The sequence below is a fragment of the Deltaproteobacteria bacterium genome, assembly GCA_026388545.1.
Taxonomy (GTDB): Bacteria; Desulfobacterota; Syntrophia; order Syntrophales; family UBA2185; genus JAPLJS01.
The window spans coordinates 1-45438 of record JAPLJS010000043.1 but is presented as its reverse complement, the minus strand read 5'-3'; the positions used below and the strand labels follow the sequence as shown (position 1 = coordinate 45438).

48 protein-coding genes, 1 tRNA gene and 1 pseudogene are annotated in these 45438 nt (G+C 46.2%); 13 read left to right on the top strand and 37 right to left on the bottom strand.

What is annotated here, in order from left to right; genetic code table 11:
• Positions 1-196: 196 nt before the first annotated feature.
• From NTW12_04535 to NTW12_04480, 12 genes are all read right to left on the bottom strand, one after another.
• Positions 197-1159 carry an ExsB family transcriptional regulator gene (locus NTW12_04535; protein MCX5845613.1) on the bottom strand — a complete coding sequence of 321 codons (963 nt, stop codon included), beginning with the start codon at positions 1157-1159 and terminating at the stop codon, positions 197-199.
• A 178-nt stretch (positions 1160-1337) separates the two neighbouring features.
• Entirely contained in the window at positions 1338-2408 is a 1071-nt protein-coding gene (locus NTW12_04530) for a DUF362 domain-containing protein (protein ID MCX5845612.1), read from the bottom strand.
• A 3-nt stretch (positions 2409-2411) separates the two neighbouring features.
• Positions 2412-2810, bottom strand: coding sequence for a C-GCAxxG-C-C family protein (locus NTW12_04525; GenBank protein MCX5845611.1), 399 nt, complete (start codon positions 2808-2810; stop codon positions 2412-2414).
• 82 nt (positions 2811-2892) lie between these two features.
• Positions 2893-3201, bottom strand: a complete 309-nt coding sequence (locus tag NTW12_04520) for a putative quinol monooxygenase (GenBank protein ID MCX5845610.1) — start codon at positions 3199-3201, stop codon at positions 2893-2895.
• A gap of 42 nt (positions 3202-3243) precedes the next feature.
• Positions 3244-3654 carry a hypothetical protein gene (locus NTW12_04515; GenBank protein ID MCX5845609.1) on the bottom strand — a complete coding sequence of 137 codons (411 nt, stop codon included), beginning with the start codon at positions 3652-3654 and terminating at the stop codon, positions 3244-3246.
• On the bottom strand, positions 3641-5203 hold the full coding sequence (locus tag NTW12_04510) for an Eco57I restriction-modification methylase domain-containing protein (protein ID MCX5845608.1): 1563 nt from the start codon (positions 5201-5203) through the stop codon (positions 3641-3643). Before NTW12_04510 ends, NTW12_04515 begins: the two co-directional genes overlap by 14 nt.
• A 41-nt stretch (positions 5204-5244) precedes the next feature.
• Positions 5245-5601: a hypothetical protein gene (locus NTW12_04505; protein MCX5845607.1), complete on the bottom strand. Its 357-nt coding sequence runs from the start codon at positions 5599-5601 to the stop codon at positions 5245-5247.
• 36 nt (positions 5602-5637) lie between these two features.
• A complete protein-coding gene (locus NTW12_04500) occupies positions 5638-7407 on the bottom strand; it encodes an ATP-dependent helicase (protein ID MCX5845606.1) in 1770 nt (589 codons plus the stop codon).
• On the bottom strand, positions 7404-9473 hold the full coding sequence (locus NTW12_04495) for an AAA family ATPase (protein MCX5845605.1): 2070 nt from the start codon (positions 9471-9473) through the stop codon (positions 7404-7406). The genes NTW12_04500 and NTW12_04495 overlap by 4 nt, the downstream gene beginning before the upstream one ends.
• Positions 9474-9782: 309 nt before the next feature.
• Complete coding sequence (locus NTW12_04490; GenBank protein ID MCX5845604.1) at positions 9783-10709, bottom strand: toll/interleukin-1 receptor domain-containing protein; 927 nt, start codon at positions 10707-10709, stop codon at positions 9783-9785.
• Between the two features lie 133 nt (positions 10710-10842).
• A complete protein-coding gene (locus tag NTW12_04485; protein MCX5845603.1) occupies positions 10843-11919 on the bottom strand; it encodes a helix-turn-helix domain-containing protein in 1077 nt (358 codons plus the stop codon).
• A gap of 11 nt (positions 11920-11930) precedes the next feature.
• Complete coding sequence (locus tag NTW12_04480; protein ID MCX5845602.1) at positions 11931-12266, bottom strand: type II toxin-antitoxin system RelE/ParE family toxin; 336 nt, start codon at positions 12264-12266, stop codon at positions 11931-11933.
• A 162-nt stretch (positions 12267-12428) separates the two neighbouring features.
• Between NTW12_04480 and NTW12_04475 the strand changes: the two genes are divergently transcribed.
• Together NTW12_04475 and NTW12_04470 are read left to right on the top strand one after the other, a co-directional pair.
• Positions 12429-12695, top strand: a complete 267-nt coding sequence (locus NTW12_04475; protein MCX5845601.1) for a hypothetical protein — start codon at positions 12429-12431, stop codon at positions 12693-12695.
• A 45-nt stretch (positions 12696-12740) separates the two neighbouring features.
• Positions 12741-14315: an NAD(P)H-hydrate dehydratase gene (locus NTW12_04470; GenBank protein ID MCX5845600.1), complete on the top strand. Its 1575-nt coding sequence runs from the start codon at positions 12741-12743 to the stop codon at positions 14313-14315.
• Between the two features lie 73 nt (positions 14316-14388).
• Here the strand turns inward: NTW12_04470 and NTW12_04465 are convergent, their stop codons facing one another.
• From NTW12_04465 to xseA, 19 genes are all read right to left on the bottom strand, one after another.
• Positions 14389-15363: a polyprenyl synthetase family protein gene (locus NTW12_04465; protein MCX5845599.1), complete on the bottom strand. Its 975-nt coding sequence runs from the start codon at positions 15361-15363 to the stop codon at positions 14389-14391.
• 22 nt (positions 15364-15385) lie between these two features.
• Entirely contained in the window at positions 15386-16039 is a 654-nt protein-coding gene (locus NTW12_04460; protein MCX5845598.1) for a lactate utilization protein, read from the bottom strand.
• Positions 16040-16312: 273 nt separating this feature from the next.
• A complete protein-coding gene (locus tag NTW12_04455; protein MCX5845597.1) occupies positions 16313-16537 on the bottom strand; it encodes a hypothetical protein in 225 nt (74 codons plus the stop codon).
• Between the two features lie 172 nt (positions 16538-16709).
• Positions 16710-17063 carry a PilZ domain-containing protein gene (locus NTW12_04450; protein ID MCX5845596.1) on the bottom strand — a complete coding sequence of 118 codons (354 nt, stop codon included), beginning with the start codon at positions 17061-17063 and terminating at the stop codon, positions 16710-16712.
• Positions 17064-17115: 52 nt separating this feature from the next.
• Positions 17116-17622: a hypothetical protein gene (locus NTW12_04445; protein MCX5845595.1), complete on the bottom strand. Its 507-nt coding sequence runs from the start codon at positions 17620-17622 to the stop codon at positions 17116-17118.
• 9 nt (positions 17623-17631) lie between these two features.
• A complete protein-coding gene (locus NTW12_04440) occupies positions 17632-18516 on the bottom strand; it encodes a DUF1385 domain-containing protein (GenBank protein MCX5845594.1) in 885 nt (294 codons plus the stop codon).
• 167 nt (positions 18517-18683) lie between these two features.
• Entirely contained in the window at positions 18684-20588 is a 1905-nt protein-coding gene (gene metG / locus NTW12_04435) for a methionine--tRNA ligase (protein MCX5845593.1), read from the bottom strand.
• A 55-nt stretch (positions 20589-20643) separates the two neighbouring features.
• Positions 20644-21360 (bottom strand): regulatory iron-sulfur-containing complex subunit RicT, encoded by a 717-nt coding sequence (gene ricT, locus NTW12_04430; GenBank protein MCX5845592.1) that lies wholly within the window; start codon positions 21358-21360, stop codon positions 20644-20646.
• Positions 21361-21481: 121 nt separating this feature from the next.
• On the bottom strand, positions 21482-22471 hold the full coding sequence (gene holB, locus NTW12_04425) for a DNA polymerase III subunit delta' (GenBank protein MCX5845591.1): 990 nt from the start codon (positions 22469-22471) through the stop codon (positions 21482-21484).
• A 59-nt stretch (positions 22472-22530) separates the two neighbouring features.
• A complete protein-coding gene (gene tmk / locus NTW12_04420; GenBank protein ID MCX5845590.1) occupies positions 22531-23187 on the bottom strand; it encodes a dTMP kinase in 657 nt (218 codons plus the stop codon).
• A gap of 243 nt (positions 23188-23430) precedes the next feature.
• Positions 23431-23610 carry a 4Fe-4S binding protein gene (locus tag NTW12_04415; GenBank protein ID MCX5845589.1) on the bottom strand — a complete coding sequence of 60 codons (180 nt, stop codon included), beginning with the start codon at positions 23608-23610 and terminating at the stop codon, positions 23431-23433.
• A 93-nt stretch (positions 23611-23703) separates the two neighbouring features.
• On the bottom strand, positions 23704-23928 hold the full coding sequence (locus NTW12_04410) for a NifU family protein (GenBank protein MCX5845588.1): 225 nt from the start codon (positions 23926-23928) through the stop codon (positions 23704-23706).
• 93 nt (positions 23929-24021) lie between these two features.
• The gene (locus NTW12_04405; protein ID MCX5845587.1) at positions 24022-24609 is read right to left on the bottom strand and encodes a hypothetical protein; all 588 of its coding nucleotides are present in this window, start codon (positions 24607-24609) and stop codon (positions 24022-24024) included.
• A 20-nt stretch (positions 24610-24629) separates the two neighbouring features.
• Positions 24630-26381 carry a 4-hydroxy-3-methylbut-2-enyl diphosphate reductase gene (ispH, locus tag NTW12_04400; protein MCX5845586.1) on the bottom strand — a complete coding sequence of 584 codons (1752 nt, stop codon included), beginning with the start codon at positions 26379-26381 and terminating at the stop codon, positions 24630-24632.
• 44 nt (positions 26382-26425) lie between these two features.
• Complete coding sequence (locus NTW12_04395) at positions 26426-27199, bottom strand: TlyA family RNA methyltransferase (protein MCX5845585.1); 774 nt, start codon at positions 27197-27199, stop codon at positions 26426-26428.
• 13 nt (positions 27200-27212) lie between these two features.
• Positions 27213-29132 carry a 1-deoxy-D-xylulose-5-phosphate synthase gene (gene dxs / locus NTW12_04390; GenBank protein ID MCX5845584.1) on the bottom strand — a complete coding sequence of 640 codons (1920 nt, stop codon included), beginning with the start codon at positions 29130-29132 and terminating at the stop codon, positions 27213-27215.
• Positions 29133-29194: 62 nt separating this feature from the next.
• Positions 29195-30103 carry a polyprenyl synthetase family protein gene (locus NTW12_04385; GenBank protein MCX5845583.1) on the bottom strand — a complete coding sequence of 303 codons (909 nt, stop codon included), beginning with the start codon at positions 30101-30103 and terminating at the stop codon, positions 29195-29197.
• On the bottom strand, positions 30090-30326 hold the full coding sequence (locus NTW12_04380; protein ID MCX5845582.1) for an exodeoxyribonuclease VII small subunit: 237 nt from the start codon (positions 30324-30326) through the stop codon (positions 30090-30092). The genes NTW12_04385 and NTW12_04380 overlap by 14 nt, the downstream gene beginning before the upstream one ends.
• Positions 30327-30330: 4 nt before the next feature.
• Positions 30331-31683 carry an exodeoxyribonuclease VII large subunit gene (xseA, locus tag NTW12_04375; protein ID MCX5845581.1) on the bottom strand — a complete coding sequence of 451 codons (1353 nt, stop codon included), beginning with the start codon at positions 31681-31683 and terminating at the stop codon, positions 30331-30333.
• A gap of 128 nt (positions 31684-31811) precedes the next feature.
• On the opposite strand from xseA, the gene NTW12_04370 reads away from it, so the two are divergent.
• Positions 31812-32852 carry a deoxyhypusine synthase gene (locus NTW12_04370; protein ID MCX5845580.1) on the top strand — a complete coding sequence of 347 codons (1041 nt, stop codon included), beginning with the start codon at positions 31812-31814 and terminating at the stop codon, positions 32850-32852.
• Between the two features lie 554 nt (positions 32853-33406).
• On the opposite strand, the gene NTW12_04365 is transcribed toward NTW12_04370, so the two are convergent.
• The 3 genes from NTW12_04365 to NTW12_04355 form a co-directional block, all read right to left on the bottom strand.
• Positions 33407-33682 carry a type II toxin-antitoxin system RelE/ParE family toxin gene (locus tag NTW12_04365; GenBank protein MCX5845579.1) on the bottom strand — a complete coding sequence of 92 codons (276 nt, stop codon included), beginning with the start codon at positions 33680-33682 and terminating at the stop codon, positions 33407-33409.
• A 3-nt stretch (positions 33683-33685) separates the two neighbouring features.
• A complete protein-coding gene (locus tag NTW12_04360; GenBank protein MCX5845578.1) occupies positions 33686-33913 on the bottom strand; it encodes an antitoxin, RHH family protein in 228 nt (75 codons plus the stop codon).
• Between the two features lie 172 nt (positions 33914-34085).
• Positions 34086-34161 (bottom strand) — tRNA-Ala (locus tag NTW12_04355).
• A 284-nt stretch (positions 34162-34445) separates the two neighbouring features.
• On the opposite strand from NTW12_04355, the gene NTW12_04350 reads away from it, so the two are divergent.
• From NTW12_04350 to NTW12_04340, 3 genes are all read left to right on the top strand, one after another.
• Complete coding sequence (locus NTW12_04350; protein MCX5845577.1) at positions 34446-35528, top strand: type IV pilus twitching motility protein PilT; 1083 nt, start codon at positions 34446-34448, stop codon at positions 35526-35528.
• Positions 35529-35589: 61 nt separating this feature from the next.
• Positions 35590-36771: a PilT/PilU family type 4a pilus ATPase gene (locus tag NTW12_04345; GenBank protein ID MCX5845576.1), complete on the top strand. Its 1182-nt coding sequence runs from the start codon at positions 35590-35592 to the stop codon at positions 36769-36771.
• 24 nt (positions 36772-36795) lie between these two features.
• A complete protein-coding gene (locus NTW12_04340; protein ID MCX5845575.1) occupies positions 36796-37311 on the top strand; it encodes a hypothetical protein in 516 nt (171 codons plus the stop codon).
• Positions 37312-37315: 4 nt separating this feature from the next.
• On the opposite strand, the gene NTW12_04335 is transcribed toward NTW12_04340, so the two are convergent.
• Positions 37316-38338 carry a tetratricopeptide repeat protein gene (locus NTW12_04335; GenBank protein ID MCX5845574.1) on the bottom strand — a complete coding sequence of 341 codons (1023 nt, stop codon included), beginning with the start codon at positions 38336-38338 and terminating at the stop codon, positions 37316-37318.
• Between the two features lie 103 nt (positions 38339-38441).
• Entirely contained in the window at positions 38442-38639 is a 198-nt protein-coding gene (locus NTW12_04330) for a hypothetical protein (GenBank protein MCX5845573.1), read from the bottom strand.
• A gap of 467 nt (positions 38640-39106) precedes the next feature.
• On the opposite strand from NTW12_04330, the gene NTW12_04325 reads away from it, so the two are divergent.
• Positions 39107-39697: a hypothetical protein gene (locus tag NTW12_04325; protein MCX5845572.1), complete on the top strand. Its 591-nt coding sequence runs from the start codon at positions 39107-39109 to the stop codon at positions 39695-39697.
• 19 nt (positions 39698-39716) lie between these two features.
• Positions 39717-41411: a transglutaminase family protein gene (locus tag NTW12_04320; protein ID MCX5845571.1), complete on the top strand. Its 1695-nt coding sequence runs from the start codon at positions 39717-39719 to the stop codon at positions 41409-41411.
• Positions 41412-41534: 123 nt separating this feature from the next.
• On the opposite strand, the gene NTW12_04315 is transcribed toward NTW12_04320, so the two are convergent.
• On the bottom strand, positions 41535-41777 hold the full coding sequence (locus NTW12_04315) for a hypothetical protein (protein ID MCX5845570.1): 243 nt from the start codon (positions 41775-41777) through the stop codon (positions 41535-41537).
• Between the two features lie 505 nt (positions 41778-42282).
• Between NTW12_04315 and NTW12_04310 the strand changes: the two genes are divergently transcribed.
• The 5 genes and pseudogenes from NTW12_04310 to NTW12_04290 all read left to right on the top strand — a co-directional run.
• On the top strand, positions 42283-43188 hold the full coding sequence (locus tag NTW12_04310; GenBank protein ID MCX5845569.1) for a patatin-like phospholipase family protein: 906 nt from the start codon (positions 42283-42285) through the stop codon (positions 43186-43188).
• Between the two features lie 542 nt (positions 43189-43730).
• Positions 43731-44158: pseudogene (locus NTW12_04305) on the top strand (peptidylprolyl isomerase).
• 101 nt (positions 44159-44259) lie between these two features.
• Positions 44260-44523 (top strand): RNA-binding protein, encoded by a 264-nt coding sequence (locus tag NTW12_04300; protein MCX5845568.1) that lies wholly within the window; start codon positions 44260-44262, stop codon positions 44521-44523.
• A 291-nt stretch (positions 44524-44814) separates the two neighbouring features.
• Positions 44815-45015: a cold-shock protein gene (locus NTW12_04295; GenBank protein ID MCX5845567.1), complete on the top strand. Its 201-nt coding sequence runs from the start codon at positions 44815-44817 to the stop codon at positions 45013-45015.
• 102 nt (positions 45016-45117) lie between these two features.
• A partial coding sequence (locus NTW12_04290; GenBank protein MCX5845566.1) for an RNA-binding protein occupies positions 45118-45438 on the top strand: 321 nt, incomplete at its 3' end.

The window sequence follows — 45438 nt, the reverse complement described above, 5'->3', positions numbered from 1 at the left end:
AAGTTGCGTTGACCGCCTGTATGAGAAAGTTGTTGGTAATCCTGAACACCATGCTAAAAAACCATAGCACTTGGAAGGAGTTACCAGTTTAAAAAAACACTTGACACCTAACACAGTTGCTCTCCCATCAAGGGAGAGGGTTTTTTTCATAATTCTTGTGAGTTTATCATTTTTCCATTTGAATACAAAACTACCGTCAGACCGCCTCAATCGTTGAGGGTGGCTTCGAAGCTATATTGTACGTGACGCTGACGATGCCGGGCACCTCACGGATAATATCCTGGGCAAGCTTCTCAAGAATTTCAAACGAAAGCCGCGTCGGTGTCGCAATACGGGCGTCAATGCTCTCCCAGCAGCGCACCTCGATCTGCTGACCAAAATCGCGTTTGCCGTCACGCATGCCGGTCACACGGTCTTCATGAAGGATCGCCATGTACTGGAATGCACCGGTTCCCTTGAGCAACCTCTCAACGACGACAGTTGCCTTACGGACGGTGTCAATGCGCTCCGGCGTCACCTCACCGATCACCCGCGCCGAAAGCGCCGGTCCCGGAAACGGGATGCGGTCGAATAGCTCGATCGGAAGCCCGAGGGCCTCTCCTACCTTTCGGACGCCGTCCTTACGAAGCTGAACGAGCGGTTCAATGATACGGTAACCGAAAGCCTTCTGAGTGTCGATACCGAGCTGTTCGAAGACATTATGCTGCCGCTTGATCCCTGCGATTGTTTCATCGACATCGGTCAGGATAGTCCCCTGGAGAAGATGCTTCGCACCGCTTTCCCTGACGATGCGTCCGAATACGTTTCGATAGAAGGTCTGGGTAATAGCCTCGCGCTTCTCTTCCGGGTCCGTGATTCCCTTAAGTGCGGCAAAGAACTCTTCGCGCGCATCGACTATTTCGACCGTGACGCCGAGTTTTCGGAAAAAACCCGCTACCTGTTCGGGCTCTCCCTCGCGCATGAGACCGTTTTCGACAAAGACGGTCTTAAGACTATTTCTCAGGGCTCGGTGCCCGAGCATCGTAACAGTAGACGAATCGACGCCTCCCGAAAGGGCGTTGATTGCAGTTCCGTCCCCGACAGCTTCCTTGATCTCTTTGACCTTCTCATCGATGAATCTCTCAGTGTTAAGCTCCTGCACAGTAATTTCCTTAATCATGTAATATCTCCTCCATTTTATGTGATAGTCTTTGAATAACGCCTGACGTTATGGGTTATCTTCGGCCATATAGTAAAGCTGTACGCCCGTCGGCATTTATCCGGTGGTTCTATAAAAATATCCTCTGTTAATGACTGGACCTATTATCACAAAGGCTTGGGTAACCATGAAATACGATTTATCTTAATGTAATGGCTTTCTCAGGACAGATTTCCTGGCAGCAAAAACAGGCGATACATGTATCGGCGTCCACCTGGGGAAGGTTTTCGCCGCTCATTGACAAAGCCGATACCGGACACTGATCGACACAGGCGCCGCACCCCGTGCATAACTCGGGATCAGCTTTCGGCCGCATGATCATTCGATTGCGGATCAGTGTTTGAATGGCCTCGTTGTGAAGCAGCACTTCGCCGCTGAACGGTGGAAGTTTGAAATCAGGCAGTGGTTTCAACTCACCGATGACTTCAATTGTACTGAGGTCATAGTCCCCCAAACCCAATTCCCTTGCTTTCTGAAGGATCCGCAGACGTCCTGGCTCGCACCCCATCATGGTTGCCACGATGGCATCCATTGCCACGGCGTTGTCAGAGGCAAGGATCAGGCCGATGTCTCTGAGGTCGGGGGAAGCCGGTCCATTACCCTCCATACCGACCACGGCGTCCATGATGAACAGGTCTGGCACCCGGAGGCGAAATACGTCAACCAGCATTTCCTGGAATCGCTCCGGGCCGCCTGACTCCTTGTGCAGCCATGCTTTCTGGGCGCCGGGCAAAATGCCGTAACTGTTTTTAATCGCTCCGGTAATGACGGTTAAGCCGTGGGTTTTGAATTTCGGCAGGCTGATGACGATATCAGCATCCATAACAGCCTGTGAGACGCTTACGGTGGGAATGAAGGCGGGATTGAAGTCAACCTTCTGCGAATCGTTCCCGATATTTTGGTAATAGCCTTTGGCTGCTTCCATCAGGCCCGTTATTTTGAAGCATTCCTCATTCGCACCGTAGTTGAAAAGTCCCGGATTATCGCCCACGACGATAGATGCCAGCTTCATCGTTTCCACCTTTTCTACCACGGCGCGAAGGACGGCAGGATTTGTGACAATGCCTTCTCTCGCCTCCGAAGAGCGAAGGACGTTCGGTTTTATCAGGACTTTCTTCCCCCGCAATTCCAGAGGAAATAGATCAAATGCCCGGTCGACAGCCTCCCGGACATTCTCATAGGTAGCGGGATGGATCATTACTTTTGACATAGTCTATACCTCGCTTGGAGCTATTATTTTATAAAGATTTTCAATGAGCGACATTGCCATCCTTGTGGCTTCTTCCGTATATTTCCCACATTGCTCACGCAGATTGTTCACATGAAACGCCTTACGGCCCTCTGCGGTTGCCAGATCGACTCCTATGAGTTCCTTGCAGTTCGTTGAGCCAAATGTGTCCGCAAACATCTTAATCAATTTCTGAACAGGAGTGTAGCTTTTCTCGAACGGCACATCCGGCAGGCTTCTGCCATAAAAAATATTTATCGCCAAAACTGCTCCGCTCACTGCCCCGCAGATTCCGCTCGTCCTCGCTATGCCGCCACAGAGGCCGGTAGCGATTTTCGGGATCAATTCCGATTGAATATTTTTGCTCTCTGCCACGGAAAGCAGAACGCTTTCCGCTCAAAGATAACCAGATTTGAAGAGCTCTCCGCTCCTTCGAGATGTCTTCTCAATCATTCATATCCTCCATTCATTGCACTTCCTGAAGTACTTTGATAGAAACGCTCTCGACTATATCCTTGACCTTTTCCCTATAGGCTATCATATGAGTAGTTTTAAGATGAGCCCTGAGTGCTTCAAGACTTTGCCACTTTTCAATAATAGTAACAACATTCTTATCAAGATTTTGTACGGGTAACTCTGCATCAATATCAATCGCCGGAAAGTACTCGATGCATCCTTTCTCTTTCCTGACCTCCGGCACATTAGACTTAAATATTTCAATAAACGCAGACAGGCTTTCGGCCTTAACGCGTACCGATGCGATTACATTTATCATATCATCTGCCCTTTCTTTCTATAAAGCACCTTATCACAGGCATCATTTCTTCTGATCTGCCTCATCAATATGAAATATATGCAGCAGCCGATGAGTAACCGGGGCAAGAACTATCCCCATTACGGCTATAAACATGAGCCCGCTAAAAAGTGCATACCCTGAAGCGAATATCTTTGACCATGTCGTTGTAAGCTGATTGACAGGCCCCATTCCCCCGAGAATCATGGATGCCTCCAGAAGAGAATCAATCCAACCAAATCCGGCTATCCAGTGATATCCTGTAATGCCTATAAATAAAGCAACTGCAACCAGGAGACCGGCAATGAGGACAGATGCGATCATCCTTCTGACAAAAACTGATACCGGCGCCAGTTTCTCATGTTTTCGCTCAAACATCATTAGCCTCATGTCATAGTACTCACCTGCAAAGCGCACAAGTTCAAATCCCGCCATGGTATTGCATCATGGTCCGGCGATCGAGGAAGTCCTCACTCTTGCATTCCTTTTCTAAAATCACATCAATCGTTTCCTGATCCGGCATTCGATCTTTGACGTGCGCACCGAGTCGTATTAGTTGCTCACGAGAAGGATAATGCATTTTTTTGAGATCCGTGGCGTTGACCTGCGTATGTCCGCTAAACAGCCGGAAGTATCGGTCGAAGAGTGATGTATTGAGATACAAGGCCAAGCCTTTTGCCAAAATTTCAGACAGCCCTACCCCGATTGCATGAAAATAATTCAAATGGTTCTCAAACCCGACAAACGGCGCATTAATTCTGCACGGATCATATATTGCCGCTACCACACGGCGACGTTCTTCTTTTGATGAGAAACGCTTTGTGAGGACATAATATCCCGATTCCACCATTAAATCTTCCGTTTGCTCCGAAACCACAATTGCACTTGGTTTCTTTCCTACCTTCAGCGGCAAGTTCACAAACCCATTCTGAAAATGGGAGGGATAGACAAGCGGCATGGTTCCTTCTTCAGGTTGAGGACGAAGATATTCCCTCGCACGAAAATCCACTACGCGCCCGGTGGAGACGTCTAACCTAAGCTCGTCGAGTGATGTCGTAAAGTACCCCATTCTATCCATCACCTGATTATCTTTATTATCTTTCACCAGATGGATAAAGGCATCACGGTCGTCCGGCAACACCACGTACTCGAATGGTACTGAACGGATGGTCGCATTTTCGAAAAATGCACCTTCGGATGATGAGATTGTCAATCGTTCTGGTTTTCCTGCGCCCTGAACGGCATAGTAAATCACATTTTCCTGGAGCACGTCGTCGTCCCCAAAAGCCTTTTTGCGCGACTCAAAAACATGGATACGCCGCAGGCTTATCATATCAAGCAGTGCAAAGCGAAACCGGCGGAAATAGGGGCCGTTGCAAAAGCTTCGGGGTGTAATTGCCACCAACTCCCCCCCAGACGTCAGCATCCGTGCCGATAACCAGACGAACGCAGCATAAAGGTTCGATACTTCGATCCCCGCTGAATCAAGCAATCTGCGTGTAGTGGATAACCCGTTGATCTTCTTATAGGGTGGATTCAGGATTGCATGTGTGAAACGCTCTCCCTGAACAGCGAACAACCCTTCTTCTGTCTGCTTTATGGCAGCAGTGATAAAATCCTCTGTCCGTATCTCGCTTTGAAAGGTAATGCCGACTTCCTTGCAGGCATTCTCGCAACGGTTCATTGTTTCTTTTAATTCGGGAAGAATCTGCCTGTCGTTTTCGTATGCAATTACTTCAATTGAAAAGGGACGATGTCTGCTTGAAATTAGCGTTTCCACAAGCGCCGCAAATAGCACACCCGCCCCAGCACCTGCATCCAGAACCCGCACATTCTCCCTCTCAAGCTCAAACAACGATGCCATAAACCGCGCAATAGTAACAGGCGTCAAGAACTGCCCTATACGCGAGCGTTCATGACGACACGTGCTACCGTTTAACGACTTGCGAACATTATCCATTATATCTAAGAGTTGAACCGTCATATTATATATACTGTAGTCGAGGTTGCTTATATTCCGTTCTTTTATATAGCCTGATGATACGTCAAAAGGCTGGTAAAACCGCAGGCTATGCCCGCCCATTCCAGCCAGGGCTCATGACTGCGGAGAGATTCTTTAAGACTCGCCAGTTCCTCCGGCCCCCGCTGCCTCTTCCCTGCCTCGTCGATGAGCTTTTCGATATCGTCGGCTCTGCCGGTACCGTCGAACCGCAATGCAGGCGCAAGATGTGGATTATAGGCGCATTTGATCCGCTTTTCCCTGGCAATCTCCCCCCGCGCCTCCAACCCCGCCGACGGAATATTCAGCCGCGTGACCGTCTTATACCGGTAATCAACAACATTTTCCCCGGCCTTGCTTGCATCCGCTTTCCTTTTCCTCATAAATTGACCTTATGAGTTTAAATATCTTGGTTACAACTAATCCAATCGAACAACTTCAGCACCTAACTCCCGTAAGCGTTTCTCGTCTCCTTCGGAAAGTTCGGGTATTGAAATCGATAGCCTGTCACGTGCACGACTAAGGGCAACGTATGTAATTCTTTTTTCCTCAGCATCTGTATCACTTCTTCCCTTCTGAGGGTCAACAATATGGTCAATCTGTGCTTTATCATGTAACGATACTAACACATTGCTGAATTCTGAACTCTTGGCCTGATGTATGGTTCGCGTGGTCCGTGTTTCGTCTGGTAAGCGAAGAGCATCTGCCAACATTCCATAGGTTGTCGAAACTGCAAAATCCCGAAATTTACCTGTCCTGATAGCAGTTAAGGACAGTCCGTTCACAGTAGCCGAGAGGCTTTTAGTGATCTGCTGGTATGTATCTAAGAGGGAGGCATGAAAGAGATATGAATAGTTATTTACGATGAAGTGCATCAGTGAAACAGCAATTCCCCTACGTTCCAAATTGGTCACATTTCTGTTGAGTTTCAAAGGGTCCTTGAAAACCCCCTTGCTCATTCGAATTCCACGAATAAGCTTAGTGATAGCTATTGAATAACGCTGGAGCTTTGCCATTTCACCCGCAGCTATCAGATGCTCGAGAAAATGGGAACGGTTGGGATCTATTCCGGCCATTTGATCCCACAAGTCATCGACCTGTGAGGAATCTAATCTCCTAATTTTGGATGCCTCGTCATTTTTCCGGGTAAGGATTACCAGCTGGACTCCCGGAGACAATTGACTGTGTAAGTAGGGGACCACGTTCTTGACGTCGCCAATGTATATCCTCACTGGTTCCCCAGCAACTTGGCGAAGGCCCTTCTGTGCAATACCATCTCCGCGAACATGGTTAAGAAGACTGATTATGTAATCTGTACTACGCCAATTATCATTCATCATGTAATCAATTTGTCCTGGTAGACTAAAGTAGTTAAAATCGTTTGGTTTTGCACCTTGGAAGCTATATATAGATTGCTCTACATCTCCTATGACCCCAACCAGTGTGTTCTGTTCAGCCAACCATTTGACTACTTGTGTCTGTATGGGATTCGTATCCTGAAACTCATCAATGAACAGGTATGGAAAGCGCATACTGAGAAATTCACATGCTATTGGATATTCCTCAAGAATCCGATAGGCAAAATACAGGACGTCGTCATGATCGATAATACCTTCACGCCAGTAGAATGACTTGTACGAATCCAACTTGGAAGTTGGCAAATATGCTACGGGTTTGACCCAGCGCATCGTCTTGAGTGACCACTTACCAGTGTTATCGTCATGTTGCCAAGTGAGAGACTTGAGATATCTAAATATCTCAGCCTGTTTGCCATAAAAGTCCAGCCTAGCGCCAACAGAATCAAGCCAGCCCTTTACAGCAGTGAATGTGGGTCTATGTTCGTCATGTCCGTCGACGAGTGTGTAATTGACAAGTGGTTGCCCTGCCTCATCTTTGAGAAGGTGAAGATAAGGCTTGACAACGTTCTTGTAAAGAAAGCTGTGAATAGTGCATACTTCAGTTCTTTCAGATGCATTGCATAGCCCCTTAATAATTTCACTGACTGCAACATTTGTATATGATATGCAGGAAACATAGGAGGCGGGCGTTATCCGATGCGAGGCTCTGATTACATTTCTTATGTGGTTGACAAGCCAGTACGTTTTACCTGCTCCAGGTCCGGCAAACACCCGGAAGTGATAGTCAAAATCAGCTAAGACGGTGCTGGAATCTATCACTATAGCTGTCATAGATCAACTCCATTGAGATCAATGCCCGCTACCCATAGGATGGCTTGTCTGATGTGTGTAGGAATTTCAAAGGGCTTCCTATCCTCGGATACTGCCTCCAGGTTTTGTTTTAGTTTGTGCGCTAGATCAAAGGCATGTTCACCCTTGGAGGTTTCAATACATTTCAAGTAGTATGTTGCGAATGTTGCCCGGCTTTTGGCATCAGTATCCTCATTCAGTGCAACCAGAGCAGACTTTGTTTCGTCGTCAAGCATGTTTACAAGCTCAGTATGATGACTTGTGGGGTCTTGGGAATATTTGAGCAGGTACTCGTTGTTATTGAGGACTGCGTCAAGGAGGATAGGTGAGCATACGTTGACGACTGCTAAATCATATTCCAGTGTCTTAGTTCCATGATAAATCTTTATGTTAGCACAGTCGGTACATGCCATTTCAAGGTTTTTTACAATACTTGAGATGGGAAAGTATTGCGTTTGATCAGACACACTGGAGAATGCATAGCACCTGTTAGGCTTGTCAGTAAGATCAATCTGGTAAGGCCAGCATATTCTTCTTTGTTTTTCATTTCGCTTCTTCAGCATGGGATCGCCGTCAAGCAAGCATGAAACCAGGCGATCAAGCGCATATGAGCGCTTGTCTTGCGAACGAGCCGCACCAAAAAGGGGAAGGAAATGCTTGAAAGTGGATCCACCGACAGCTATTACAGCAACGTGTTTCTCTTCAATGGGAAGATTGAGATACTCTGCGAAACAGGGGATCAGCAACTGCTCGGCTATTCCTTCCACAAAGATGACTCCCTTTGCGAAGAGCATGTTCGACTTGGTGGCATCTAAGTACCTTTCAACGTATTTCTTGGAGGCTTTTCCTTGAGGATTGTCCGGGAAAACTTGCCCCGGATAGGATATTCGGACGCCACGATCCTTTTGCGGTGCACACATGCAGATGATCGAGTCTAATTCAGATGCTGCTGTTATATGCGTCGAATGGGTGGTAATGAATACCTGACGGCTGTCATTTGTTCGCTCAACTCGCCCTCTAATATACTTGAGGAGCTTGTACTGCAAAGAAGGGTGAAGGTGAGCCTCCGGTTCTTCTATTAGGAGCATAGGAAAGAGGGCAGCGTTTGGTCCCCGGCGTGCCACAGAAGATTTAAACTTTAGACTTGACAGGACGAGAGAGATATAGATTAAATTATTGTAACCGAGGCCGTTGTAGTTTGCAGGTAGGTTCAACCCTTCTCGTTCAATGAAAAGTTTAATTGCTGTCATAAGATCGTTTTCGGTGACCGTCCCCCTCAAATTCGGAGTGCCTCCATCTTCTGCCCCAATTTTGTCGACAAGCTCAAGGAGGGTTGAAAGATGAATGCGGTTGACGAGGCTCGCTGTCAACTGTTGGGCCAGGCCTCTAAATTGGATTTCCTTCTGCACAAGGATAGCATCATCGGAAGCATCAATATCCAAGACCTGCTGCAACATAGCCTTTAGCATAGGATTGCTTCCAGAGAATAACTCTGACTCAACATCACGAATGGCGTCTATAAACTGATAGTCAAACTTATTGAGGAACTCTGGCTCTGCCTTTATTTGTGCATCCAGCGTGCCACCATAGATTCGCGAGACATATTTCGGCAAATACCTCTGGACGATGCTCCAGAAATTGTCTCTATCTGATAGCTCGGAAGTCATACCCATTGCTTTCTTGAATTCAGGAATAGCTTCTTCGGTAAGGAAAAACTGATAAGTTAACCGGGCTTCCCAAGGCGATTCCAGCTTAGTAAGCCAGGTAGCCACAAGGGCTTTGTCCACGATAGTATCATGTTGATCCGAAGCAATTGTGACGGTTACTGTTATGCTCGGTGGCTCAGAGAAATCTTCAATACCTTGATAAAAGTCATATACCTGCATGCGTGGGCGGCTGTTGCGGTCGAACAATAGCCCCATCGCCTTGAGGAGCGCTGTCTTACCTGCATTGTTCTCACCAATGATGACATTGACCCCGGATTTGAATTTAACGGAGACATCATTAAAACAACGGTAGTTCTGAATTCGGATGTCTGACACATACATGACAGATATAACCCCACTTTTACAATCTGTTAGGGGGGAATTCCAAGAAAACAATACTCGGTAATTCCCAAAAAAAATGAAACCAAATCTTTTTCTTCACAAGCTCTAACTGCTCAATGCAAAACCATTCGACGTCTTTATATTTACTTCAGTCCCGCTCGACTGCGCTACTTTGGCAGTTTGGACACCTTACTGGAATAGTGGGGAGTCTCTTCTGTTGTGCTTCTCCTTGCTCGAATATATCTGCAGTAAACCTGTGTCCGCAATTTCGACAAATGAACCGCACCTTGATCATTTTGAAGGCCCTCCTTACCCAAGTCTGTCTGTGAGACGACGCCAAAAATACTCGGCCGCCTGTTCGGCCGTGAGGATATCCCTTTCTGAATACTCTTGGCGGCCAAACCCAAAGCTGGATGGCTTGAATCCCAAAACCTGTTCATTGTCTCCCACAGAGAGCATGTCGTTGATGGAATTGTCAGAGTCGATGCTGGACTGACCATCATAATACGCAATCGAGTCGGAAGACGCAAGCCCGCCTAACCAGATCTTGCACCGATTGGCAACTTCACCACGGATATAGATCGTGCACAGAAATTTGAAGTTGTGCACTTCCATAAAATCTGTTTCCGCTTCCTGGTAATGGCGTTCCAATTCTACCAGGGCGGTTCTGAAGTATTGCTTAACAACGATGAAGGCGTTGCGGAGGAAGAGATCCCTGTCTCTTTGTGAAAATGTTTTCCCGATCTTTGGTATGGGTATTTTGAGGGTGCTGGCACGGCCCTGTGAAGATTTGGTATCGTTAGAACCAAGCTCACTTCCAAGACGCTTCTGCATCGCTGTAACGATCTTTTTCCGATCACCGTCCCAAGGCAGGTATCGTTTGTCATTCAGCAATGGAAGTTTGGCGATGATGGCCGCTTTCTCACTCTCGGTGCCGACCAGAAGAGGAAGCACTTTAACATCGCCGGTTGAGGCTTCAAGATTAAGGGCGGCATTGAGTTCGCGTTGGGGCCATTTCTTTGCAAGAAAAGCTGAACTCAAGACAACGATTACATATTGTGATATACGCAGCCCCTCATTTACCTTTTGGGTTATGCTGTCGCCCCATTTGATTTCCGCCTCATCATACCAGCACGATATTCCCGCTTGGCTGAAAGCTTCCACCACAGGACGAACGATCTCCTCTTTGTCCTCGCTGGCATGACAGATGAAAATGTCCCTCTTTTGATTTGCCATTGCTTTCTCTCTTTATCGCATGTAACAAAATTCCAGTAATACAACTCCTATTTCTATCCCTACTTTTTGATGTCTGATCGAATACAAAACTGCAGAATGCCGTTACGAATCATCGTTATCTTGCATGTGACAATCACGTCTTCCATTCAAACGTTCTGATTAGATCCTTGAAGTAATTCCATCTCTTTGTCAGAAACTGATAGCGTCCGGCAATGATCCCCGGCGAGATGCCAAGTTTATCGGCCAGATGGATGATTTCTTCTTTAGAGCAGTATGTACGGATTTCATTATCGTAGCGGGAAAGAATCAGATGTTCGGCCGCAAACCGGTCCGCCCTTTCTTCACGAGGATCCTCGCGGCTGCCATTGTTGATCAGCAGGTCTTTCTTGCTATCGTGTAGTACATGTGCTGCCTCATGGAAGAATGAGAACCAGAATTTATCTTCTCCTTTCCCTCTCAGGCAAAGGAGGATCATGGCTTTTTGGGGCGACAGCCACTTGGTGGCCCCGTTCCAAGGCACATTCTTCATCTCCTGGACAAGCGAAACGGCCACCCCCGCGTCTGCACAAAGCCTTTTCATTTCCGGTTCAAAAACTTCGGGCTCTTCGCGGGTCATATGACGGATCTCTTTTAGAGCCTTATAAAAACGGTCTTTGTCATATGGCTTGCATTCTATTTTTTGGGTCTGCAATTCGCCTTGCCTGATCCATGCGGAAGCCGGACCGGGTCGTGATTCAAAACATGGGGAACGACGTGCCGCCACAGGAGATACGTCCCAAATGCCATGCCATGCCCCGACGCTGCTGACGCCATAAAATGCCAGGGTTTCCCGGACTAATTCAACGTCCTCTTTCGTAGGCTTTATGTAGCCGCGTTCTGTGAGCTCTTTGGTGGGAATGGTTTTCAGCCAATCCAAATCGGATGCCATCCGCTTTTGTTCTGCAACCCTGGTCAACTGTTCCTGATAGTTGAGTTCAAGATTGTTCCAATAACGGGCGGGTACACCGGTCACCAGTTCGAGACGATTGGCTGTTTCGTGGGTAATGGGCTGATCACCCTTAAAGATTCTGTTCAGCGTCTGCACGGTCAGTCCTGCGCGCGTGGCCATCTCTTTCTGGGACATGCCGAGCGATACCATTACCTCCTGGAGCGTCTTACCGGGGGGCACCGCATAATCCGGGATAAATCTGTATTTCCTTTTGCTATTCATATTTTAATCTTTCAGTGTGTATCCGTAATTTCAATGATTTCAATTTCAGTGACCCGTTGCTTGTCAATTCCTCCGTCTTTGAGGCGCGGTATGGGGTTATTTGTTGGAACAAATAGCAGCCGATAAGGCTGTTCAATATCAACAGAAAACTGACGGGCTCTTTTTCCGGACAGCTCATGACAACGTGAAGGGGGAAGGTGTGAAATGTCGGATAATGCATCTGCTGCTTTTAATTCCATCATCCGTTGTTTGAGTTTCTCTGCGCATTTCATTCCCAGCTGTTTCTGCATTTCCTTTTCCTCAGAGCAGATTTTTTGCAGCTTCTTTGTCCTGAAGTATATATCCATGGCATCGCTAAGTCAAGTAATAATTAACATGATGTGTTAATATAAATTGATATTCTATTCTTCTTTGGAGATAACAAATTGTGATATCCCTACTACCTCCGGGTAATTTCAAACATGAATTCTGATGGAACTGTCTACCAATTTGGAGGGATTATGATGCGAATGGCAAATGATGTCAAGGAGTTTTGGTTTGGGGAGTTTGCGGCGCTAGGCCAGAGTGACAAGATAGTCCTGGGAGCTTGGTTTCCGATTTTTTCTCAGTATCCAATTCCTGCAAGATCATCCTTGATAATCAATCGTAAATGCATTATATCATCACTCCAGTACAGCGTGCTTGCAAAAGAGGCACTATCATTGACTTTAGGGAAAATGGTCACCCTTCCTCAAGCCCCTCCCATCAAGGAAGAGAAATTAGCGGGAGAGGATTAGGGGGCGGGACTTAAACCGGTAACATTGATTAAAGAGGTTTGAGAAATGAAAGTCAGCAGAGTCGGTAATATGAGGTACATGGACCGGTTTGCAGTCGAAAAGCTTGATATACCGGAAGAGATTCTCATGGAGAATGCAGGGTTGGCATCGGCGTTTGTCCTGGAGCAGGAGATCGGCATAAGAAACAAGAAATTCATTGTTTTCTGCGGTGTCGGCAACAACGGTGGTGACGGCCTTGTCGTCGCGCGGAAGATTCACAGCAATGGCGGACTGGTCAAGGTATTCATCACAGGAGATCCGGAGAAGTATAAGGGGGCAGCCAGGACCAACTGGAACATTATTTCGAAACTTCCCATTGAAGTCAGGATAATCAAATCTACCGAAGAGGCAATGAAGGATGTCCTCCACTGTCACAGTATTGTGGATGCGCTTTTTGGCACAGGTTTCGATCGGGAGGCGGTGGGCCTCTATAAAGAGGTGATTCAGTTGATTAATGAGAGCGGCAAAGTAGTTCTCAGTCTTGATATCCCCTCCGGCGTTCACGGCGACACGGGAGAGATCATGGGGGTGGCGGTAAAGGCCGATTATACGGTCACTTTCGGTCTACCCAAGATCGGAAACATGCTTTATCCCGGATATGATCTTGGCGGAAAACTCTACGTTACTCATATTTCTTTTCCGCCTTCCCTCCATAACGGCGATGCCATCAAGATACAGATCAACGATTATGTGCCGCTTCCACGCCGGGAGAAAGACGTCTATAAAGGAGGCATGGGAGAGGTGCTCTTTATCGCCGGCGCCGCATCTTACTTTGGTGCGCCGTATTTTTCCGCCTTATCGTTTTTAAAGGCCGGTGGCGGCTATGCCCGTCTTGCCGCACCTGTATCGATAACACCGTTCATTGCCACGAAGGGAAGCGAGATTGTCTTTGTCCCTCAGAAAGAAACAAAAACAGGGAGCCTCGCACTGGAAAATAGAGACAGCCTGGTTGAACTCTCGGAAAAAATGGATATGGTCGTCATCGGACCGGGTCTGTCTCTGGATGCTGAAACGCAGCAACTGGTCAGGGAACTCGTGAGGGCTATCAAAAAGCCCATCCTCATCGATGGAGACGGAATTACGGCTATTGCGAATGAACTGGAGATGATCAGGGAAAGGAAGGGGGAAACCATCCTCACTCCCCATCTGGGTGAGATGGCCCGAATCGCGAAGAAAAGTACCGGCGAGATCAACAAGCAAAAAATAGATATCCTGCAGCTTACAGCCATGTCGCTGCATGCCGTTATTGTCCTTAAAGGAGCCCATTCATTGATTGGCTACCCCGATGAGAACGTGTTTATCAATCTCAGCGGGAATCCGGGAATGGCAACCGCAGGTTCAGGCGACGTACTGACGGGAACCATTGCGGCCATGTTCGGGCTTGGCCTTTCACTGGAGGATGCGGTGAGAAAAGGTGTCTTTATCCACGGATTTTCAGGCGACCTGGCGGCGGCAGACAAAGGTGAAGACGGTATAACAGCCCAGGATATTCTTGATTATCTCCCCCTTGCCATGAAGTACGATAGAGAAGGCCCTCCTGATGCTTTTAGGGAAATATACGAGGGACCTTGTGTAGTGTAAGAAGACAATGGTCACTGGTCGTTTGTTTAAGCCCCTCACCCTATCCCGCAGGGGAGAGGGAAATGGAGGAAGTTTATAACCTTCTTTCAATAATGTAGTCTGATATTGCAAGCAGTGATGCTTTGGGTTCAGAATCTTCAAAAGATTCAAGAAATTCCTTCCCCTCGTCAATATATGTCTTCGCCTTGTTGAGGGAATAGTTGATGCCGTCATAACGGTGAATCAGAGAAAGAATATCTGAGATGACCTGTCCATCCTTTTCTTTATTCTCAACAGCTCTTCTGATTATGTTTTTCTCTTCGGGTGTACATTTTTTCATGGTACGGATAAGGGGAAGGGTTATTTTACCTTCTTCAATATCCTTACCGATGGCCTTTCCAAATTCTTCTTCCTTTGCAACATAATCGAGGGTGTCATCGGTTATCTGAAAGGCAGAGCCGAGGCGCATACCGAACCGGGTCAGGGCCTCAATCTGAGTATCTGATGCGCTGCCGAGAATCCCGCCCACCGCACAGGCTGCAGAGATGAGGATTGCCGTTTTTTTCTCGATAATGGTAAGGTATTCTTTTTCGTTTATATTGATGTCGCCGCACTTTACAAGCTGAAAAACTTCCCCTTCCGACATGGTGTTTGTCGTTGTTGAGAGGAGTTTGATGACGGCAAGGTTGCCATGCTCCGTCATCAGTTTAAAGGATTTGGAATAGAGGAAATCACCCACAAGTACGCTGGCGGCATTCCCCCATACATTATTCGCCGAAATTTTACCCCTCCGCGTTGTTGCTGCATCGATTACATCATCATGCAGCAGCGTGGCTGTATGGATGAATTCAATCACGGCGGATAAGGGGTATCTTTTTTCTCCCCTGTAACCACAGAGAGAGGATGCGGCCAGCAGCAGGAGGGGCCTGAACCTTTTCCCGCCGCTGCCTATGAGATGCTGGATGATTTCAGGTATAAGATGCACCTCGGAGCGAAGATACATCTCCATGTGTTCTTCGACGCGTTTTAAGTCATCCCCGTAATAGCGGAAGACATCCTGTATCTGCATAAGCGTCCGGTCCCCTTTTCGTTTATAATCCTAAATTCTCGTTTATCAAAACGACTTTTATCCTGCCTTTCGGAAAGGACTTTTCCGTAATCGCCCAATTGTTGCAGATGCGATCCTTACTTTTGCATTCCTCGCAATAAGAGGTTTTAGCACAGGGTGTTTTCAGCGCCAATCGTATGGCGTTTGCCGGCGCCGCAAAGTTTTTGATACGCATCATTGCGTCTTCTAAATCCGCTACGATCTTATTTCTCCCAACCAGAATGATCACATCTTTTGGTCCGAAAGAAATGCCTCCAATGCGATTGCCTATCATATCAAGGTTCACCAACATTCCCGATTCAGTCACCGCATTTGTTCCTGTGATGAACAGGTCCACCAGGAGCGACTGTTTCCTGCGTTCCCAGTTCTCTTCGCGCGGGATGGTTTTATCAAAGGTATCAAGCACCTTCATTTTCTTATCGTTCTTGAGCGCCTCATAAAGCCCTGTAGCGATAAACGTCATGGAACCGCCCCAGGAAACACTCTTGGCGCCGGTCTTGGGAATAATTTCTTCGAGAACAATCTTTTTTGCTTCAGCGGTATTTTCTACCACAAATACCTCGAAGTTATTTGCCTCCAATGATTTTTTGATATCATCGAGCTTAATCTTCCAGAAGCTGTCAACCACGTTACCCATGCTCCACCTCCTGCTTTGATTAAATAATTCACTATTGCGGCATTATGGAGAAATGAGCGTTTCTTGTCAAGCCTGTATCTTTTGACGGTGGATTTTTTATTATCGGAAGTCATGAGAAACTGCCTTGTCAAAATCACACACTATTGCCATTAAAAGGTTGTTCGTACATCCTTCAAAAGACATGAACTACACTATTCACTTTGCCGGAGCGAATGTATTTCTATGAATGCTGTGATTTGAAGAGGAAGAAGTAAGCGTATTCGTTATATACGTTTACTCGTCGGGGCAAATCCACAAAATCTGGCCTTTGCTGACGAAAACTACCTTTCCTGAGAGACCGCCGGGGATTGTAGCATTAAATACTACGATAAAAGGATCTTCACCCGCATTGAGCAAGTCAGATAGCCTGTCATGATTTTTGATATTAACCTGACCCTTGATGTGAGACCCATCCGTCAGGCGGATATTTGCTTTCCTTATTTTCACATCTTCAGACATACTCACCTATCCAATCTGCATTTTGAATATGCGTTGCTGCTAACCAAAAATAATATCTCTTGTAGTATAAAAAGATTTCACCGGAATATCAACACATTTTATCGGATTCCATTCTCACAATCTCCGGTTACATCTTCGGCTTTTTTCATTGATACACTGCCATACAGCTTAGTCAAAAAGCAGGATGTCTCAGTTCTTCATCAATGCGTTCTGCATCCCCAATATTGTATTGCAGCATCCTCTTTAAGTGAACAAAACTTTCATCATCCGTGGAAATAAAACTGATGGCCGTTTCCTTTTGTTCTACTCTCAAGATTTTAGAATCAATCGAAATTTGGAATTCCTTATTCAAAGTAATGATTACTGTACAAAGGTCATCCTTTTGAAACCGGGGATTGGAGGAGGTACAGAGAATCCCCGTAAGGCTGACGTTGAGAGTCTGTAACTGTATCACGTCCCCCTGGAGTAAAACGCTAACATCAATATGCATGGGCACACGCAAACGTCTTCTTCTCTCTTGATCCATAAATACCCCTTGATTACGATATGTAATCTAAAAAATAACTAAACTTGAATGTTTATTTCTGAAGTTGAATATAAAACGTACTGGCAGTTACCCGCTTAGCGCTCTCGTAAGGCAGAGTATCTGTTTTCTCTAATGTTAACGTTTCCCCAGGAGCGATTTTCTTAGACTGCTCACGACTGGATACCACCAAAAACGAATCTTTGTCCAAAAGCTTGTAATCAAAAGATAAAATCACTTCATTCATTGTCCTGTTTTTCAGAGTCACCCTCCATGCCCATTCCACTACATAGCTGTCCATTAGAGTCTGATAGACACGGACCATTTTATAGCCATCGCTGATAACCTCTATGGGAAAGTCCGGAACTTTCTTATCAACAGTGCGCTGATATGCTATGAACTGTCCCCGGCCGGTTAGGTTTTTCAAAAGAACGTGTTCTTTAACATCATCCCAGATGCCTGCATGCAGGGGATGGTCTATAAGGCTCGATATAGCTATAAAGGACAGTACTGAAAACACAAGAAGAAAAAAACGTTCTTTTAGTAACTTTTTCATTTTCATATTCAACACCTAAATAACTTTTTTCATTGCTGCAATTGCTACTTCAATCTGATCGTCTGTTGGTTCCTTAGTGGTAATTTTCTGCAATAGTAATCCCGGCCAACTCACGATTTGTACCCATTTTAAGTTCCTGTATTTTCCGGTAAACCGGATAACCTCATAGGATATCCCGGCAATAACAGGAAGGAGCATAAGTTTATAAAAAATTCTATGCACAAAATCAGGCCTTCCAAGCAGTGAAAACACTAAGATCGCGGTGACCATGACTACCAGGACAAAACTTGTCCCGCAGCGCGGATGCCGGGTAGAGTATTTTTTAATATTTTCGACGGTCAATTCCTGACCGTTTTCCCAGGCGAATACCGTTTTATGTTCCGCCCCGTGATACATGAATACACGCCTCATATCCTCCATTAACAGGGTGGCGCCTAAAAAACACAGGAAAAGTCCCAGGCGGATAAAACCTTCCATAATGTTCAAAAGCAGTGTGTTGGACACCGCACTTTTTAATAATGAAAAGCAGTAGGCGGGCACGACGATGAAAAAGAATAACGCCGCTCCGAAACTGATCATTACCGAAACGGTCATTTCCCATTTTTGCGGCTTCTTTTCATCTTCTGTTAAGGCCAACTCAGCGGAAAATAAAAGGCATTTCATCCCAATGATCATCATTTCAAACAAAGTGACCGATCCGCGGACAAACGCCAATCCCAGGAATTTATACCTTTTGGTGAGTGGAACATAATACTGTTCTTGAAAGGCTATCTCCTTGTCCGGCTTTCTGACGGCGGCTGCGATTTTATTTCCGTAACGCATCATGACGCCTTCTATAATTGCCTGTCCACCGGCAATATCTTCCGGATGAGGTTTTTCATTCGTTGTTGTTGTAGTCATGCAGTTCATATATCCTTCAGGTCTCATAGCTTCACTATGTACCTTCTTTACATAAAGTTTACTGTGTCATTCCTTCGAAAAAAATTTATCTCCTCCTGTCCCTTTACAAAAAGAGGCATTGTCAGGGGTGAATGCACATTTATTTTATTTAGTTATTCAAAACAGATTTACCGGATACTCACACCAATTTTAGGATCTTTATCGAAAGACAGGAGTGTCAGGCCATCATCCGTTTCAGCCGCCAGGAGCATCCCCTGGGATTCTACACCCATTAACTTCGTCGGTTTCAGGTTTGCCACAACGACGATCTTTTTGCCGATGAGTTCCTCAGGTTTGTAATCCTTCGCGATACCCGCTACGAGAGTCCTTTCTTCACCCATATCGATCTTCAGCTTCAGGAGCTTGCTTGATTTGGGAACGGCCTCCGCCTCGATGATCCTTGCAACGCGAAGGTCTACCTTATCGAAATCTCCATAATCGATGAACGGCTTTATCGGTTGGACTTTAGTACTTTCCACTTCCGGTTTTTCCTTTTCTTTTTCATTGTTAACCCTCGGGAAGAGTGCATCGGCCCTATTCAGATTATTCCCGGGAGTAAGCCCCCCCCAGCGGCGGATACTATCAAAATCCTTCGAATCTGCACTCGTGATACCCAGTTGATCCACAATCTTCTGTGCCGAGCCCGGCATGAATGGCGAAACCAGGACTGCAATTATACGAAGTGATTCCAAGAGGTTATAGATAACCGTCTCCAGCCGGGTCTTCTTTACGGCGTCTTGCGCAAGCTTCCAGGGCTCCTGCGCCACAATATACTTATTTGCCACATTGATAAACTCCCATATGGCAATCAGGGCCTTATGGAGGGCGAGTTCCTGAAAGCATACCTTCACCTCAGCAACAGTTCTCCCCGCTGCTTCCATGAGCAGCCGGTCTTCGTCGGATGGCGTATGGGCTTCAGGCGCCTTACCTGCACAGTATTTCATAGCCATGGTCATGGTCCTGCTTACCAGATTACCAAGATCATTCGCCAGATCCGAGTTTATCCTCCGGACGAAACTCTCTTCACTGAAGTTGGAATCGAGGCCGAAAACCATTTCCCTCAGGAGAAAATACCGGAAGGGGTCAATTCCATATTTATCCTTTAATTCTAATGGCTTGACAACATTACCGAGGCTTTTAGACATTTTACTATGGTCAACAATCCAGTAGCCATGGACGTTCAAATGCCGGTACGGTTCAATGCCGGCCGCCTTCAGCATCGTGGGCCAGTAAATTCCATGCGGTTTGAGAATATCCTTAGCGATAAGGTGCTCGGCATGGGGCCAGAATATCCCGAAATTTACACCGTCCGGATAACCCGGTCCTGTTATATAATTGATAAGGGCGTCAAACCATACATAGGTTACGTAGTCTTCATCGAAGGGGAGTGTAATCCCCCAGTTCAACCTGCTCTTCGGCCTCGATATACATAAATCTTCTAAAGGCTCTCTCAGGAAGGCAAGGACTTCGTTTTTATAACGCTCCGGCCTGATAAAATCAGGATGATTATTGATATATTCTATCAGCCAATCCTGATATTTGCTCATTCTGAAAAAGTAATTGCTCTCTTCCCGGTACTCCGGCGCTGCTTGATGATCCGGGCAGAGCCCCCCCACCAGTTCTTTTTCCATGTAGAATCGCTCGCAGCCGACACAATAGTATCCCTCGTATTTTCCGAAGTAGATATCGCCGGCATCGTAGACCTTCTTCAGGATCAGTCTGACCGTCTCGACATGATTGGCATCGGTGGTCCTGATAAAATAATCATTGGTGATAGCGAGTTCCGGCCATAGATTCCTGAATTGGGCACTGATTCTATCTGCATACTCTTTCGGTGTTGTGTCGGATTTCTGGGCAGCCTCAGCGATCTTGTCGCCATGTTCATCCGTACCGGTCAGAAAAAACGTCCTGTATCCGGATAAGCGGTGATACCTTGCCAGGACATCGGCAACAATAGTGGTGTAGGAATGGCCTATATGGGGTGAGGCGTTGACATAGTATATCGGCGTCGTAATATAATATGTTTTTTCCATTAATAATCCCTCTCTTTTAATAAAAAGCTGTCGGCATCGGTAGAGAATCTTACAGCTACAAGTCTTCTATTTTGACGGTGATTTCCTTACCACCTTCCAACACTACAATCACTTCTCCTTTAAGGATATTCTGTCTTATGATCTTACCGGGTCCCTCAGCAGTGTTAATAACCTTTCCACTCTTTGGCATGTTCTTTTTCAGATCCTGATATACGTCGAATTCAAAGGAAAGACAACACATTAACCTGCCGCAGAGTCCCGAAATCTTCTCCGGATTAAGAGAAACACTCTGCTCTTTGGCCATCTTTACAGAAACCCTGTCAATATTGGGTATCAAACTGGCACAACATACTTCTCTGCCGCAAATCCCCAAACCTTTTATCATCCTTGCCTCATGCCGGGCGCCAATCTGTCTTAACTCAATCCTTATCTTGAAGCGCTGGACCAGATCCTTTACAAGATCCCTGAAATCTACCCGGTTTTCTGCAGTGAAATAGAATATGATCTGGCTCTTATCAAAAGAACATTCCACATCAATCAGTTTCATGGGAAGATTCCGTTCTCTGATTTTCTCCAGGCAAAATTGACGGGATTCCTGTTCCAGAGTTTCATTCTCTTTTCTGATCTTCACATCTTGCTCTGTAGCCTTACGGATAATGTTTTTAAGACCCGTCGGCAAGTGATAAATCGGCACAGGTTTCACATCGACAATAACTTTGCCCATAGATATACCATTTTCGGTATTGACAATCACCTCATCGTTCTTTTCCAATAGGAGATCAGAAGCATCAAAGCTATATATCTTTCCGTCTTTTCTAAACCTTATTCCAACAATATTTTTCAGAGGGACTTACTCCTTTTCCATTCACTGAGAGACTTTGTAAAATATCTAATCATTCATAATATCTGCTGAGTTTAAACATCATCGACTCTAAAGTCAATTGTTTATTGGCATTCTGATTCATGGCATGGAAAGCTTGATCCACGGCTTTTATGCTGTTCAGAATCTTCCGCCCTGATAAACCCTCCGCAACAGATTTTATTATATCAATATAATCCCTATTGATAACACGATCCGTTTCACCGGTTTCTTTATAAACCATCGCATCCCTGTACCCGGTTATTAAGATACTGAGCTTTTCCATAATTTCTTTTTTTTCCTGTCCGAAATCGTTGGCGACGGATAACAATTTGAGGGGATCTCTCATTTTGATTTTTGACATTATTTCAACGACTGCTTCCCTCATTTTGAGATAGGAATCATCATTCAAAGTCATTGCTTTTCCAATGCTTCCGCCGGATGATGAAGAAATCAAATAAGACGATTGGTGATCCAGCGAAAATTTTTTCTGTAAGAATGAGGCAACCGTTTCCCGCTGCAGAGGGTTAAACCTCAATTGCCGGCACCGGGAGAGAATCGTCATGGGAAGTTGATGGGGACGTGATGTGATCAATATCAATATATTGGATGTCGATGGTTCTTCCAATGTCTTCAAGAGGGCGTTGGCTGAAATGATATTCATTGTATCGGCATCTACGATGATAAAAACCCGTTTCCCCCCTTCAAAGGGTCTGAATTTCATCTGCTCCTGGAGTTCTCTGATCTCATTAACTCTTATAAATTGCCCTTCGGCTTTTATTGTTATGACATCGGGATGATTTCTGCGGTCTATCTTTAAACAGGACGAACACCTATCGCATGCATCAGGGCTGTCTCCCCTACTTTTACAATTCAGGGCCTTGGCAAAGACCTCTGCCACCGTCCTCTTGCCGATGCCTTTCATGCCGTAAAAAAGATATGCGTGGGGGATACGATCCCTTGCGATAGACGCCTGAAGGACACTTATCTGTTTTTCATGACCATAAATATCTTTGAAGGACATATAATTACCGGCTCATGAAATTCTTACTCACCTATTGTTGAGAATTTCGGATTTCGTCTTTAGAGTTTCTTGTCTATGAATGTCGAAAGATGGATACAGACCTCACGATGGACTTCATCAACTCCTCTTGCGCTGCCGATGATCCTAAACCTTTCGTTATCCTGTTTTGCGAGGAAAAGATACCCTTCTCTCACCTTTTTGTGAAATTCCAGATCCTCTCTTTCAAATCGATCTTCCGCTGAACTTTTGTTCATACGGGATATTCTGTCCATGGCCCTTTCCAAACCTACCTCAACCGGCAGATCAAAGAGAATGGTTAATCCGGGCTTTTGCTTAGCCGAGGAAAAGTCATTGAGAATCCGGATAAAATCGATATCCAATCCCCTGCCGAAACCCTGGTAGGCAATCGTTGCATCATAGAACCGGTCGCATAAAACTACCGTACCTTCCTTCAGCGCCGGAATTATCACATCCCTGATATGTTGAGCCCTGGCCGCCGAGAAAAGAAGGACCTCCGTTTCTTTACAAATCTGCTCACACGAACCTTCGTTTAAAAGAATTTCTCTGATCCTTCTTCCTATAGGTGTTCCTCCCGGCTCTTCGGTAATTATGAAAGGAACACGACGCTGCTGAAAATACTCTCCGGCCAGCTTAATCTGGGTGGTTTTTCCACAACCTTCGATACCTTCAAAGGAAATAAATCGTCCCATTTCCATAAAAAATTCCTGTCTTGATGTCTCAATTCGAAATAAATGAGAAATACGAAAATACTTAAAATACGCTTTAGTGATCTGGATTTGCTTAGAACTCAGGATCTGCTGCCATTCCCGACGAATCGCTGGATTTAGATCTTTACATCAGATCGGGGGGAACCTTAGTAAAAAATAGAAGAGGGGAAAACACCCCCATCACTAAGGTGGATGAATTCCCCTTTTTGATCTTAGTTGCCGGATGTAAACCTATTTCTCTTCTCCCGCTATAATCGCTTCCACAGGACACTGATCGGCACAAGTACCGCAGTCATTACACAGCTTGGGATCAATGACATATTTCTCTTCTCCCTCACTGATCGCTTCGGAAGGACATTCACTTTCACAAGCACCACAAGCAATGCATTCATCTGTAATTACGTACGCCATTTCATCTTCTCCTTAATTTTTTAATATTATCGGCTTAGTAATAAAATCCAGGCCGTCTCTCTTCGATTTTAAATGGGTTCCCCTTTTTAGAGTTTACGTCACGGAAACTACTTCTTTTACCCCCGGAACTTCTTTTTGCAGATATTTCTGTATACCCATCTTCAGGGTCATTTGCGACATGGGACAACCATGACAGGCCCCCAGCAGTTTTACCTTGACAATACCATCATCACTAACATCAACCAGCTCAACATCTCCTCCGTCAGCCTGAAGATTCGGCCGGACACGCTCTATTGCACTACGAACTTTATCCTTCATAAATATGACCTCCATTTTTCACCAATATCAAAAGCTAACGGTACAATATCAAAAAGTTTGTCCTTAGTCTTTTATTATATGTGCCCCTGTGACTTAATGGGGCATTTCTTTTATCATCTTTTTGACGAGGTCTTTTGCCACGTCAGGAAGTTTTGGTTTAAAAAACGTGTAATCTTCTGCTTCATGATGACCGGCTTTCCAGAGTATTTTTCCGGAAGAAGCATCAATCATCTTAATGCCGATACCTACCTTGGCCACCTTTTTTTCGTTTTCTTTCGTGTAATTCCAATAGTCCACATTGATAACTAAAAAGGCATCGACTTTTGATATTTCACCAATCTTTTTACTCATTTCAGGATCAGAAAAGTTGACCGCTTTGAGTTTCGAAATATAATCAAGGTAAACCTTCCGAAGTTCCTCATTGGACTGAAGCTGGTTGCTTATTGTATCTGCCGCAACAACATCGGTAAACCACTGTGTATCAACGAGAACACCCGCTATGACCTGATCAATTACCCCCCTTGCCTCTTCATATGTCCCTACATCAACAGGAAACACACCGACGCTCTTGGGATGGAAATTCTTGGCTTCCGGAGCAACCTGAGAATAGCGAAGTCCGCCGCAGCCAAATAACGTTACAAATAGAAGTATCACCAAGGATACTATGAATACTCTTCTCATCACCAAAACACCTCCCCGGATCATATTGAAGTAAAGACCGCCCTCAAGTAAAGCCATATGAGGGAACTTACACCAGCCAAAATATAGCTGGTCTCAAGAATACCTTCCTGTACAGCGCCGGAAAACGCCGCCCTTTTATCATAAAGTTTGAAATAAATCCATATAAAAAATATGCATACGAGAAGGGCAAAACTCAATGAAGAAGTCCATCCGCAGGGATACGATATTCCAAGCAAAATGAACAACATAAACAGTATCACCTTCAGGAGAATCTGTGTGGGTTTCTTGCCGATGAGTACAGGAATCGTTTCTCTTCCAATGAGTCTATCGCTTTGGATGTCCATTATATCAGATATGGCAGAGTTGACAAAAACAACACCGAAGGTAAAAAGAAACGCTATAATCATACCTGGGGTAATCGACAGGTCGATTTCAAACTGCGGCAACACCGCCGCTACAGCAGCCCATGCCATGGCCACGAAGATATTCTTTGAACCCGGCAGGTCTTTAAAACTCTTAAATCGCCAGTCCTCCGGAAGTATTCTCGTATTATAAAGCACACCAAGGGCGGAAATCAAAAAAAGTAATATAAATGTGTTGATACCTGCAATAAAAGAACTTGCCAGAGCCAGAATCATGGAAACAATCGCCGCTGATACATAAGCCTTTTCGTGTTTTCGATACGACTCTTCTCTGAATGAGCCGATGATCGTGCTTGATTTTCTGTCGATGAGCCGGTTGAGGGTATGCATGGCATACACATAAAGGGATGTTATCAGGATATTAAGCATATTCACATCGAGTCTCTGCAACAGCATGCTTGAGAGCGATAGACATCCTGCTCCCAGAGCTGAATAGACATTCGTTTTGACAGCAAATACCCATAATTTAAAGAGTTTCCCAACCTTCTTCTCTTTCTCGCTCTGCCGGCTTGTAATACCATCAACAACCCGGTCAATGATCCAGTTGGGTGTCGATGCTCCGGCAGAGATACCGATTTTTTCATACTGGTTTGCGGGTATATCATTTAATTCATCCGCAGTTTCAATATGAAACGTCGGTTTACCCTGAAGCTCTGAAATCCTGACCAGCCTTTTTGTATTCGCACTGTTCCTGCCGCCGATAATAAACATGGCCTCCATCTCTGCAGCCAGACTTTTAACTTCCGCCTGCCTCTTTTCTGTGGAATCGCAAATGGTATTGAAGACTAAAGTGTCAGGAAATCTGGCTCTGATTTTATCTACAATATCAACAAATTCATCCATACTCTGCGTTGTCTGAGCGACCACACAAACCTTGTCCAGAGGAGGAAGTTTTTCGATTTCGTCAGCGCTGCCGATAACGATCCCTTTGCTGTGGGCATAGCCCAGCAGACCATTCACCTCCGGGTGTTCCCTGTCGCCAATGATAAGAACCGTATACTCCAAAGATACGTGTTTTTTAATAATGGCCTGGACATGAGCCACCTTAGGGCAGGTGGCATCAATTATTTTAATCCCCTTCGCCTTGATTTTTTTTCTTTCCTCGAGTGATATGCCGTGTGCCCTGATTATGATTGTTGCCCCTTTATCGGATTCATCAATATCATCGATGTGATTTATAGGAATAATGCCCCTCGTCCTGAGGAGTTCAACAGTCTGGGGATTATGAATCAGGGGACCATAGGTATAGACATTTTCTTTTTTCTTATGCTGGGCAATATCGAGGACCATATCAACGGCCCTTCTGACACCCATGCAAAACCCTGCTGTTCTGGCCAGTTTAACGTTCATCTGTTTCGGAGAACCTTTACTCTTAACGATATGAGAATCATATTTTAACAGCAGATAGGGACAACAGCGCCCCGTTTGCTCAAATAGATAAAAAACTCTCTATTGCCTTTAGGTCCCATAAGAGGGGATTCGCAGACACCGATAACGGAAAGCCCCAATCCCATGCAGAATTCCTTTATTTCTTCTACTACCTTTTTATGTACCTCAGGGTTTCTTACCACACCGTGTTTTTCAACCTCCCCGCGACCCGCCTCAAACTGGGGTTTAATAAGGGCAAGTATGATTGCGTTATTCTTTTTGATCAGCTTAAGTACGGCTGGAAGTACAATTTTGAGAGAAATAAAGGACGTATCAATAGTTGCCATATCGATGGTATCCTCAATTCCCATACCTTCAAAGTACCGGATGTTTGTCCGCTCAATGCAGACCACCCGTCCATCAATCCTGAGTTTCCATGCCAACTGGCCGTAGCCGACATCAAGGGCATAGACCTTTCTCGCCCCTTCCCGAAGAAGGCAGTCAGTAAACCCACCGGTCGATGCTCCCACATCAAGGATGACCAGATCTCCGACATCGATGCCGAACCCCTGGAGAGCACCCTTTAGTTTCAATCCACCCCTGCTGACATATGGATTATCTTCTCCTTCGATCCTGATATCCGCATCCGGGGAGATGAGGGCGCCTGCCTTATCCGTCCTGATCTCGCCCACAAGCACTGCACCTGACATAATAAGCGCCCTGGCTCTTTCACGGGTCGGGCAAATATTCTTGTCCACCAGTAATTTGTCCAATCTGACTTTCTTGATTTTAACACTCATGAAGTGAAAAAGACTAAGGACAGTCCCCTATACCCATCATAGACCGTGCAGCTTCCATGATGCCCTCTTCGTCAATCCCGTACATCCTTCTTAATTCCGCCTGCGAGGCATGTTCTACAAATTCATCCTTAATACCGATCCTCTTTACGATCACGCCACGAACAGCTTTTTCTTCAAGCAATTCGAGTACGGCACTCCCGACCCCCCCCATCAGGACATTTTCTTCAACAGTCAGGATCATCTTCGTGGACTTTGCCGTATCACACAGCAACTTTTCATCAAGGGGTTTGACGAAGCGGGCATTGATGACCCTGACATTGATTCCTTCTTCTTTCAGCTTCAGGGCAGCAGCAATGGCAGGATAAACCGTAGAACCGATGGCTACGATAGCGAGATTCGCGCCTTCTGTATCATAGACAATTTCACCCTTTCCTATCTCAAGAGAAACAGGAAGATCATCAATAGGCACGCCGATTCCCCTGCCGCGGGGATATCGTATTGAAACAGGTCCGCCGCACTCAACAGCCGTTTTCAGCATATGCTGGAGTTCATTTTCGTCCTTGGGCGCCATCACAACAATATTCGGAATAGAGCGGAGATAGGAATAGTCAAAAAGTCCATGATGAGTAGGACCATCGGATCCCACAAAGCCTCCCCGATCAAGGGCAAGCACAACCGGCAGTTTCTGGAGACAGACGTCATGGATAACCTGATCATAAGCTCTTTGCATGAAGGTTGAATAGATCGCCACCACCGGGATTAACGATTGTGTGGAAAGCCCGGCAGCAAAGGTCACACCATGTTGTTCTGCCATACCTACATCATAGAAGCGACCGGGATATTCCCTGGCAAACGCATCAAGCCCCGTACCTTCGCTCATGGCCGCTGTTACAGCAACAATAAGGGGATTGTCACGGGCCAGTTTCACCATTGTCTTTCCGAACATTTTCGTGTAAGACAGCGGTGCAGAGTCTTCGGCAAGAGGTTCACCTGTATCGACCTTAAAAGGTGCAATGCCATGAAATTTTGCAGGATCGTCCTCGGCGTATTTATACCCCATTCCTTTTTTCGTAATGACGTGTACAAGAACCGGCCCTTTTAATTCCCTCACGTTTTTCAGGTTCTTAATGAGATGGTCCAGGCGATGCCCCTCAAGGGGGCCGACATAAGTGAAACCCAGTTCCTCAAACAGGGCGCCGGGAACAACCAATGCTTTCAGAGATTCCTCGACCTGTTTTGTAAATTTCACCATCTGCTCTCCGATGGAGGGAATAGACTTCAGGAAGTGCTTAAACTCAGTTTTGAATTTTGTAACGGTATTACCGGTCATAACACGGTTCAGATAGGAAGACATGGCCCCCACATTGGGCGAGATGCACAGTTCATTATCATTTAATATGATAATCAGGTTTTTATTTCGGTCTCCTGCCCAATTTAAAGCCTCAAAGGCCATCCCTGCCGATATGGAACCGTCACCGATGACGGCAACGACTTTAAAGTCTCCTCCGGTGAGACACTTTGCTTCAGCAATACCAATCGCCGCAGATATTGATGTACTGCTATGCCCCGCGTTAAAGACATCGTAAGGGCTCTCCTCCCTCCGGGGGAATCCACTGATTCCACCCTTCTTCCTGAGCGTATGGAACAGGTCTTTGCGACCCGTTATGATCTTATGAGCATAGGCCTGATGTCCCACATCCCAGATGAGTTTATCCCTGGGTGTATCAAACACATAGTGAATTGCAAGCGTCAATTCAACCGTTCCCAGAGACGAAGCAAGATGGCCGCCATTTCTGGAAACGGTGTCGATCATCTTTTCCCGTATCTCTCTGGCAAGTCTATTCAACGAAGCAATATCAAGTCTTCTGATATCTTCCGGAAAATTGACTTTTTCCAGAACACTGTTCTTACTCTTTTCTAATTCACTCACCATGGCAAATTCGAATCCAGATGTATTCTGTATTCTGTCTCCTGTCTTCTGAATTTTTCACTAATTTATGCCCTTCTCTCCACGATATATCCGGCAATCATCCGTAACGGTTCGGCCCTGTGATCAAAGTTCTTTATCGCAGAGAGCGCACTTTCAACAAGGTCTGCGGCCTTTTTCCGGGACGCATCAAGACCCATCAGGGCAGGGTATGTAACCTTACCCCGCTTCGCGTCGCTCCCCGTACCTTTTCCGAGTAATACCTTGTCCCCTTCGACATTAAGAATATCATCGGCTATCTGAAAGGCAAGCCCTACATGCCGTCCATATGATATAAGGGCATTGATTTCGACCTCACCGGCATTTGACAATAGTGCCCCGGCCTTCACTGCAACAGTAATCATTGCACCCGTTTTCCGTGTGTGGATATAGTTTAAGACTTCGCTGTCAACGTCCTTTCCCTCCGACTGAACATCAACCACCTGACCTCCGACCATACCGAAATATCCCGCCGCCTCGGCAACATCATGGATCACGGCCAGCAACTTTTCAGGCGGAATCTTGTCCATCAGGGTTCTCTCCGACATCAGGCGAAATGCCTCTGTCAAAAGGGCATCCCCGGCCAGAATAGCGATATCTTCACCGAAAACCTTGTGGCTCGTAAGCCTCCCCCTCCGGTAATCATCATCATCAATGGCGGGAAGATCGTCATGGATGAGGGAATAGGTATGGATAAGCTCTAATGAACAGGCCACAGGAAGGATCGATTCGACATTGCCTCCCACTGCCTCTGCAGACGCCATGCATAAGATCGGCCTGATTCTTTTTCCTCCCGCAAAGACACTGTACCGGACTGCTTTGAAAATCACCGGTGGATAGTTGTCCTCTCCGGACAGGTATCTCTCAAGGGCCTCATCGATAATCTTCTTTCTCGCCTTTAAATATGCGCTCAACAAGCTGTTATTATTCGGATTCATTCTCTTCCACCTGAAAAGGTTTGACAACCGGTTCCTCTTCCTGCTTGAGCAGTATTTCTACCCGTCTTTCCGCCTCATCAAGCCTCCGGGAACATAAACGGGCAAGTTTTATCCCCTCTTCAAAAGCCTTGAGAGATTCTTCCAGGGTCATATCCCCTGCCTCCATCTTTTTTACAATGTCTTCCAATCTTCCCAGTGCTTCTTCAAACTTATCTTTAGCCATATTTTTACTCCTGATGAACATCCGTTACTTTCGCCCGAAAGCCTCCCGACGAAACCTTAACGTCCACGCTGCTGCCGACAGCGACCGATGCAGCCTCTTTTACAATAAAACCTTCCGGAAGTTTTTTTACGATGCTGTACCCTCTTTTCAGGACAGCCAGCGGACTTAATGTATCCAGGAGGACCATGTTTGTTGCCACCCGTACCTTGAGGCGTTCCGCCACATCATGCCATCCGGCTATCACATTCTTTCTTAAATTATCAAGGATAAACCGATGATCGCGGATCTTCAAAAGAGGGTTTGCATGGTGCAGGCGAACTTCACAATTGTGAAGTTTAGGCCTCCGTATGGCCCGCTTATGATCAAGACTCAATTTAAGCCTGTCCAGGCGGTCGTCAATCATCATGCGGTGATCGGCAATCCTTCTCTTCGGGTCTTTTACCCGCCCTTCCGACAATATCACCTGTTCACGAAGCTTTGCCAATAACCGGCGCTGATGATTGATCAATCTCATCTCAAGGGTTTCCAGTGAAACGATAAGTTCTCTTCTTACCGGAACAACCAACTCGGCTGCCGCCGAAGGAGTTGGCGCCCTGAGATCCGCTACGAAATCCGCGATAGTAAAATCGATCTCATGACCGACTGCGGAGATGATGGGGATCCGGGAACGATACATCTCTCTGGCCACCCCCTCATCGTTGAAGGGGGCCAGATCCTCCAGTGACCCTCCTCCCCTGGCTATGATAATCACATCAATATTTCCAACAGCCTGCATATCGGCGATGGCCCTGATGATTTCATAAGGCGCCTCTGCACCCTGCACCCTCACCGGGGCGATAAGAATATCAACAGAAGAAAACCGCCGCCGCGTGATATTCAGGATATCCCTGATTACCGCTCCCGTCGAAGACGTGATCACTCCGATCCTGCGGGGTAGAAAGGGAATCTGTTTTTTATGGGCGGGATCAAAAAGGCCCTCGGCCTGAAGGCGGGCTTTAAGCTGTTCAAATGCCTTCTGGAGGGCGCCGAGACCCCTGGGTTCTACAGTCTCCACAATCAACTGATATTCGCCTCGCGGGTGATAAACAGTTAGCCTTCCGTAGCAGATGACGCTCATCCCCTCTTCAAGATCAAACTGTGGAATTCTGGCCCATGAGGACGGTCTTTGTCCCGGGAAAGATCTGAAGATGACTGCCCTGATCTGGCTCTTCTCATCCTTCAGGGTAAAGTATATATGGCCGGATGCGGGCCGGCGCAGATTGGAAACCTCTCCCTCCACCCAGAGATTATCGAAACTCGTCTCCAGGAGGCGCTTGATATTTTCATTTAACTGCGTAACGGTAAGTATTTCCTTCATTGATGTGCAACTACCAGATATTCAACCCAATGACAAGATGGATTTTGATTGAACCACGGTTGAACTGGTCGACTTCAAAGTCTTAATTGACATTTCTATGACCATGGTTTAATAATCCGGGGATAAAAATGATCAGTAAGTTTACCGAGGAGAGTATGGAAAAGAAAGACTATCTGAAGACGCCGATTGAACACATTGATATTAAATCATTTAATGCCGTGGATATCATTGATGCCATGCGGGGCATGTCTTTTTCGGCAAGAGACTTAGCCCAGGCCGCCGATATCTATGACAGGATGCTCACCGACAACAATTGCACCGTCATTCTCACCATAGCAGGCAGCACGAGCGCCGCGGGTTGCATGCAGATCTATGCGGACCTCGTGAAACACAACATGGTGGACGTAATTGTCGCCACAGGTGCAACGATCGTCGACATGGATTTTTTTGAGGCTCTGGGGTTCAGGCACTACCAGGGTACGCCGCATGGTGATGACCGGGCGCTGAGAAATTTATATATTGATCGGATATACGATACCTTTATCGATGAGGAAGAGCTCCAGACCTGTGACAAAACGATCAAAGAGATAGCAGATTCCCTGCCGCCGGTTCCCTATTCCTCCCGGGAATTTATCCATGAGATGGGAAGATATCTGACAACGCACGCCGTAAAGAAGGATTCACTTGTACAGGTCGCTTATGAACATGACGTCCCGATCTTCTGCCCCGCTTTTTCCGACAGCAGCGCCGGGTTCGGCCTTGTCCTCCACCAGTACCTGCGTCCTGAAAAGCACGTTTCCATCGATGCGGTAAAAGATTTTCGCGAATTGACCATGATTAAGATAAAAGCGGAGACGACGGGACTTCTTATTATCGGCGGAGGGGTACCAAAAAACTTTGCCCAGGATACGGTAATCTGTGCCGAAATCCTGGGATTTGATGCTCCCATGCACAAATATGCCGTGCAGATCACCGTGGCTGATGTGAGGGATGGGGCCTGTTCCAGCTCCACGCTGAAGGAAGCGACGTCATGGGGAAAAGTGGACATGGCCTGCGAGCAGATGGTCTATGCCGAGGCAACTTCCGTATTGCCGTTGCTCGCAAGCTACGCCTATCACAAGCGAAACTGGAAAACGAGACCGAAGCGGCAGTTCGCAAAGATATTCTAAAAAAAGAACGAACAACCACTGTCCTTAAAGATATCGTCTGAACTGATCCTGAATAACGCTGTTACCTACAAATCAAGGGTTTTCGATTTGGGATTAGGTGAGGCTTACCACTTATAAGCAGTGATACAATGGGGGTGAAGGAACGATTTCAGGTGCATTCAATTTCAAAGTGCAACACAGTATTCCGTCTGCAATTTACAAAGGTCAAAGGCAGATTTGACCCCTTTGCGACCCAGATTTGACCCCTTTGCGACCTAAACTTATCAAATTTCAAGGCGATTTTGATGTTAACTGAAAAATAAGATGCACCCAGGAGATTATCATTCCCATCTGTAATCATGTATAATCCAGTAAGATAAGCGGGTGTGGAGTTTAGGAAGTTAGGTACACACGTGACTGCGTCAATCACCGGCTTTGCAGAGAAAATTCAGTTAAATCGCAATCAGTCAATCCGGAGAATTTTAATCTCACCTTCCAGTTGTCTGAAATCGTCGTCTCCTGTGATCAATTCGGCCCTGGGCAGCATCCCGGCGGATGTGACCGGGAAGCGTATCTTACGCCCTTGTGAACATTTTACGGTAAACGTCCCGCCTATGGCAGATCCCCAGAATCCGGACTTCGGAACCTGAAATCTTATAAACAACGCGGTAGTGACCGACCCGCAGTTTCCAGTAGCCTTTCAGGGTTTTCCGCAGGGGTTCGCCGTAATCCTGGGGGGCCTTCTGCAGTCGCTTTTCGATAGCTTTCCTGATCTGAGTTTTTATTCGTTCATCCAACAGGGGCAGGTCAACTTCGCGCACATCGGGATGATAGCGTAAAAGGAATGTCATTATTTATTCCCAGACCTGTTTGTGAGACAAGGCAGTGGAGGGATCAAAACTCTCTTCCCTTTTCTCTGCGAAAACGGCAAGTAACGAGTCCTCCCGCAATTCCAGGGCCTCCCTGATCAGATCACGGGCCAGCATAGACATTGACATACCCGTCTCTTCAGCAAGACCCTGCATGAAACCGTAAAGGGGCTGATCAACGGAGATGTTGATTCTTGGATTCTTTGTCGGCATTTACAACCCTCCTTTCTAAGGATAGAGTGTAACACTTCTGTTCCATAGAAGCAAATTAAAAGTGTTACTAAGGATCCCATGGTAAACTGACTGTGGATGACATGGTATGTAATTCTAAAAAAAAACGGGCTGTTTTCTGTACGATTTACAAAAAACAACCCGTCTTTATATCTGGTGGAGATGAGGGGGATCGAACCCCTGACCTCGGCATTGCGAACGCCGCGCTCTCCCAGTTGAGCTACATCCCCACACTATTTCAAATTCCCGTCCGGCCGCGAACCTCCAAGAATTGGTGAGCGGAATAATATACGATCCCGGCAACATATGTCAAGCAATAGTTACTAAAGGCTTTTCATCTTGACAAACATATATCCTTCCCCTATAATCCGCCACGTGGAATCGAAATCTGACGAATTGAGAAAGTGAAATTCCACTCTACCGAAACGTCCATAAATTCATAATCCCGATCATGAAAAGATAAATAATGTACACACACTACAGAACATTCTAAATTTACCAAGGAGGCCTTTTTATGGCAAAAATTGACGCCTTTTTTCAACTGATGCATGAACAGGGCGCATCAGACCTCCACCTCGTGTCGGGCCAGCAGCCGGCCCTCAGGATACGGGGAGATATGGAGCGGATAAAATACAACCCACTGGATAATGACGAACTCAAAGCAATGCTGTATGAAATAGCGCCCGAGCACAAGATCAAACAATACGAAGAAACGGGCGATGTGGATTTTGCATATGAAATACCGAATCTTGCGAGGTACCGAGCCAATTTTTTTCAGCAAAAATATGGTGTGGCGGCAGTTTTCAGGGAAATCCCGAGCAAAATACTTTCTGTCCAGGAGTTAGGACTTCCTCCCGTTATTTCCAAGCTGGCCTCTCTGCCGAGGGGACTCGTGCTGGTAACCGGCCCGACGGGAAGCGGAAAATCGACGACGCTTGCCGCCATCATCGATGAAGCAAACCGTAACCGAAAAGATCACATCATCACGGTTGAAGATCCTATTGAATTTGTTCACCAAAGCCAGAGCTGTATCATAAATCACAGAGAAATCGGCATCCACACCAAGAGCTTTGCTGCGGCGCTTCGCGGAGCCCTTCGTGAGGACCCGGACATTATTCTCGTCGGTGAAATGCGGGATCTGGAAACCATATCGCTCGCCGTCGAAGCGGCAAACACAGGACACCTGGTTTTTGCCACCCTGCATACCTCAAGCGCCGCCAGAACGGTTGACCGGATCATTGAGGTTTTTCCCGCCGAGGAACAGATGCAGATCCGATCCACCCTGGCGGATGGAATCCGGGCGGTCATTTCCCAGGTTCTTTTCAAGCGAATTGACAGGAAAGGGCGCTGCGCCGCCCTGGAGATCATGATCGCCAACTCAGCTGTCCGGAATCTCATCCGGGAAGCCAAGACATTCCAGATTCCATCGATGATTCAAACAGGCAAGAAGTACGGCATGCAATTGCTGGATGATGGTATTTTTGAGCTTGTCAACAGGGGATGGATCGGCGCGGAGGACGCATATATGAAAGCCAACGATAAAACGAGATTCAGACCCCTTTTAAAAGTCCCGCCGACTGATTTTACAGAAGCATAAAGGTTTGTTCGGGGATTTACTCTCCGAAAGGTATTAACCTATCAATTTTGAGGAATGCACTATGAGAAAACAGGAAATCGATTATATATTAAACAGGATGCTGGATTCTCACAAAGACATCTCTGACCTGAACATTACTGTTGGTAAACCATTCCAGGTAGTGAGTTCAGGGGAATTAAACGCCATCAATTTTGACCCGCCTTTCAACAACTTAACCCCTTTCCAGACGGAAATATTTGCACTGAACCTGATTAATAGGGACCGCCGCCTGACAGAGATACTTCTGAACGAGGGGTCATGTGATACTTCATACGAATTGCCGGGAAGGGCCCGTTTCAGAGTAAACATTTTTTCACAGCGGGATAACTACTCCATCGTCCTTCGAAAACTGGAATCCCAAATTCCCACATGTAGCGAATTGAACTTACCTGAGGCTTTTTCGAAAATGAGCCAGGAACAGAACGGGATTATCCTTGTCACCGGCGCAACGGGCAGTGGTAAATCAACATCGCTCGCAGCAGTATTGAACGATATGAACGAGCAGAAATCCGTGCATATCGTTACTCTCGAAGACCCGGTGGAATTTTCCCATCCCCACAAGAAATCAACGTTCAACCAACGAGAATTGGGTAAAGATTTTGACACTTTTGCCACTGGACTCCGCGCAGCTCTAAGGCAGGCCCCTAAGGTTATCCTCGTCGGAGAAATGAGGGACAGGGAATCCGTAGAAATTGCCCTCAGCGCGGCAGAAACAGGACATCTCGTTTTGAGTACACTCCATACGATTGATTCCGGCCATACCATTAATCGTATCCTGGGCATGTTCTCTAAGGAAGAAGAAACCCAGATTCGCATACGCCTTGCCGACACAGTTCGATGGATCGTCTGCCAGCGGCTTCTCCCCAAAGAGGGTGGAGGGCGTGTAGCAGCCTTTGAAATACTGGGTACCAACATCCGGGTAAGAGATTCCATCCTGAATGGTGAGTCAGAAGGAAAAACCTTTTATGAGATTATCGAGGCCAGTAAGGCCTTCGGCATGATTACATTTGATGATTACATCGTCGATTTATACAGGCAGGGACTCATTAGTGAAGATACTGCCAAGGCCTACGCATCCAACAAGGGAATAGTAGGCCGCGGCATTGACACCGTAAAGAGTGAAAGAGGACAGGCTACGACAGATCTCTTAGGTAAGCTTGAAGTCGACAAGGGTTACGGTAAACCCAAAAAAAAACCGTGGTAAGTAAAAGCGTATAAGGAGAATGCCATGGAAGAAGAAAAAACCCTTACGAGCGAAGTTCTATCAGAAACATACGACGCGTCGGACAGACCTTTTGATTTTGTGGGAGCGGATGTTGGAACAGCCTTAATATGCGAATCTGATGCCTCTCTTAAAGAGAAGCTCCCTGCTGCGATGCAATCCCTGGATTACCAGATCACCGAAGCGGCATCTGCAAAAGATGCTCTCAAAAATATGCGATATCACACATACAATGTTGTTATAGTTAATGAAAACTTCGACACCGATAACCCTGCTAATAATGAAGTACTCAATTATCTGGCCAATCTTAATATGAGTACACGCAGAGAGATTTTTGTAGCCATGATCAGTAACAGATTTCGTACCATGGATAACATGGCCGCCTTTAATAATAGTGTCAATCTTATTATCAATGCGAAAAACATCGATGATGCCGTTACGATTATTAAGGGTGCCATCGCCGATCATGAGGCATTTTACTACGTCTATAAAGAAACCCTGAAAAAGAAGGGACGGATCTGATTTTTCACCTGAGAGACTCAGCCTTACGATACGTTTTTTCCGCCATATCGGGAAGGCCGATTGCGGTATACGATTCTGCAAGGTGGATATAATAGAAGGGGTTTTCGGGATCTGCAGCAATGGCTTTTTTGAAAACCTCTATCGCCTGAAGGTAGAAATTTCCCCGGGCGAGGGTGTTTCCAAATCTGTTGTAGTAAGCACTTGAAGAAGCGTGATCAAGCTGAGCGGCTTTTTCGTATGCACCCTCGGCATCGTCAATCTTTCCCTGTTTCACCAAGACATCCCCAAGGCCGCAGTGGTACATGGGTTCATCAAATCGGAATTCGAGACATTTTCTGAAAGTCCTTTCTGCCATTTCAGCATGTCCCGCATTGAAATAAGCACTAGCCAGCCTGTTATAAAAGGAACCAGCCTCTGAAGGATCAATCTCAACCGCTTTCCTGTACGCCTCTTCGGCGCCATCAAAGGCCCCTGTCGCAATGAGTGCATTCCCAAGACTGCAATACGTTACTGATGCATCCGGTTCCATCTCTATCATTTTTTCAAACACTTTAACAGCATCACTTGGCCTGCCCGCCTTGAGATAGGCGTCGCCGAGATCACTAAGGAGTGCGATATCATCCGGCTGCATGGCAACCACTCTTTCACAAACACCAACGAGGCGTTCGTATTCTCCCTTTTCCTTAAAAATCCGGACAAGCTCATCAAAGGCAAACCCGGTAAAGACTTCCCGCTGCAGTTCACGGTTGAGAAGGCGCTCAAAACAATCGACAGCCTCATCCAGCCTACCGCTGTCATGATAGGCCCACGCCAATGAAAGAAGAAAGGAATCCTCACCTGGATGCATATCAACTAACTTCCGATAAAGAATGACAGCAGCATCATACCGCTTTGCTTTCATTAAATCATCGGCAAGGTGGAGAAAATAATCTATTTTCCTTTCTTCACTCATAAGCCTTCTGTGACGGCTTCCTAAAAAGTCCCCCTGCCTGCGCCGGGGCAGGCTATACGGCGTACGTCTCAGCACGCCTCATTCCTTGCGACTCGCACGCCTTGCTTCGGAGCTTTTTAGGAAGCCGATCATTGTTTATCTTAGTTTACGACCTTTCAAGAGATCATCCGCTGTCATGCTAACAACTGCTGCACGATTTTCCACATGAACTGCCGGTTTCCAGACTGGATGACACCTTGAATCCGCTTCCCCGCGGTGTACTGATAAAATCTACTGTAATTGGTTTCACCAGTTCAAATATTTCTTTGTTGATCAGGAAGGTAATCCCGTTTTCTTTAAATATCTCATCACCATCTCTTGGCTCGTCCAGAGCCATGCCCAAGGAGGGACCGGATCACCCGCCCTCATTCATCATGAACCTGATGATATGCTCCTCACCCCTGTCCTTGAGAAAGTCTTTTATCATTTCTACTGCTTTTTCGGTTACTTGTAACATGGTTAACTCCTTTCAGATTGACTGACTTGTGTCAGTCTAATAAAAACTTATTTCTAACCTATACACTTAAACCGTTTTGTCAAATGTTATTTTGAAGGATCAGTGTCTTCCCGATCGATGATCATTTATCCGGGACAGATATCTCAACTTTTGATTGACACACAGCGAATGCTTGCCTATATACATAGTGTTATGTCATGCCGCACTTGATGCGGCACCCAGTCTTTGTTTTATAGTTCCCCGCCTCTGCGTAGTGACAGAGGTACCTCGATGTAAAGAATCGTTAGGAACGGGACACTAACTACACATTGTCGAGAAAAGGTGAGTTTTCATGGAGGTTATCTATCATGGCTGAATCGTCTCTGTACCACGACATACCCTGCCGTTACTTCATTAAACCGGGAGGGAAAAATACAAATGCAGTCCTTGAAGCCGTCTCCAGAAGGGCGAAGGAGCTTTCGATAGGAACGGTCCTTATCGCCACATGCAGCGGGCGAACCGCCTTTGAAGCATTGAAGTTTCTCGACAAAAACATTAAAATCGTCGCCGTTACCCATGTTACAGGGTACGCAAAACCCAACTTTCAGGAACTCGATGAAAAGGATCGGCGGGAGCTGGAATCGCATGGTGTTACCGTTCTTACCTGCCAGCACGCCTTCGGTGGAGTCGGCCGTGGCGTTAGGAACATGCTTGCCACATATCAGGTAGATGAAATTATGGCCTACACACTGAGAATATTCGGTCAGGGTGTCAAGGTCGCCATAGAACTGGCCTTGATGGCCGCAGATGCCGGCCTCGTGAGAACCGATGAGGATATCATCTCCATGGGAGGAACTGCCAGGGGGATTGATGCTGCCTTGGTCCTTCAGCCTGCTAACAGCTCCTCTATCTTTGACCTGAAGGTTAAGGAAGTGATCTGTAAACCAGCTGCGTTTTGATTTGATAAGGAGAGAAACGATGAAAAAACTGCTCGGTACCATCCTCGGCATGATCTTATTATGGCCTGTCGCGTCCTCGGCCGAAAACTATACCGTCAAAGGAGACATGGGGGCGAATATACGTTATGAGCTCCAGGAACAGGTTACGGCAGGCGGAGGTATCCAGAAGATGGTACTTAGCTTTGTAGTACCCCAGAGTTTCCAATCTCCCACCTCTCGTCAGGAAATCAAAGAGTTTAGCCTGACTTTTTCCCCTGAACCCAAAGAGAGAACAAGTCATACTGACGGGCGGGGCAACAAGATTATCGTTGCAACATGGATAAAGCCACCGGATATCATCGACGTGCGGCTTTCCTGCAACGCGCTCAGTGAAACAAAGCTGCCTTCTCTTACGACACAGGAGCCATTCCCTCTTGTAAACGTAGGCCCGGAATTTAAAGATTACCTCAAACCAACAGAACAGGTGCAATCCGATAATCCCCGCATCCGTGAACTGGCAACGCAGCTCACATCAGGCGTCAAAACCGAGTTCGATGCGGTGCAGCGTGTCATTTCCTGGGTAGTGGATAACGTCCACTACGTAAACCCTCCCGCCAGGTACGATGCCATCTATTCGCTAGAATCCGGCAAGGGTAACTGCCAGAATTTTTCCCATCTGAGCGCCGCGCTACTCCGGGCTATCGGTATACCTGTCCGCATTGTCAACGGTGTCACATTCAACCAGCCTTTTGATATCGCATGGCAGAAAGGAACGCTAACCTTCAAGATGGGTCAGGGCCGCCATTCATGGATTGAGGTCTGGTTTCCGGAACTCGGCTGGGTACCTCTCGATCCCCAGAATACCATGCTTTTCGTCTCAACTCGTTACCTTCGTATAGAGGTTGGCGTTGATAACAATGAGACGAAAAACGATGGGCTTTTAAAGTGGGCACAGCTCAAAGAAGCCGAGAGACCAAAACTCCAGGAGACTATCGCCGGCAATTTTAACAGCGACCAGGTTAATGTCAAGGGAAACCGGCAGACCTATGGCCCCAAAAACCTCCTCCTTTCTCCCTTTGTGAAGGCGGAGTTTAAACAGATCGAAGTACTTCCACCACCCCCGCCGCCTCCGGTGATCACCGAAAAGAAGAAAAAGCAACTCCGCTTTAAAGTACCATTCGTTTTCGGCAACTTAGAATTTCCTGAGAATATAGATTTTGCATTCCCACGGGTAACAAAAGCCTCGGGGACAAATCAATTTGAGATGTCCCGGAACTTTCTCGTGGAGACGGCAGAATATGTGACCACCAACCTTACCCAGTATGCCCAGATTGTCGTCCTGAAAAAACCTGTAAAACTCCAGAAGATCGGTTTAGCCCTGCACAATTTCGGTGGCGAAGGCTCGCTCTGGATAGATATCTTTGAAGATAACCAGGGTAAGCCCGGAAAGCCCATCAGTACCAGTGACTTTATTAACCTGGACCAGTTCTCCCTTAAACCGGGATACCGATGGGCGGACTTTGATTTCAGCCGGGACAAGCCGGTTCTCATGCCCGGATCTTACTGGATAGCACTGGGTTTCACGGGAAGTCCCATCGTCAACTGGTTTTATACCTACGGGAAACCGGTCGGACCTGTCGATGGCACACGTTATAAAAGCGTTTTCCAGGATGATTGGAGCGGCGCCCTGAACTATGAATTTAATTACCGGGTAATTGGTCTGACGGTTAAGTAAAGAACCCCGCTTGAGGGATTAAAGGGAATGTCAAAATTTATTTGTTATTATTACGAAAGCAACTTTTTCCCTGCTCACCCCGAAGCAAGTTTCGGGGAATGCGCTCTCTTAAGGATTCAAAGCTCACTTATCAGTGACACGATTGAGTATGTTTTTTACGATTAAATAAAGGGAACCGATTATCAGACAGCCAATAAGCCAGACACCGAAAACATAAATGGGGGTAATCCATAAGAGGGAGGTTTCCTGCTCTGTGCTCCGGTACAGGACCGCGGCAAAGACGGAAGCGCCATTGGCACCCTTAAAAAACAGGGTAGACGATATAACCAGGGACCAACCGAGGATTAAAGTTTTTAATATTTCCATAATTCCTTACTCCTTATTATCTTATCCTTCCGGCCCTCCGAGCACAGCGCTCTGATTAGGCGCAGAATCACGGACGCAGTTAATGCAGTAGTATGTCGGTGAAATAAAACAGCATCCTGAAATTATTAATTCATAGCGCGTGCATTTCTCACATGTTTCAATCCCGCACCGTGAACATGTTACGAAAACCTCCGGTTTTCCGCATATCTTGCACGCTTTATCGTTTCCCGTCATGTGAACATTTTTCTCCAGATACTGTCATTTGCATGTCTTTGTATTTATTACCCAACGTCAACGAGAAAGTACACTATAGTAGACCGAATTTAATGTGTCAAGAAAGGGAATACCATTCTCCATCGGAATTATCAATAAACCTCGCGCACAAAGAATCTGCCTGCCGCGACGTTTTGTGGCCTTTTCTTTTGACACACAAGACTACTTCACCTATACTGAATCCACCGAAAAGGAATTTCCTATCAAAAAACAATTCGAGGTACAGTAGACTATGCAGTATCCCAACTCTTTGAACAGAATGAACCGTTATGTATTATTAACCGTCTTCATAGCTTTCCTCCTGGTTATTGTCTCATGCGTACCCAAACCCACACTTCAGCCATCGCCTAAGCCCGCAAAGATAGCACTGGTTCTCGGAGCAGGTGCATCCAAGGGATTTGCGCATGTCGGCGTCCTGAAGATCCTTGAATTCAATAAAATTCCGATTCACATGATAGTCGGCACAAGTGTCGGCAGTTTTGTGGGGAGTCTTTACGCGTACGGATACGATGCCTATCAGCTGCAAACGATGTCCTTTGCACTGCAAAGGGAAGATCTTGTAGACCTGACGATACCTGACAACGGATTTGTTAAGGGAGAGAAATTGGAAAGCTATGTAAACTGGGCACTGAAAGATACTGCCATTGAAAAACTGCAGATCCCTTTTCACGCCGTTGCCACTAACATACAAACCGGTGAAGAGATCGTCTTCGGTACAGGCAACACGGGAACGGCAGTACGGGCAAGCTGTTCAATTCCCGGCATATTCAGGCCTGTGAAAATTGCAGACAAGACGTATGTGGATGGAGGTGTCGCAAGCCCTCTGGCCGTCGATGCCGCAAGGAGATACGGCGCCGATGTTGTCATCGCCGTGGATATCTCCTCAAGTCTTGGTAGTACTGCCCCCCAGAGTACTATAGAAACGATATTGCAATCGATAAGTATCATGTACGCTAAGATGTCTCAGATACAAATCGGCAGGGCAGATGTGGTAATCACTCCTAATGTGGGACACATAGGATCAGCCGATTTCTCCAAGAGGCACGAAGCCATCCTTGAAGGAGAGAAAGCAGCAATGGAAGCGTTGCCAAAGATTAATCAGATTATTTCAAAACTCAGGCAGGAAGGCAGACTTTAGAAAAACATAGATCTACCGGCGCGCTGTGCCGGGGGCGCCAATGCAAGAGGAAGACGTTTCTTCTCCCGCATCATGAAAGAGCGTCTGAAGACCTGGGGCATCCCCATTAAACTGTTCTACCGGGAAAAGAAAAAAAGACTCAAGCACGTAGGTAGGCTTTTTTAGCACGGGTCATGATTCATTGACCGATCAAGCACTCATTTAATAAAAAAACTTGACCATTCACGTTATTCATGTCAGCATACTACCGCTCTTATTAATATAATCCATTATTGACCAGCCTGTCTGAATATACCTTTTCCAAAGAAACCTGGTCCATTTCGCCAATCCTCTTATCATTCTCGATGGACAGAAAAAATTGGGAAGATTCCGGGGACACGATGGTCCACGGAGAAGCGGCATTCCAGGCATCCTGATATTCAATGGCCTATGTTAATGTTTGGCAGAGAGGAAACATCCATTACGAGGAATGCCTGTAACAGAGATGATCGCTTCTTTTCCGCCCAAAGGCAACACTTTTAAAAAAGGAACGGATTTAAGGAATGAAACAGGCAAACACAGGTGATAATGTGAAGGTTCACTACAAAGGATCATTGGATGACGGTACGGTCTTCGATTCATCCCTGGATTGTGACCCCCTGGAATTTACAATCGGTGGAGGGCAGGTCATTCCTGGGTTTGAAGATGCTGTCATCGGAATGAACCCGGGAGAAACAAAAACTTCCATAATCACATCCGACAAGGCCTATGGACCGCACCTTGAAGAAATGGTGGTAGTTTTCAACCGGGACCAGCTTCCGGCAGACCTTCAACCGAGTATCGGCCAGGTGTTACGATTCCGTCGAAATGACGGCTACATATCGAAGTTACCGTACTTGAGGCATCCGACTCAAGTGTGACATTCGATGGAAATCATCCACTGGCAGGGAAGGATCTGATTTTCAAGATCCAGCTCCTGGAAATTAACTGATCAATATGTCCAAAATACTATTCCTTCTCCGGACCAGAGGTGAGAATATCAGATCCGAAACTGTTAGAAATGAATAAAAAAACAAGAAAGGATGGGTTAGAATGCAGGGAAGCAAGCTTTACGTCGGAAATCTCGGTTACTCGGTGACCATTGATCAGATTCAGGAACTTTTTTCCAACTATGGAGAGGTACTTCACATTAATATCATCGAGGGCAAAGGATTTGGGTTTGTAGAGATGTCCAATCAATCAGAAGCTGAAAAGGCCAAAAAAGCACTCAACGGCTCTGACTTCAAGGGACGATCCTTAAAGATCAGTGAGGCACTCCCGGATCGAGGCAAGCAAAAAAGGGATTTCAGAAGGTAATAACGCGGTACTGGATAAACTCAAATGAACGCCGGTTTATCTACTGATCTTGAGCAAGATACGCGAAAGCATAATTATAGAAAAGACTTGACTTTAAACAAAGGTCATAATAAATATTTATACCCCTAAGTAAAAAAACTGATTATGCAGTCGGGGGTATTATAAAAGTTGGGTATAAGCATTTTGAAGTATTATGTTAACCACCATACTCATCAAAGTTATGGTGGACTGTTCTTTCTGTCATAGTGGCAATCCAACTTTTGAAAAATCTAAGAAAGGAGGATGCAAACAATGTCAGAAGGAATCGTTAAGTGGTTTAATGAGAAGAAGGGCTTCGGATTCATTGCCAATGATGAAGGTGGCGATGTATTTGTTCATTTTAGTGCTATTCAGGACAGTGGTTTTAAGACGTTATCTGAGGGCCAGCGCGTCAAATTTGACGTCGAGCAAAGTCCGAAAGGTCCGTCTGCTGTTAATGTAAAGGCCGTGTAAGCGGGTATTTTGCAAAAAAGAGGCACCCCTGTAAACACCTGAGCGGGGTGCCTCTTTCCTTTTGCGGATCTTTTTTATGCAGATAACTGAGGGGAGATAAAAATGAACAAAAAACTATACATCGGAAATCTATCTGCCAAAGTGACAGAGGATGACCTGAAGGCGAATTTTTCCGGAGCCGGTACAGTTCTATCGGTAAATATCATTAAAGACAGGTTATCGGGACTATCCAAAGGCTTCGGATTTGTTGAGATGGAATCTGAAGAGGAAGCAAAACAAGCTATTGAAAAATTCAATGGCGGCCAGCTTGACGGAAACACAATTGTCGTCAGTGAGGCCAGACCGAAAAAGGATAGCGATAGAGGACGAGCAAGACCACACCAGTCCAACTCCGGCGGTGGATTCAGAGGTGGACGTAGTGGT

Bases quoted from the DNA above. Each gene is read 5' to 3' on its own strand.
- NTW12_04535 (MCX5845613.1), bottom strand. From the start codon at position 1,159: ATGATTAAGGAAATTACTGTGCAGGAGCTTAACACTGAGAGATTCATC.
- NTW12_04530 (MCX5845612.1), bottom strand. From the start codon at position 2,408: ATGTCAAAAGTAATGATCCATCCCGCTACCTATGAGAATGTCCGGGAG.
- NTW12_04520 (MCX5845610.1), bottom strand. From the start codon at position 3,201: ATGATAAATGTAATCGCATCGGTACGCGTTAAGGCCGAAAGCCTGTCT.
- NTW12_04515 (MCX5845609.1), bottom strand. From the start codon at position 3,654: ATGGCGGGATTTGAACTTGTGCGCTTTGCAGGTGAGTACTATGACATG.
- NTW12_04510 (MCX5845608.1), bottom strand. From the start codon at position 5,203: ATGACGGTTCAACTCTTAGATATAATGGATAATGTTCGCAAGTCGTTA.
- NTW12_04505 (MCX5845607.1), bottom strand. From the start codon at position 5,601: ATGAGGAAAAGGAAAGCGGATGCAAGCAAGGCCGGGGAAAATGTTGTT.
- NTW12_04500 (MCX5845606.1), bottom strand. From the start codon at position 7,407: ATGACAGCTATAGTGATAGATTCCAGCACCGTCTTAGCTGATTTTGAC.
- NTW12_04495 (MCX5845605.1), bottom strand. From the start codon at position 9,473: ATGTATGTGTCAGACATCCGAATTCAGAACTACCGTTGTTTTAATGAT.
- NTW12_04490 (MCX5845604.1), bottom strand. From the start codon at position 10,709: ATGGCAAATCAAAAGAGGGACATTTTCATCTGTCATGCCAGCGAGGAC.
- NTW12_04485 (MCX5845603.1), bottom strand. From the start codon at position 11,919: ATGAATAGCAAAAGGAAATACAGATTTATCCCGGATTATGCGGTGCCC.
- NTW12_04480 (MCX5845602.1), bottom strand. From the start codon at position 12,266: ATGGATATATACTTCAGGACAAAGAAGCTGCAAAAAATCTGCTCTGAG.
- NTW12_04475 (MCX5845601.1), top strand. From the start codon at position 12,429: ATGGCAAATGATGTCAAGGAGTTTTGGTTTGGGGAGTTTGCGGCGCTA.
- NTW12_04470 (MCX5845600.1), top strand. From the start codon at position 12,741: ATGAAAGTCAGCAGAGTCGGTAATATGAGGTACATGGACCGGTTTGCA.
- NTW12_04465 (MCX5845599.1), bottom strand. From the start codon at position 15,363: ATGCAGATACAGGATGTCTTCCGCTATTACGGGGATGACTTAAAACGC.
- NTW12_04460 (MCX5845598.1), bottom strand. From the start codon at position 16,039: ATGGGTAACGTGGTTGACAGCTTCTGGAAGATTAAGCTCGATGATATC.
- NTW12_04455 (MCX5845597.1), bottom strand. From the start codon at position 16,537: ATGTCTGAAGATGTGAAAATAAGGAAAGCAAATATCCGCCTGACGGAT.
- NTW12_04450 (MCX5845596.1), bottom strand. From the start codon at position 17,063: ATGGATCAAGAGAGAAGAAGACGTTTGCGTGTGCCCATGCATATTGAT.
- NTW12_04445 (MCX5845595.1), bottom strand. From the start codon at position 17,622: ATGAAAATGAAAAAGTTACTAAAAGAACGTTTTTTTCTTCTTGTGTTT.
- NTW12_04440 (MCX5845594.1), bottom strand. From the start codon at position 18,516: ATGACTACAACAACAACGAATGAAAAACCTCATCCGGAAGATATTGCC.
- metG (MCX5845593.1), bottom strand. From the start codon at position 20,588: ATGGAAAAAACATATTATATTACGACGCCGATATACTATGTCAACGCC.
- holB (MCX5845591.1), bottom strand. From the start codon at position 22,471: ATGTCCTTCAAAGATATTTATGGTCATGAAAAACAGATAAGTGTCCTT.
- tmk (MCX5845590.1), bottom strand. From the start codon at position 23,187: ATGGAAATGGGACGATTTATTTCCTTTGAAGGTATCGAAGGTTGTGGA.
- NTW12_04415 (MCX5845589.1), bottom strand. From the start codon at position 23,610: ATGGCGTACGTAATTACAGATGAATGCATTGCTTGTGGTGCTTGTGAA.
- NTW12_04410 (MCX5845588.1), bottom strand. From the start codon at position 23,928: ATGAAGGATAAAGTTCGTAGTGCAATAGAGCGTGTCCGGCCGAATCTT.
- NTW12_04405 (MCX5845587.1), bottom strand. From the start codon at position 24,609: ATGAGAAGAGTATTCATAGTATCCTTGGTGATACTTCTATTTGTAACG.
- ispH (MCX5845586.1), bottom strand. From the start codon at position 26,381: ATGAACGTTAAACTGGCCAGAACAGCAGGGTTTTGCATGGGTGTCAGA.
- NTW12_04395 (MCX5845585.1), bottom strand. From the start codon at position 27,199: ATGAGTGTTAAAATCAAGAAAGTCAGATTGGACAAATTACTGGTGGAC.
- dxs (MCX5845584.1), bottom strand. From the start codon at position 29,132: ATGGTGAGTGAATTAGAAAAGAGTAAGAACAGTGTTCTGGAAAAAGTC.
- NTW12_04385 (MCX5845583.1), bottom strand. From the start codon at position 30,103: ATGAATCCGAATAATAACAGCTTGTTGAGCGCATATTTAAAGGCGAGA.
- NTW12_04380 (MCX5845582.1), bottom strand. From the start codon at position 30,326: ATGGCTAAAGATAAGTTTGAAGAAGCACTGGGAAGATTGGAAGACATT.
- xseA (MCX5845581.1), bottom strand. From the start codon at position 31,683: ATGAAGGAAATACTTACCGTTACGCAGTTAAATGAAAATATCAAGCGC.
- NTW12_04370 (MCX5845580.1), top strand. From the start codon at position 31,812: ATGATCAGTAAGTTTACCGAGGAGAGTATGGAAAAGAAAGACTATCTG.
- NTW12_04365 (MCX5845579.1), bottom strand. From the start codon at position 33,682: ATGACATTCCTTTTACGCTATCATCCCGATGTGCGCGAAGTTGACCTG.
- NTW12_04360 (MCX5845578.1), bottom strand. From the start codon at position 33,913: ATGCCGACAAAGAATCCAAGAATCAACATCTCCGTTGATCAGCCCCTT.
- NTW12_04350 (MCX5845577.1), top strand. From the start codon at position 34,446: ATGGCAAAAATTGACGCCTTTTTTCAACTGATGCATGAACAGGGCGCA.
- NTW12_04345 (MCX5845576.1), top strand. From the start codon at position 35,590: ATGAGAAAACAGGAAATCGATTATATATTAAACAGGATGCTGGATTCT.
- NTW12_04340 (MCX5845575.1), top strand. From the start codon at position 36,796: ATGGAAGAAGAAAAAACCCTTACGAGCGAAGTTCTATCAGAAACATAC.
- NTW12_04330 (MCX5845573.1), bottom strand. From the start codon at position 38,639: ATGGCTCTGGACGAGCCAAGAGATGGTGATGAGATATTTAAAGAAAAC.
- NTW12_04325 (MCX5845572.1), top strand. From the start codon at position 39,107: ATGGCTGAATCGTCTCTGTACCACGACATACCCTGCCGTTACTTCATT.
- NTW12_04320 (MCX5845571.1), top strand. From the start codon at position 39,717: ATGAAAAAACTGCTCGGTACCATCCTCGGCATGATCTTATTATGGCCT.
- NTW12_04315 (MCX5845570.1), bottom strand. From the start codon at position 41,777: ATGGAAATATTAAAAACTTTAATCCTCGGTTGGTCCCTGGTTATATCG.
- NTW12_04310 (MCX5845569.1), top strand. From the start codon at position 42,283: ATGCAGTATCCCAACTCTTTGAACAGAATGAACCGTTATGTATTATTA.
- NTW12_04300 (MCX5845568.1), top strand. From the start codon at position 44,260: ATGCAGGGAAGCAAGCTTTACGTCGGAAATCTCGGTTACTCGGTGACC.
- NTW12_04295 (MCX5845567.1), top strand. From the start codon at position 44,815: ATGTCAGAAGGAATCGTTAAGTGGTTTAATGAGAAGAAGGGCTTCGGA.